Consider the following 57117-nt stretch of genomic DNA (forward strand, 5'->3'; position numbering starts at 1 on the left):
GCCGCCGAGCACCTGCCGCACCTCTTCGAGCGCTTCTACCGCGCCGACGCCGCCCGGGACCGCGCCCACGGCGGGTCAGGGATCGGGCTCGCCATCGTCCACTCCATCGTCCACGCCCACGGCGGGACCGTGACCGCGACCAGCGCCGGCCCAGGCCACGGCGCTGTCTTCACCGTCGAGCTGCCCGTCGACGCGGCGCACCGGCCGCAGCCCCGCTCAGCCTGACGGCGTGGTCTCCTTGGCAGCTGTCTGCTCTACCAACTTTGGGGCCGATCGAGTCTCGTCCCGTGCCTCGACGCCGGGAAAGAGAGCCCTGATGGCCCACACGCCAAGGGTAATGAAGACTAGGCAGATCGTGAGAAGCAGTATCCAAACGTCGATGTCCATGACGAGTCCTCCCTTTCCCGAGCCGATCACCTGACGGGTTCAGGCACGCCCGGCTCGAGGGCCACGTGGACCACAGACCGTTGCTGAGTGCCGCTGCGAACGATCAGGACGACGCCGACGGCGATGCTGAGCAGCGCCCACAGCTGGGGTTGGGTCAGGCCAAGGACCACCGGATCGTTGATCCGCAGGAACTCCACCAGGAAACGCGACAGGCCCGAGAGGCCCAGATACGCCCCGAAGACGGCCAATGGCGCCCACCGCCGGACAAGTACCACCAGGACTGCGGCGATAACCGCTGCGAGGATCGCCTCATACAGCGGGGTGGGATGGACGGGCACATCGGTGGCGACCACGCCCGAGGGGAAGGCCATCCCCCACGGCAGATCGGTGGGACGCCCGTAGGTCCCATCACCACTGACGAAGCAGCCCAGCCGTCCGATGCCGTAGGCCACCGTCAGGGGTACGGCGACTGCCCCAGCGACGACGTCGACCGGCAGCCGGTGGCGCCTGATGACGACCAGGGCCGCAATGACGCCCCCCACCAGGCCTCCGTACCAGGTGAAGCCCATCCCACCCAGGTCGTGCACGGTGATGGCGGGGTACTGCTCGAGCAAGTAGTAGACCTTCGCGCCGACGAACCCCCAGACCGTGGCCCACAGCACCAGCGCGTGGGCGGAATCCTTCTTCAAGCCCCGCCGTTCGAAGGCCCGACCCAGCAGCCACGCAGCAACCAGGGCAGCGGCCGCCTTGCTCACTCCGTAACTTTGAACATCGATCCCGAGGATCGTGAACAACACCGGACGCACGCTCTCCCCAATCCTCGTGTGACGCATCGCCAGGTCAGCCGGCGGCGTCTTTCACACCACGATGACCAACGTTCACGAAGAAGGCGTGCGCCGTTGGATGAAGGTTTGCTTAAGGCAGTGAGCGCACGCTTCCGATAGCGAAGCGCAGGAGTGTCGCCTAGCTGGGAGACCTCAAACAGTGGGGATCTGGCCGTGGCCTGGTGTACCGCTCCCCCGTTCCCAGCCGCCGCACCATCGGTCTTCATGGATTCTTCATCATCTCTGCGGCGGTATGGACACATGTCGGTGGTTTGGTAGTACCGATACCCGGCATGGGTATGGAAGGAGCGGGACTGTGAAGACGAAGGTGTATCGGGTGTGGGGGCTGACCTGCGAGGTGTGCCTGGCTCGGCTGCTGGAGCGGGTGCGCCACCTGGCCGGTTTGCGGACCGTCGCGGTCGATCTGGTCAGGGATGGTGAGTCGCGTCTGGCGCTCACCGCCAGCCCCGCTCTCCCGCCGCAGGTCGTCCGTGCCGCGGTCGAGGACGCCGGGTTCTCCCTGTCCGCCCCGGCTGCCGAGTCAGCAGCATCTACGGAGGTGTGAGTCATGAGTGTGCTTGACTGGTCAGTGATAGCCGGCGGTGTCGTACTGACCGCGTTCTTGATGTGGTACTTCTTCGGCCCGAAGAAGTCCCGCCGCGCCGACGTCGCCGACGGCGTGCAGGAAGTGACGGTCACCGTCAGGGGCGGCTACAGCCCCGACCTCATCGAGGTCCAAGCCGGGATGCCGGTGCGGTTGCTGTTCGACCGGCAGGAAAGCGGGGACTGCTCCTCCCGGGTGATGTTCCCGGACTTCAAGATCAACCAGAGCCTGCCGGCCAACACCGTCACCGCGGTGGAGTTCACTCCCACCTCCGCCGGGGAGTACGGCTTCGCGTGCGCGATGAACATGCTCCAGGGCAGGGTGCGGGTCGTCGGTGAGCCGGGGACTGAAGCCGCCGGCGTAGGCACGGCGGTTGCCGTGGCCGAGCGGCCCTCCGCTCATGACCACCACGGTGCGCCGGCAAGCGAGCTCGGGCACGGGGAGCTGGTGGACGGTGTGCAGGTGGCCGAGGTGAGGATTCGCGGCGGCTACCACCCCCAGGTCCTCCGGCTGGCCCCCGGTGTACCGGCACAGCTGGTCCTGGTCCGGCAGGAGAACGGGGCGTGCTCTGAGCGATTCACCATCCCGGCCCTCGACGTGGACGTGGCGGTGCCGGCCTTCGGCAGCACTGTCCTGGACGTTGCGGCCCTTCCCGAAGGGCGGTATGAGTTCACCTGCGGGATGGGGATGCTGCACGGCGCCCTCGAGGTCGGTGACTCACCCGGCACCGACACGGGCACGCACACCGGTTCCACCGGTCAGGACTCCCCGCCACCGGTGACGGTTTCACCGCCGGTGGCACCGGAGGAGGACGCCGAGGAGCGGGAGAGGGCCGCAGAGATCACCGACCTGCGCCGGCGGGTGCTGCTGGGGGCCGCGTTGAGCCTGCCGGTGGTGCTGGCGGTGATGGCGGTGGAGTTCTTCTCCGCTGCGTGGGTCCCGGACTTCCTGATGAACCCCTGGGTGCAGCTGGCACTGATCACCCCGGTGATGTTCTACACCGGCTGGCCCATCCACAAGACCGGGTGGCTGGCCCTGTCCCACCGCACCGCGGACATGAACTCCCTGATCACCCTCGGCACGATCGCCGCCTACGGCTACAGCCTGGTCGTCACGTTCGCCCCCGGGCTGCTCCCCGTGGAGACCCGGCAGGTCTACTACGAGGCCGTCGGGGTCATCATCACCCTCATCCTGCTGGGCCGGCTGTTGGAGACCAAGGCCAAGGCCGGCACCGGTGAAGCGATCCGGACCTTGATCGGCCTGCAGCCGCGCACCGCCCGGGTGGTGCGCGCCGGGCAGGAGCTGGAGATCCCCATCGACGAGGTCGGCGCCGGTGACGTGGTCGTGGTCCGCCCCGGGGAGAAGCTGCCGGTGGACGGGCAGGTGGTGGAGGGCACCTCCACGGTGGATGAGTCGATGGTCACCGGCGAACCGATCCCGGTGACCAAGTCCCCCGGCGATGAGGTCATCGGCGCCACCATCAACCAGACCGGTTCCTTCCGGTACACCGCCACCAAGGTCGGTGCGGACACGATGCTGGCCCAGATCATCACCCTCGTGCGCCAGGCGCAGGGCTCCAAGGCCCCAATCCAGCGCATGGTGGACAAGGTCTCCAGCTACTTCGTGCCCGCGGTGATCGTCATCGCGATCTGGGCGTTCGTGGTCTGGGCCCTCGTGGGTCCCCCACCGGCACTCATCTTCGCCCTGGTCGCCGCGGTCTCCGTGCTCATCATCGCCTGCCCCTGCGCGCTCGGGCTGGCCACACCGCTGTCCATCACCGTGGGCACCGGCAAGGGCGCCACCGCCGGCATCCTCATCCGGTCGGCCGAGGCGCTGGAGACCGCGCACAAGCTCGACACGGTCGTGCTGGACAAGACCGGCACGATCACCAAGGGCGCCCCGGCCCTGACCGACGTGCTGCCCGCCGAGGGCTTCACCGACATCGAGCTGCTCACCCTCGTCGCGGCCGTGGAACGCTCCTCCGAGCACCCGCTGGCCAGCGCCATCGTCGCCGGCGCCCAGGACCGCGGCCTGCAGCTTCCCGAAGTGACCGCGTTCGACTCGGTCACCGGGCAGGGCGTGCGTGCCCTGGTCGACGGCCGCGAGGTCCTCGTCGGTAACCGGCGCCTGCTGGGCAGTGTCGGGGTGCAACCGCAGACCGACGCCGCGGACCGGCTGGCCGCGGACGGCAAGACCCCGATGTTCGCCGTCGTCGACGGGCGCTTCGCCGGGGTGATCGGCGTGGCCGACACACTCAAGGACGGGTCGGTGGCCGCCATCGCCGCCTTGCAGAAGCGCGGCATCGACGTGGTGATGATGACCGGGGACAACCGCGCCACCGCCGCGGCCATCGCCCGCCAGGTCGGTATCACCCGGGTGGTCGCCGAGGTCATGCCCGAGCACAAGGCCGCCGAGGTCAAGCGCCTGCAGGGCGAGGGCCGTGTGGTGGGCATGGTCGGTGACGGCATCAACGACGCCCCGGCCCTGGCCCAAGCCGACGTCGGCTCGGCGATCGGCACCGGCACCGACGTCGCGATCGAGTCCTCCGACATCACCCTGATCTCCGGGGCACTGTCCGGGCTGGTCACCGCGGTGGACCTGTCCCGGGCCACGATGCGCAACATCCGCCAGAACCTGGTCTTCGCGTTCATGTACAACGCGATCGGGATCCCGATCGCCGCCGGGGTGCTCTACCCCGCGCTCGGCCTGATGCTCAGCCCGATGATCGCCGCGGCCGCGATGGCCCTGTCCTCCCTGTCCGTGGTCGCCAACGCCAACCGGCTGCGCGCCTTCACCCCTCGGCCCGTCCCCGAGGTCACCAACGCCCCCGCCACCGACCCGGTGGTGGAGGTCGGGCACGACGACGAACAAGGAACGGAGAACACCATGTCCCACAGCCCTGAACAGGTCACCGACCCCGTGTGCGGGATGAGCATCGACCCGGCATCCGCCGCCGACAGCGCCGAGCACGAGGGCCAGACCTACCACTTCTGCTCCACCCACTGCGCGCAGACATTCCGCGCAGACCCGGCCCGATACGCCACCTCGGTGGCTCCCTAACCCACACACCCCGTGGGCGCCGGCACCACGCCGGTGCCCACGGAGATCCCGGGAGGCGATCAGGATGACCACCGACCAGCACACACAGGCCCTGCTCATCCGGCTGCGCCGCATTGAAGGCCAGGTCCGCGGCATCGCCCGCATGGTCGAGGACGAGAAGTACTGCATCGACATCCTCACCCAGGTCTCGGCCGCCTCCCGGGCACTGCAGAGCGTGGCCCTGGCGCTGCTCGAGGAGCACATGGCCCACTGCCTGCTCGACGCCGCCCAAGCCGGCGAGCTCCAGCAGGAGGCCAAGCTCAAGGAAGCCTCCGACGCCATCGCCCGCCTGGTCCGCAGCTGAAGGAGGAGGAAACCCCGTGGCCATCGACTACGACGCCCCACGCCCCCGCGAGGAGGAGGCGCCCGACACGACGCCCCTGACCGGGCTGATCGCGGCAGCGCCGGCGCACCAGGCGGAGACCGACGAGGCCGAGCTGGCCGAGCAGTATGAGCTGCCCGGCGCGGACCTCTCCGGTGAGGAGCTGACCGTGGCGGTAGTGCCACGACAGCAGGACGAGTTCATCTGCGCCCGGTGCTTCCTCGTCCACCACCACAGCCAGCTGGCCTACCACGACGCCGGCCAGCCGGTGTGCAGCGAGTGCGCGTCCTGACCACGGGGCCATCGAACGCACTGATGACAACAACGAAACGAAGGAGAGCTGAGATGAACGTTCAGGTAGCCCTCAACGGATATGGCGTGATCGGTAAACGAGTGGCCGACGCGGTGCGGGCCATGCCCGACATGGACCTGGTGGGGGTGGCGGACGTGACCACCGACTGGCGCGTGCGCACCGCGACCGAGCGGGGCATCGCCGTCTTTGCCGCCACCGATGAGGCCGGTGCCGCCATGGTCCAGGCCGGGGTACCGGTGGCCGGCACCCTGGCTGAGCTGCTGGCCCAGGCCGATGTCGTGGTGGACACCACCCCCAAGAAGGTCGCCGCCACCAACCTGGAGGTCTACCGCGCGGCCGGGGTCAAGGCCGTGTTCCAAGGCGGGGAGTCCCACGCCACCACCGGGCACTCCTTCGTCGCCCAGGCAAACTACGCCACCGCGCTCGGCCGGGACACCACCCGGGTGGTCTCCTGCAACACCACCAGCATCGTGCGCGTGCTCGGCGCCCTGCACGACGCCGGCCTGCTCGCCCGCGCGCGTGGGGTGCTGATCAGGCGGGCCACCGACCCGGCCCAGTCCCACCAGCGCGGGATCATGAACACCGTGGTCCCCGAGGGCTCCATCCCCTCCCACCAGGGCCCCGACGCCCGCACCGTCCTGCCGGAGCTGGACGTGGTCACCATGGCCGCCAAGGCCGCCCACACCCAGACCCACAACCACTTCTGGACGCTGCAGCTGACCCGCCAGGCCAGCCGGGAGGAGGTCCTGGAGGCCCTGCGGGCCGCACCCAGGATCGCGTTCATCCGCATGGCCGACGGCCTGACCGCCCTGAACACCACCGTCGAGCTCATGGGCGACCTGGGCCGGCCCCGCGGTGACATGTGGGAGGTCGCCGTGTGGGAAGACGTCCTGACCGTCGAGGGGGACGAGGCCTACCTGACCTACCAGGTCAACAACGAGGCCATCGTCATCCCCGAGACCATCGACGCGATCCGGGCCCTGACACAGACCATCGCCGACGGTGCAACGTCGATCGCGCTGACCGACGAGGTCCTGGGGATGCGCCGCGAGTTCCTCCCCCACCCCGTCCCCGTCCCCGTGACCGCCGACTGACACCAGCCGGTGCCGGGCTCCCCAGCACATCCCATCACGGCCGTGCGGCCGGGAAAGAGGCGATCATGACCAACTCGCACACCACGGTCCTGGAGGTCGGTGGCCTGCACTGGGCCACCTCCGAGCCCGTCATCGAGAAGACGCTGCTCGGCCGCCCCGGCGTGCTCGCCGTCCAGGCCAGCGCCGCCTCCCAGAGCGCGACCGTCACCTACGACCCGGACACCACGTCGGTGGCCCAGCTGGTGGGCTGGGTCAACGACTGCGGCTACCACTGCGCCGGGCAGTCCGTGCCCGACCACATGTGCCACCCGATGGCCGAACCGGCCCCCAGCGACACCCACGACGCGCACGCCAGGCACGACGCCCACGAGGGCCATGGCGAGCACGGCAGTCACGTCGGGCACGAGGCGCACGCCGGGCACGCGGACCACGGCGACGGTGAGGAGGTGGACCGCTCCGCGCAGGCGGTGATGGGCCACGGCGGGCACCACGGCGGCGGATCGATGGAGGACATGGCCCGCGACATGCGCAACCGGTTCCTGGTCGCCCTGATCCTGGCCATCCCCATCACGATCTGGTCCCCGCTCGGACGTGATGTCCTGGGGCTGGACCCGCCGCTGGCGTTCGGGCTGCGCGACGACGTCTTCACCCTGATCCTGTCGCTGCCGGTGGTCTTCTACTCGGCGTGGATCTTCTTCGACGGCGCCTACCGGGCACTGCGAGCCAAGACGCTGGACATGATGGTCCTGGTGGCGGTCGCCGTGGGCGCGGGGTGGCTCTACAGCCTGGTCGTCACCCTCACCGGCGGCGGTGAGGTCTTCTACGAGGCGGTCACCGTGCTGACCACCTTCGTGCTTCTAGGGCACTGGCTGGAGATGCGGGCCCGAGGTGGGGCGAACGACGCGGTCCGCACCCTGCTGCAGCTGGCCCCCTCCCAAGCCGTCGTGATCCGCGACGGCCAACCGATGGAGGTGCCCACCGCCGAGGTCGTCGTCGGTGACCTGCTGCTAGTGCGGCCCGGGTCGAAGATCCCCACCGACGCGGTCGTGGAGGAGGGTGAGTCCGAGGTCGATGAGTCGATGGTCACCGGGGAGTCCATGCCGGTGGAGAAGGCACCCGGCGCGGAGGTGATCGGCGCGTCGATCAACACCACCGGCACCTTGCGGGCCCGGGCGACGAAAGTCGGGGCGGACACCGCGCTGGCGCAGATCGTCAAGATGGTCCAAGAGGCACAGAACTCCAAGGCCCCCGGTCAGCGCCTAGCCGACCGGGCCGCGTTCTGGCTGGTGTTCGTCGCCCTCATCGGCGGCACCCTGACGTTCACCGTGTGGATGCTCGCCGGCGCCGGTGTGCCGACGGCGATGCTGTTCGCGATCACCGTCGTGGTCGTCACCTGCCCCGACGCCCTGGGGTTGGCCACTCCGATGGCGATCATGGTCGGCACCGGCCTCGGCGCCCAGCGGGGCGTGCTGTTCAAGAACGCCACTGCCCTGGAGGGCACGGCGAAGATCGACACGGTGGTGATGGACAAGACCGGCACGCTGACCAAGGGCGAACCGGAGGTCACCGACGTCATCGCGGCCGGCATGAGCGAGGAGGAGATGCTGGCCCTGGTCGCCGCCGTCGAGCGTGAGTCCGAGCACCCACTGGCCCGGGCCATCGACAACCACGCCGCTGCGCGCGGCGTGCCGGTGCTGAGCGTGAGCGAGTTCCTCAACGTTCCAGGGCACGGCGCCACGGCCACGGTGGACGGCCGCCGGGTCCTGGCGGGCAACCTGCGCCTCATGGCCAGGGAGAACGTCGAGCTCGGCGACCTGGCCCAGCGGCGTGACGAGCTGGCCGCCTCCGGGCGCACCGCGGTGCTGGTCGCCGTGGACGGGCGCGGGGTTGGTGTTATCGCGCTGGCCGACGCGGCCCGGGACACGGCAGCCGCGGCCGTCGCGGCCCTGCACGAGTCCGGGATCGAGGTCGCCATGCTCACCGGCGACAACGAGGCCACCGCTCGGCGCATCGCCGAACAGCTCGGCATCGACACGGTCATCGCCGAGGTCCTGCCCGGGGACAAGGCGGAGAAGATCGCCGAGCTGCAGCAGGCGGGCAAGACGGTGGCGATGGTCGGGGACGGCGTCAACGACGCCCCGGCCCTCGCCAAGGCAGACATCGGCATCGCGATCGGGGCCGGGACGGACGTGGCGATCGAGACCGCGGACATCGTCCTGATGCGCTCCGATCCGTTGGACGTCTCCGTCGCGCTGCGCATCGGCCGGGGCACGGTGCGCAAGGAGCGCCAGAACCTGGCCTGGGCGGTCGGGTACAACGTCATCGCGCTGCCCATCGCGGCGGGGGTGTTCTACCCCGCCTTCGGTCTGATGCTGCGCCCGGAGATCGCGGCGCTGACGATGTCTGGTTCCACGGTCATCGTCACGATCAACGCCCTGCTGCTCAAGCGGCTCCGGCTGCCCGCGCAGCAGGCCCCGGGCGCACCGCAGCGTGCCCTTGCGGAGCCGACCGCACCGGTGCCGGCCGGCACCCGCTGACCGGGGTCGGCGTGGACGTCCCTGTCGACACCACCGCTCCGGCCGCTTCGGCCGCCGGAGCGGTGCCCCGGCGGCCCAAGCCGTTGCGGATGCTGTGGATCACCGCGGCCTGGGGGGCGTGCTTCGTCGTGATCCAGTGGGGCCTGCGCGACGCCCCGCTGCTGTGGTACGCCGCGCTGCGTGCCCTGGTGGCCGGCGCTGCCCTGCTGGCCCTGGGAGCCATCCAGCACCGCCCGTCCCCCCGCGGCGCACGCGGCTGGGGGCTCATCACGGTCCTCGGGCTGGTCAACGTCACCCTCGCCTTCGCCACCATGTTCGCCGGGGTCGCCGGCGGCGCGACGGGCACCGCCGCGGTGCTGGCCAACGCCCAGCCGCTGCTGATCCTCCTGCCGGCCTGGTGGCTCTACGGCGAGGCTCTCTCCCCCCGGACCGCTGCCGCCCTACTCGTCGGCTTCGCCGGGCTCGTCCTGGTCGCGGTGCCCGGCGGCGGGGGCGGCGGCGCGATCCTGTCGCTGCTCTCGGCGGTGGCCGTGACCGCCGGCACGCTGCTCTCCCGCCGCCTGCGCGGGCTGGACCTGGTCACGGCCACCGGCTGGCACCTGCTCATCGGCGGGGTGGCCCTGGTGATCGTCGCCGCGGCCGTGGAGGGCGCGCCGGTGATCGCCTGGACCCCCCGCTTCGTCCTGTCGCTGGCGTTCCTGGCGCTGGTGGGCACCGCGGCGACCACGGTGGCGTGGTTCGCCGAGGCCCGCCGCAGCCGCCTGGACACCCTGACCACCTGGACCTTCCTCACCCCCGTCCTGGGCATCGCGCTGGCCGCCGTCCTGCTGGGTGAGCGCCCGGGCGGGTGGACCGCCGCCGGGCTCCTCGCCGTGCTGGTCGCCATGTGGATCACCCTGCGGCCACCACGCCGGACCACCACCCCAGCGCCGGCGACTGGCCCAACCGACGGGGGCTCCGCCCAGGACCCGGGGCCGGGCACGTCCCGCAGCCGCCAGATGGCCACCGCACCTGTCTTGCCGACCGAAGGAGAACCGTGACGCACGCGACGACCCACCCCAGCCCGTCCCCGGCGGCGCTGGCCCCCACCGGGGCGGTCCCCCCGCAGGAGGCGGTGATCTTCGACCTCGACGGTGTGGTGACCGACACCGCCACGCTGCACGCCGAGGCGTGGCGGCAGCTCTTCGCGGAGGTGCTCACCGACCCACGCATCGGCGGACCGGGCGCCCACGCCTCGTTCGACGAGGTGAGCGACTACCGCCGCTACGTCGACGGACGCTCCCGCCCGGACGGGGTGGCCGCCTTCCTCACCGCCCGCGGCATCGACCTGCCCGCAGGAACACCGCAGGACCCGGCCGGGGCCTGGACGGTGCACGGGCTGGCCACCCGGAAGAACGACCTCTACCTCGACCTGCTCACCGGGCACGGCATCAAGGCCTTTCCCGGCACCGTGGACCTGCTCAACCGGCTACGCGCCGGTGGGGTGCCGATCGCGCTGGTCACCGCCAGCCGCAACACCGGCGCCCTGCTGGGGGCCGCTGGCCTGTCGGGGGCCTTTGACGTGGTCGTGGACGGGGCCCGTGCCGCCGAGCTGGGCCTGCCCGGGAAGCCCGATCCGGCGATGTTCCTCACGGCAGCCGCCGAGCTGGGCGTGGACCCGGCCCGGGTCGCGGTGGTGGAGGACGCCGTCGCCGGTGTCCAGGCGGCCCACGCCGGCGGGTTCGGCCTGGTCGCGGGCGTGGCCCGGGCCGGGCAGCGGGCCGAGCTGGAGGCCGCCGGGGCCCACCTGGTGGTCCAGGACGTCGCCCAGCTCGACCTGGGCGCGCTGCGCGCCGACCCGTGGACGCTCGTCTACGAAGGCTTCGACCCTGCCCACGAGGGGCACCGTGAGGCGCTGACCACCCTGGGCAACGGGTATCTCGGCACCCGGGGCGCGGCACCGGAGCGTGCCGCCGACGGGGTGCACTATCCCGGCACCTACCTGACCGGTGTCTACAACCGGCTCCTCTCGGCGGTCCATGGTCGCCAGATGGAGGACGAGCACCTGGTCAACGCCCCCAACTGGCTGGTCCTCGACCTCGGCGCGGAGGACGCGCAGTCGTGGTGGTCCGCCGGCGGCCTCACCGTGTCCGGGGAGCGACGTGAGCTGGACCTGCGCCGCGGTGTGCTCACCCGCACCGCCGTGCTCACCGACCCGGCCGGGCGGCGGCTGCGGCTGCGGCAGCGGCGGCTGGTCTCCATGACCCGCCCGCACCTGGCGGCGCTGGAGACGACCGTGGTCCCCGACGGCTGGAGCGGGATCCTGTGGGTGCGTTCCGGCATCGACGCCGGGGTGGTCAACGCCAACGTCGCCGAGTACGCCGCGCTGGCCGACCGTCATTTGCGCACCACCGACGCCGAAGAGACACGGCCGGGCACGCTTCTGGTGGAGGTGGAGACCGTCCAGAGCCAGGTCCGCATCGCCACGGCAACCCGCACCAGCGTCAACGGAGCCACCCCGGACGCTGACGTCGAGTCCGACAAGGAGCTGCACTCCCTGGTGCTCCACGTGCCGGTCACAGACGGTGAACCGGTCACCATCGACAAGGTTGCCGCCGTGTACACGTCCAAGGACCCGGCGATCGCCTCGCCCCGGCTGGCGGCCCTCGGCGAGCTGGCCGCCGCCCCGCGAAGCTTCGAGGGCCTCCTCGCCGGGCACGTGGCGGCGTGGGAGCGGCTGTGGGACCGCTTCGGGATAGACCTGACAGCCGACACCCAGACCCGCCTCGTGCTCAACCTGCACGTCTTCCACCTGCTCCAGACCCTGTCCACCCACACCGCCGAGCTGGACGCCGGCGTGCCCGCCCGCGGCCTGCACGGAGAGGGCTACCGCGGGCACGTGTTCTGGGACGAGCTGTTCGTCCTGCCGGTGCTCACCACCCACCTGCCACAGGTCAACCGCGGACTGCTGGACTACCGCTGGCGGCGCCTGGACGCCGCCCGCCGCGCCGCCACACAGGCGGGCCTGCCCGGGGCGATGTTCCCCTGGCAGTCCGGCAGCGACGGGCGGGAGGAAACCCCCGACATGCTGTTCAACACCCGCTCCGGACGGTGGATGCCCGACAACTCCCACCGCCAGCGCCACGTCGGCCTCGCCATCGCCTACAACGCCTGGGAGTACTACCAGGCCACCGGCGACCTCACCTGGCTCGCCCGGCGCGGGGCGGACCTGATCATCGAGGTCGCGCGGCTCTTCACCGCCCTGGCCACGCACGACCCCAGCACCGACCGCTTCCACATCAGCGGCGTGATGGGACCCGATGAGTACCACGACGGCTACCCCGACGCACCCGGCCAGGGCCTGATCGACAACGCCTACACCAACGTCCTGGCCGCATGGGTATGCCAGCGGGCACTGGACGTCCTCCAGGCCGTGGCCGGACACGAGTGCGACGACCTGCACGCCCGCCTCGACATCGCCCCCGAGGAGCCCACCGCCTGGGAGCACCTCAGCCGGCGCCTGGCCGTGCCGTTCCTCCGCGAGGGCCTCATCGCCCAGTTCGCCGGCTATGACGACCTCGCCGAGCTGGACTGGGACCACTACCGGCGCACCTACGGCAACATCGGGCGACTGGACCTGATCCTGGAGGCCGAAGGCGACGCCACCAACCGGTACAAGCTCGCCAAACAGGCCGACGTCCTCATGCTCATCTACCTCCTGGGACCCGACGGGCTGCTGAACATGCTCGAGCGCCTCGGCTACCCCACCACCCGCCAGACGCTGGCCCGGACCGTGGACTACTACCTCGCGCGCACCGCGCACGGCTCCACCCTCAGCCGAGTCGTGCACGCCTCGGTCCTGGCCCGCCTGGACCCCGCCCGCGGGTGGGCCACCTTCCGCGAGGCCCTGGCCGCGGACCTGGACGACACCCAGGGCGGCACCACCCAAGAGGGCATCCACCTGGGCGCCATGGCCGGCACCATCGACATCCTCATCCGGTCCTTCGCCGGCCTACACACCCAGGGCCCCACCGTTGTCCTGGACCCCGCACTACCGGCCGGGCTGCCCGCCATGCGCTTCCGCGTCCAGCACCGCGGCCAACGCCTCCACATCACCCTCGACGAGACCACCCTCACCGTCACCGCCGAGCCGTGCGCGGCCAACCCACACATCCGTCTGCGAGTCGGGGAGCACGAAGCCGCCCTACCAGCCGGCACCACCCGGCGCTTCTGTGCGGAACCGGGCGTCGTACTGCCTGGGCTGTTCGGCCTATGTGAATAGCTCTGGCGTTGTCTGGCCGGGGCGTGGACGGGCTCGATCGCCATCGACACCACCCCGGGGCCGAGCCGCGTGATGCCTCCACCGACGCGCGATGGCTCATGTCGCCTCAGCGGTCAGCGGTCAGCGTGCCCGGCGCTCGAGCATCCACCCGTGCCCGGCCGTGAGACGCTCAGCCTCCTGCGGCCCCCACGAGCCGACCGGATAAGGCAACGGGGACGGGCGCTGGGGGCCCTGCACCGGCGCGAAGGCGGTGAAGGCCGCCCGCAGGCAATGGGAGGTGGTGAACAGCGAACGGTCCCCGACCAGGACGTCGAGGAGCAAGGAGGCATAGGCGGAGATCGGCTCCCCGCCCGGCACCTCGGCCAAGTCGAGCTCGGTGTGCGCGAAACTCAACGCCCGACCCGGTCCCGGGGTGCTGACGGTGACACCCACAGCAAAGGCCCCGGGGCCACTGAAGTCGATCTCGATCGTGTTGCGCCCAGTGAGCGCCGTGCCCAAAGGACCCTGCGGCGGACGCATGATCAAGGTGATTCGCTGGGCCTTACGAGCCATGCGCTTGCCGGTGCGCAGCACGAACGGGACGCCCCGCCACCGATCGGTGTCGATCCACAGCCGGGCAGCGACAAACGTGTCCTGCCTGGAACCAGCCGCCACCCCGGCGATATCGGTATAGCCCTCGAACTGCCCCAGCACCACGTCGCTGACCGGATCCAGTGGCCGGAACGCCCCGATGACCGCATCCCGAGCGGCCACAATCGACTCCGGCTCCGCCACGTCCGCCGGCGGATCCATCGCCACCTGGCTGGCCACGTGGAACAGATGGGTGACCAGCATGTCCAGGGCCGCACCGGTGGCGTCGTAGAACACAGCCCGCTGGGCGACGTCGAGGTCCTCGGGCACGTCGATCTGTACCTGCTCGATTCCGTCGGCGTCCCATTGCGAGCCGAACAGCCGGTTCGCGAAACGCAACGCGTAGATCGCCTGCACCGCCTGCTTGCCGAGGAAATGGTCGATGCGGAAGACCTGCTCCTCGGTGAGCACCGTCTTCACCAGCGCGTCCAACGCCTCAAAGTCCACCAGCGACCTGCCGTAGGGTTTCTCGAACACCACCCGGGCGCCCGCCGCCAAGCCATGGCGTCCCAGCCCCCGGGTAATCACCGGATACGCCGCCGGGGGCACCGCCAGAAAGTGCACGACCAGCGGCTCACCGCCGCCCTCGGCCGCTAGCTCACGCCGCGCGCGGGCCAGAACCTCAGGCAGTGCACCGGGATCGTCATCGGTGAACCCCCCACCCGCGTAGCCGACCCGCAGGCACACCTGGTCCCAGTCCTCGGGCAGGCCCAGCTCGCTGCTCAGCAGGGAGTCCCTCAGCCGGGCCCGGAAGGCCTCGTCGTCCCACCGGTCTGTGGCGCAGCCGATCAAGCGCCACCGCTGGGGCAACAATCCGCGCTCGTGCAACTCCACCAGGGCCGGCATCACCATGCGGCGGGCCAGGTCACCAGTGGCACCGAACAGGACCACGACCACAGACAGTGCGGTTACGGTCGCGCCCCCGGGCGGTGATGACGAGCCCAACGTAGACCTCCGTCGCAGATACCGGCCGAGGACCGCTCAGGCCGCCGTGATGTAGGCGTGCGGGTTGGCGTCGAAGAGCTCGGCGCAGTGCCCGCAGCAGAAGTAGTAGCGCTCGCCCTCGAAGTCCCGCATGAGCCCGCTCGCCTCCGCCTGGGACTTCACCTGCGCGGTGCCCCTCACCGCGCAGGTGACCAGCTCCTCACCCGGGCCGGCGACGACGTCGTGGTGACCGTGCCCGTGGCCCCCGCCACCACAACACCCGCCGCCGCCATGATCCTCCTGACCGTGGTTCATCACGTTTCCTCCCTCTCCTTCATCCCCTACCCGGAACGGTGATCTGCCGCCCATCACGTGGGCGGTTTGTCACCGTGAACGACATCCCCGACCCTACCCCCAGGGGGTACGGGCAAGGTGCGGGTGGGCGCCTGCCAGAGGAACTCTTCACCGAAGTTTCACAGAATGCGGTTCAGTGCGGGTCCGCGTTCCGACCCACCCGAGAGGGGGCACAAAGAAAGGGCCGCCCGCCGGGTAAGTCGGGAAGGTGAAGTTTCGGTCAAATATGGCCGATGAGCATTGTCTTGTAGTGCCACTGGTGAAACCCTGTACGCACAACTCATTCGAGCGTGGGGACCCCAATTCCTTGCGCTCCAGGGTGGTGGGAGACGACAATGTCGAGGCAGACAAGCAATCGAGCCCCGGGGACCAAGCCGATGTTCGTCGAGGACATCATCACCCGCGCCGGTGCACGGGTGACCCTCGCCGTAGGACGGCTGCTCATCGGTTGGATATTTCTCTGGGCCTTCATCGACAAACTCTTCGGACTGGGGTTTTCCACCCAACCGGAGGCGGCGTGGATCCGCGGGGGGACCCCCGCTCAGGGCTACATCAGCGGGATTGAGGAACCCCTCGCCGGCATCTTCCAACCGCTGTTCCTCAATCCCTTCGGAGACTGGCTGTTCATGGTCGGGCTAGCCGGCCTCGGTCTCGCCCTCATGCTCGGGGTAGGCCTGAAGATCGCCGCCGTCACCGGCACCCTGCTTTTAGGTTTCATGTGGCTGTCGCAATTTCCGCCAGTGGTAGGCGGAACTAACCCGATCACCACGTCTCACTGGGTTGAGGCTGCACTGGTGATCATCTCGGCCCTCACCCTGGCCGGTGATACCTGGGGGCTGGGTCGCTGGTGGGCCGGCAAGGTCGGTAACAGCTGGCTGCGCTGAGCGCGGTAAGCATCGCAATTGAACCATCCTGGGTTCGATGGAGGGTCGCGATTTTGGGAGGATCGGACTCATCATGTCGAAGCGATACCCGCAGGAACTCAAGGAGCACGCGGTCCGGACGGTGCTCGAATGCGAGTAGGACTACGAGACGCGCTATGGCACGGTCAAAGCCGTAGCCAACAAGGTGGATATCGGAAATGAGAGCCTACGGGGTTGCAGTGGACATGAGCGAGCTCCCAATAGCGCGCCGCGCTCAAGCGCGCAGGAGGGCGTCGCCACCGCCCGCCAGGATCGGCCTCAATGTCCGGTGACGAGGCTGACGGGGGCCGTGAGGTCCTCTCGCGCGCGGCCCTCGCTGAGGGTCGCTGTGCGCCGACGGGCCGGACCCCCGGCGCTGTGGCCGCGGCCCCGACGGCTCAGGACGCCGGCAGCCACCCCCACAGCAGCCACGACCCAGACGGCGACGGTGGGCAGGGTGCCGAGCCGGGCAGCTGGGGTCAGGGACGTGCGCAGCGGGAGCGTGGCAGTCATCTCCTCCGCCGTGAACAGCCCCGTGCGCTCAACAACGCTCCCATCGGGCAGGATGATGCCGCTGACGCCGACCGTGGAGACCTGGACCGTCGCCCGCCCGTGCTCCACCGCACGAAAGCGTGACATCGCCAGCTGCTGCGTCGACTCCGGGGAGTCCCCGAAGGAGGCGTTGTTGGTCGGGATGATGATGAGCTCCCCACCCCCCACCACGCCCTCGCGGATCAGTCCGGCGTAGGCGACCTCGAAACAGATCCCCACCGCCGCTTCGACCTCACGTGACAGCCGCTCGACCGGGATGGGCATGAGCCCCGGGCCCCGCCCCGCGGCCATGTCGGTAGAAACCCGGTCCACCAGTGGGGTGATCCGTCGGAACAGGTCCCGGTAGGGCATGTACTCCCCGAAGGGAACCGGGTGCTGCTTGGCGTAGGCGCCGCCAACCGGCCCCCCTTCCTGCCACAACACCAGCTCGTTGTAACGAATGTCCTGGCCGGTCGGGAACCGCTGCGTGCCCAGCAGGACCGGGGCGCCCGCCGCTCTTGCGGCCGCCTCCACCAGTGCCGCCTGCGCGTCGTCGGTGCGCGGGTCGATGTCCGCGGCACTCTCCGGCCACAGCACCAGGTCCAGCCGGTCCCCCACTTCCTCGACCAGTCTGCGCGTGCCCCGGGTGTGGTTCGCCGTGACCTCCCGGGCCTGCACCGCCCACTCGGCCCCCAGCTGGGGAACATTGCCCTGGACCGCGCCCACCCGAAGGGTCCCCACCTCCGCCTTGTCGTCCAGCGGCAACAGTCCCGGCCCCAGAGCCAAGATGAGCCCCGCCGCCGCAGCGCCCATGGCAGTTGCAACTTGGGATCGGCGCGTCCACGCCCACGTCAGCAGCGCGCCGATGAACACCACTACGGCCGAGACGAGGACCTCCCCACCGTAAGGAGCCAGCCGCACCAGCGGCGCGTCGGTCTGGGAGAAGGCCAGCATCCCCCACGGGAAGCCACCAAACGGCCACGAGGCGCGAAGCTGCTCGACGGCAACCCAGATGACGGCCGCCAGGCATGCCTGCACCACGGGGCGAGTCCCTACCCACGCCGCCCGCCGGGTCACCGTCCACGCGGCGGTGAAGCCCGCGATGTACAGCGCCTGCATCATGCTCAACGCAATCCAGGGCACGAGTGCCCCGGTCGCGTGGATGACCCAGTACACGTGCGGCAGGAAGAACGCCACACCCCACACCAGTCCGGTCGCGGCGGCCTGCGCCATCCGCGCCCGGCGCAACGCGAGCAGCAGCAGCGCGACGCCCAGGTAGGCCAACGGCCACCATCCACGGTCGGGAAAGGCCAGGTTGGTCAGTACCCCACCGCCAGCGGCCATCACCAGCGGCCAGGTCACACGCGAGAAGGCCGGTGGTGTCGGGTCTCCAGGTGACCGCGGGGACGGCTTCACGGCCACACCCACACCGCCCACAGCCGTACCGGGCACCTGGAAGCCTCGACGACCGTGCCTGGCGCGTATGCGGCCAATCAGCCCCAGCAGAGCTGCGCCCGTCAGTGCCGGTGTCCACGGTCGGTGTGGTCACCGGCGCTGTGCGGGAGGACATCGTCCAAGGGCGGCGCCTCTTGCGAGGTCCGCGGATCGCCATGTCCTCCATGGCCACCGAACATCATCATGACCATCATCAGAGGGCAGGCCAGCACGGCCGCGTACACGAGTGCGTCCCCTGTCGACACACCAAAGACCCGCAGGGCTATGAACAGTCCACCCATGAGCAGGACCATTCCCTTGAGGTGCCCGCTGCCGCTGTGGTTCACCGTCACTCCTCCTCAACAACGCCGCACGGAGCGGTAGAGGACTCGTCCCCGACTCACAACCCCGATACGTTTCCCCATTCTCTGCCGCTCACCTAAAAGCCGGGTCTCCGTTCTGTGACGCTTTGATGAAGCCACTGCCCCCACAGCACGTCACAGCGCGGTGAGGTCGCACGGCACACCCGTCTCCCGTGGTGACTATGCCGGCGACGTGCAGTCCTCGAACCGCACCGACGTATGCGAGATGGCCGATCTCTGCCGAGGGAGGCAGCGGAGTGCGTGTGCCTTCAGAACGGAGCGGGCCGACCCTCACACAGCTTGGCGGGCGCGGCCAGAGCCGCTACTCGTTGTCGCCGCCGGTGTCGTACTGCGGGCCGCCGGCGGCGGTTCCGGTCTCCCCGACGTCGGGCCACTGCCACTCGGCGACCTCGGGGATGTCCACGCCGTGCTCGCGGGTGTACCGGCGGGCCGCCAGGCGCGCGTCGGACATCCGCTGCCGCAGACCCGCATAGCGCGCACCGAGGCCCGGGACGCGGTCGATGACGTCCATGACCAGGTGGTACCGGTCCAGGTCGTTGAGCATGACCATGTCGAACGGCGTCGTGGTCGTGCCCTTCTCCTTGTACCCGCGCACGTGGAGGTTGGCGTGGTTGGTGCGCCGGTAGGTGAGCCGGTGGATGAGCCAGGGGTAGCCGTGGTAGGCGAAGATCACCTTCTTGCTCGTGGTGAAGATCGCGTCGAACTCCGAGTCGGGCAGCCCGTGCGGGTGCTCCTTGGGGTCCTGCAGACGCATGAGGTCCACGACGTTGACCACCCGCACCCGCAGCTCTGGCAGGTGCTCGCGCAGCAGGTCCGCCGCGGCGAGCACCTCCAGGGTGGGGATGTCACCCGCGCACACGAGCACGACGTCCGGTTCGCTGCCGTCCTCCTCGGTGCCGGCCCACTCCCAGATGCCCAGGCCGCGGTGGCAGTGGTCCAGCGCCTCCTCCATCGTGAGGAAGTCCGGGCCGGGCTGCTTCCCAGCGACGACGACGTTGACGTACTGGCGGGTGCGCAGCACGTGGTCGTAGGTCGCCAGCAGCGTGTTGGTGTCCGGCGGCAGGTAGACCCGCACGATGTCGGCGCCCTTGTTGACGACGTGGTCGATGAACCCGGGGTCCTGGTGGGAGAAGCCGTTGTGGTCCTGGCGCCACACGTGCGAGGACAGCAGGTAGTTCAGCGAGGCGATGGGGCGGCGCCATGGCAGCTCGTCGGTGACCTTGAGCCACTTCAGGTGCTGGTTGACCATGGAGTCGACGATGTGGATGAAGGCCTCGTAGGACGTGAACAGGCCGTGGCGGCCGGTGAGGAGGTAGCCCTCGAGCCAGCCCTGGCACTGGTGCTCGGACAGGATCTCCACCACCTGGCCGGCCCGGGCCAGGTTCTCGGCGCGGTCGCTGTCGAGCAGGTCGGCGTTCCACTGCTTGGCGGTGACGTCGTACACCGCCTGAAGCCGGTTGGAGGCGACCTCGTCCGGCCCGAAGAGCCGGAAGTTGTCCGGGTTGCGGCGCATCACCTCGGTCAGCCACGTGCCCAGCTCGCGGGTGGCCTCGGTGACCGACCCACCCGGCACGGGGACGTCGACGGCGAAGTCACGCACGTCCGGCAGCCGCAGATCACGCAGCAGCAGGCCCCCGTTGGCGTGCGGGTTGTCGCTCAGCCGCAGGTGCCCCTCGGGGGCCAGGGCGGCCACGTCCTCCACCAGCCGGCCGGCGTCGTCGAACAGCTCCTCGGGGCGGTAGCTGCGCAGCCAGTCCTCCAGCACCTGCAGGTGCTCGGGGGTGTCTCGGGCGTTGGCCAGCGGCACCTGGTGGGAGCGCCAGGAGCCCTCGGTGCGCTGCCCGTCGACCTCCTTCGGGCCGGTCCACCCCTTGGGGGTGCGCAGCACGATCATCGGCCACCGGGGACGCTCGACCTCCTCGGCGTCCAGCCCGGCGGCCCGCTCCTTGATGTCGGCGATCTCGTCGAGCACCTCGTCGAGCAGGGCGGCGAACCGGGCGTGGACCGAGACGGCGTCCTCGTCGTCGAAACCGGCGGTGAAGACGTGGGGGCGGTGGCCGTAGCCGCGCATGAGGTCGGTCAGCTCGTCCTCGCCGATGCGGGCCAGCACCGTGGGGTTGGCGATCTTGTACCCGTTGAGGTGCAGGATCGGCAGCACGACCCCGTCGGTCTTCGGGTTGACGAACTTGTTGGCGTGCCAGCTGGCGGCCAACGGGCCGGTCTCGGCCTCGCCGTCGCCGACGACGGCGAGGACGAGCAGGTCAGGGTTGTCGAACGCCGCGCCGTAGGCGTGGGACAGCGCGTAGCCCAGCTCACCGCCCTCGTGGATGGAGCCGGGCACCTCGGGCGCCACGTGGGAGGGGATCCCCCCGGGGAAGGAGAACTGCCGGAACAGCCGGCGCAGCCCCTCGGTGTCCTGGGTGACGTCGGAGTAGATCTCGGAGTAGGTGCCCTCGAGGTAGCCGTTGGCCACCGGGCCCGGCCCGCCGTGACCCGGGCCGGCGATGTAGATCGCGGACTGGGCGCGTTCCCGGATCACCCGGTTGGCGTGGGCGGAGATGAAGTTGAGACCCGGGGTGGTGCCCCAGTGGCCCAGCAGCCGCGGCTTGATGTGGTCGGGGTGCAGCGGCTCGCGCAGCAGTGGGTTGTCCAGCAGGTAGATCTGCCCGACGGACAGGTAGTTCGCGGCGCGCCACCAGGCGTCGATGCGCGCGATCGTGGCGTCGTCCGGGCCCTGCTCGCCGCGTCGGCGCCAGGTGGTCGGGGAAGCAGTTGCGCTAGTCATGGTTCAGTACTCTCCTGTGTCGTAGCTCCCCCGCACATGGCACGCTGGTCCACTTCACCATCGCCCACATCGACCCCTTCTCGCCTCCTACTTTGGTCCTGGTGTGCCCCAGTTGCCGCCTCTGACCGCTGTGGCCCATCCGGCCCTTGTGTCCGATCACGTGATCCTGGAGTTCACTGGAAGGTCGCCACCATGCCGACCATGTCCTTTTTTGAAGCCTTGCTCTGCCGCAGCGCACCATGGCGGTGCTTGGCGCGGCGGATCCTGCCGTGGAGTACTCAAGGGTTCTCCCTTGCAGGTGAGGTGCTCGAGGTCGGCGGCGGGAGTGGTGCCATGGCGGCAGAGCTCGGCCGCACCGACCGGCAGGTACGTCTCACCGTGACCGACCTGGACCCCGTCATGGCCCGTGCCGCACGGCAGCGGTTGACACATCTACCGCACGTCGTGGTTCACCAGGCCGACGCCACACGACTGCCGTATAAGGATGGGTCCTTCGACGCGGTGACGAGCTTCCTCATGCTCCACCACGTGATCGAATGGGAAAGCGCAGTGAGCGAGGCGTCTCGTGTCCTGCGACCCGGGGGGATGTTCCTGGGATACGACCTGGTCGCGTCCCGCGTCGCATCGCTGGTGCACCTGGTCGACCGTTCCCCACACCGACTCATCGAGCGCGGAACACTGGAGCCCGTCCTGGCGCGCGCCGGGCTTCAGGCAGTCACCGTGCAGTACTCGCTGCGCGGTCTAGTCCTACGCTTCGCCGCCCGCAAACCGCGCCCGCCACAGCCCGGTGGCGGCGCGATCGAGTCGACCTCACCAGCCACAGGTCAGGTCAGGCCGTGAACCGGAATGTGCATGGCGCTCCGTGACGATGCGAGCCGGGACTCACGCGCGCGACGACGAGCGCCGACTCCCGTGCCTCAACAGCCGGGAGGTCGGCGCTCGTGAAACACCGCGGTACCTGCGGGCCGCGTGCGTCGCACGTCCCGCGCGGTGAGTCAGTGGTGGTGCGCCGGGGCCACGTCCTCACGTCGCCCAGGTGCCTCTGCGCCACCGGCGGAGGGCACCTTGGGGGCGCCGTGCGCGGCCGCGGTGCTGGCCTCGGGGCTGAGGTCCAGGCGGCGCAGCAGCTGGGCGTTGAGCGCCACCACGATGGTCGACAGGGACATCAGGAGGGCCCCCACCGACATCGGCAGGATGAACCCGATCGGCGCCAACACCCCTGCGGCCAGTGGGACGGCGGCGATGTTGTAGCCCGCGGCCCACCACAGGTTCTGCTTCATCTTCCGGTAGCTGGCACGGGAGAGCTGGATCACCGACAGCACCGAACGCGGGTCGTCCGAGACCAGGATGACACCGGCCGAGCCGATGGCCACGTCGGTGCCCGCACCGATGGCGATCCCCACGTCGGCCTGGGCCAACGCCGGGGCGTCGTTGACGCCATCCCCCACCATGGCCACGATGCGGCCCTGGTGCTGCAGCTCGAGGACCTTGTCGCTCTTGTCCTCGGGTCGGACCTGGGCGAAGACCTGGTCGATGCCCAGGTCCGCGGCCACCGTCCGGGCCACCGGCTCGGCGTCACCGGTGATCATCACGACCCGGATGCCCAGCTGGTGCAGTGCCTCGACCGCCTGGCGGGACTCCTCACGGATCTCATCGGCCAGTGCAACCGCCCCGGCCACCTTCCCGTCGATCAGGACGTGCAGGACGGTAGCCCCGTCCTGTGACCACGGCGCACTCGCCCGCAACGGCTCAGCGGAGTGCTGAGTGAGCAGCGCCGGGCCACCAACCTGGACCTCGTGGCCCTCGACGGTGGCGCGCACCCCCACAGCGGTCGCGGCCCGGAAGTCGGTAGCCGGGGGCACCTGCAGTCCTCGCTCCTCGGCCGCGGCCACGATGGCCCGCGCCAGCGGGTGCTCGCTCTCGGACTCCGCGGCCGCCGCCAGACGCAGCAGGTCCCCGGCCTCATACCCACCGGTGGTGGTGATGTCGGTGAGCGCGGGCTCACCCTTGGTCAGCGTGCCGGTCTTGTCGAACAGCACGGTGTCCACCACGCGCATGCGCTCCATCGCGGCACGGTCCTTGATCAGCACCCCGCCGCGGGCGGCCCGCTCGGTGGAGATGGACACCACCAGCGGGATCGCCAGGCCCAGGGCGTGGGGGCAGGCGATGACCAAGACGGTGATCGCCCGCACGAGCGCGCTCTCGGGCACCCCCAGCCACACCCACACGACCGTGGTGATGATCGCGGCGATCACCGCGTACCAGAACAGCCAGCCGGCGGCCTTGTCCGCCAGGAGCTGGGCCCGGCTGGTGGAGGCCTGCGCCTCGGCAACCAGGCGCTGGATCCCGGCCAGGGCGGTGTCCTCACCAACGGCGGACACCCGCACCCGTAGCGCGTTGTCGGTGGCCACCGTCCCGGCCACGACGTGGTCCCCGACGCTGCGCAGCACCGGCTTGGACTCACCGGTGATCATCGACTCATCGACGTCCGCGCCGCCGTCGACGACCTCACCGTCGGCCGGCACCCGGCCACCCGGACGGACGACGACGACATCACCCAGACGAAGATCTGCCGGGGCGACGGTGACAATCTCATCGCCCTCCACCCGCTCGGCCTCATCGGGCAGGAGCGCGGCCAGGGAGTCCAGCGCGGAGGTCGTCTGCGCCAAGGAGCGCATCTCCAGCCAGTGGCCCAGCAGCATGATGACCACCAGCAGGGCCATCTCCCACCAGAAGTCGAGCTCGTGGGAGAAGATCCCCAGGCTCGCCCCGAGCGAGGCGACGAACGCGACCGTGATCGCCATCCCGATCAGGAGCATCATGCCCGGCTTACGGGCACGTAACTCGTCGACGGCCCCGGTGAGGAAGGGACGCCCACCCCACACGTAAATCACGGTCCCGAGGACCGGGGAGACCCACTCGATCCCCGGGACGTCGGGCAGGGTGTAGCCCAGGAAGTCCGCGAACATGCCGTTGAGCAGCACGGTGGGAATCGCCAGGGCGAGCATGATCCAGAACAGGCGCCGGAACATCGCCACATGATCCCCATGTCCGCCATGTCCGCCGTGGTCTCCATGACCGCCGTGAGCGTCATGTCCGGCGTGAGGTTCGTGGCTGTCGTGTCCGGAGTGGGATTGGTCGTGAGCGGAGTGGGACGCATCATCCCCGTGGTGGCCTGCGGCGGTCAGTGGGTCGGTGACCTGTCCGGTGTTCGTCGGCATCGCTTGCCCGTGGGTGGTTTGGCTCCCGTGTCCATCGCTGTGGGCGGTGTGGTGCTCGGCGGGACCGCTTCCATCTGGCTTGGTCCCGCCGTGCCCGTGATGGTGCTCAGGCGTACTCATTCGGCTTCCCCTCGTCGACAGTCTTCATTCATACCCCTACAGGGTATCCCTGCTGGGTGCAAGGGGGGCGGGTGGTATTCCATTCCCGATTTGCCCGCAAGGGCGAGGGATCTTCATCGGTTTTTCATGGAAGGTCGATCGATTGGCCCGGTCGGGCGGCCGATGCTTTCGGTGGTGATCCGACCCCCATTGAGAAGAGGACTTCGTGACAGCCCAAGAGAGCCCGACCAAGGTGACCGTGGTTCAGGCGCCTGCATGCCACTACTGTGAGGACGCCGCTGCGGTTCTTGCCGAGCTCAGCGTGAGGTTCGCGTTGACCGTGCGGATGGTCGAACGCGACTCGGCCGAGGGACGGGAACTGATCGGCCGGCACCGCCCGCCCATGGCGCCGCTCGTCTTGGTCGACGAGGAGTTCTTCAGCAGCGGACGCCTCCCCCGGCGGCGGCTGGAGAAGCTCCTCCAGCTGCGCGCGGCCGCGGCGTGAGAAGGACCTGAGCCGTGGGAAGTGAGCTCCTGACCACCGGCAGCGTCCTGGCCGCCTTCTTCGCCGGCGCCGTGGCCCTGTTCGCTCCGTGCTGCATCGTCTTCCTCGCCCCCAGCTACCTGGCCGGGGCGGTGAAGAACCGCCGGTGGCGAATCCTGCCCCTGACCTTCCTGTTCGCCGCCGGCCTGGCGCTCGTGCTGGTCCCCATCACACTCGGCGTCAGCATGCTGTCCGGGGCCATCAACCAGTACCACACCCAGCTCTACTGGGCCGGTGGCCTGCTGATGATCGCCCTGGCCGGACTGTCCCTCTCGGGCACCATGTGGTCCCTGCCCCGCTTCCTGCGCGCACCGGACACCAGCCGCGGCGACGGCGCCAGCTTCTTCGCCCTCGGTGTCTTCTCCGGGATCGCCTCCAGCTGCTGCGCCCCCGTCCTGGCCGGCGTCATGACCCTGTCGGTGCTCTCCGGGTCCACCGCCGGAGGCGTGGCCCTGGGCCTGGCGTTCGTCTTCGGGATGGTCTTCCCCCTCTTCGTCATGGCCCTGGTCTGGGACAAGGCCCGCCTCGGGGAACGCCGCCTCTTCCAGGCACGGCTCATCAAGATCCGCCTCGGCGGGCGCGTCCTGGTCACCAACACCGTCAACCTCGCCGTCGCGATCGCCTTCGCCGTCATGGGCATCTGGGTCATCACCCTGGCCGGCAGCACCGAGATGACCGGCGGTGGGGCGGTGCAAAGCGCCATCGGTGACTGGCTCGCCACCACGCTGGGCCGCCTGCAGGACTGGCTCAGCCCCCTGCCCGAGCCCCTCCTCGGCGCGGGCCTCCTCGCCCTGGCAGGCGTGTTCGTGCTCTTCACCCTGCGCGACCGGCGCACCCGGACCCACCCGGCCACTGCCGATCCCGACACCCCAGCCGAGGCGCCCGCCTGCCACGCCAGCCACGACACCGAAGGACTGCCCACATCATGACCAGCTCCACCCTCCACCCCAGCGCGAAGGACCGGGTCCGGCACAAGCACGCCGAGGAGAAGGCCCAGGCCCAAGCAGCCGCAAGCAAGGCCCGACGCCGCCGGATCCTGGGGATCTGCGCGCTCCTCGCGATGGTCGCGGCCGCCATCTACGCCCTGGCCACCTCCGGAACGGCGAGCTCTGAGGAGACTCGCCGCGCCCCGGACTTCACCCTGCCCACCACCGCCGGGACCACCGTGACCCTGTCCGAGCTCCGCGGGGAACCGGTCATCCTGTACTTCAACGAGGGCGCCGGCTGCGCCTCGTGCACCGTGCAGATGGCCGAGATCGAGAAGGAGCCAGGCTTCGCCGAGGCCGGCATCACCGTCCTGCCGATCGTCATGAACACCGCCGAGCAGATCCGCCTCGACATGCAGCGCTACGGCGCCACCACCCCCTACCTGCTCGACGACGGCACGGTCTCCGAGGCCTACGGCACCCTCGGCACCGGCATGCACCCCGGAGTCCCCGGACACGGGTTCGTCCTCATCGACGCCCAGGGCAACCAGCTCTGGCAGGGCGACTACCCCTCAATGTGGCTCGAGCCGGCCCAGCTCCTCAAGGAGGCCACCTCGCGCCTGGACTGATGCGCCACAGCCGGTTAACCGCCGGCGTCCTGTCCTCCTCGGTGCGTCATCGCTCGATTTCCCGCCATCGCCAAGCTGACCTGAACCGCCGAGAGTCCGATGATGGGGGGCCGCCTGCGAGGGCGTGCGCGTCGGCGCCGCCCCAGACCTCATCGGTCCTGGTCGGTGCCCAGCATCTCCGGACGCCCGGCGATCAGGATCGAGACGTCGACCCCAGCCTCGGTCAGCGTGGGGATCAGCACCGTCTCTTCCTTCTCCATCCGCAGGACGAACAGCATCACCAGGGCTCGGGCCGACAGGGCAGCATCCAGACCCGTAGCAGCCTGATCGATGTGCTCGACCAGGCTCAGCAGCGACTTGTGGTCCAGCTCAAGTGCGGCCACCAGGGCATGCGCGCCAACGCCGCGCGCGACGTTGTACAGCACCATCTCCTCGGTCTGCAGATGCGCAAAGACCTCCCCGCGCAGGAAATCCACCAGCGCGCGGCGTGGCTGCTCGTGGTCCTGCCCGGCCGCGACCGCGTTGACCAGGGCGGCCTCCCGTGCGGCGAGCCCGGACCACAGCTCCGCGTGGTGGTGATGCGTCACCGAAGGTAGCGGACTGCCATCGCGGCGATTGCTGGGGTCGTGCTCTGCCTGACTCATACCAGTATTCACTAGCATCGCTGTGAAGAATGCAAGGGCAGTGCGCCCGGACCGGACCTGCTCGCGCCACCCACCGCCGTCGTCGCCCGCTCAGGCGACCCGACGTGTGCGCGTGGCGCGTCGCCGGAGCTTGCGTCGTTCACTCTCGGACCGTCCACCCCACACGCCGGTGTCCTGACGCGTCTCCAGCGCCCAGCTCAGGCAGGCGTCGATGACGGGGCACTGCCGGCACACCGCCTTCGCTTCCTCGACCTGAGCCAACAAGGGCCTGGCATCACCCACGGGAAAGAACAGCTCCGGATCCTCATGCAGGCAGGCTGCCTGGTGACGCCAGTCCATGACCACTTCCTCTCGGCATCGTGCCGGCTGCACGCGCATCAGGCCTCTCGCCGTCGGCAGCGCCGACTGCGATCTGAGGTCTGCGCGCGTCTAGTTTTTCCGAGTCATACTAGTATCTACTCGGAGGGACGTGAAGTCCGCCTCCCCGGCCGACAAGGAGGATCGATGACCTACGTGATCGCCGCCCCGTGTATCGATGTGCTGGACCGGGCCTGCGTGGAGGAGTGCCCGGTGGACTGCATCTACGAGGGCGAACGGTCCTTGTACATCCAGCCCGATGAGTGTGTGGACTGTGGCGCCTGTGAGCCGGTCTGCCCGGTGGAGGCGATCTACTACGAGGACGACCTGCCCGGGGAGTTCGAACCGTTCCTGGCGGACAACGCCCGCTTCTTCGACCAGGCCCTACCCGGCCGCAGCGAGCCGATCGGCTCTCCGGGAGGGGCCGCGAAGCTGGGCGCAGTCGGCGCGGACACCGAACTCGTCGCCTCCCACCCTCCGCAGGCAGCGCCGGCGTCTTGATCACGGCGTCTGCGGACCAGTGGTCACCGGAGCCGCCAGGTTCACACTGCCGGGGGCGTTGGGCCGCCAACGGTCAAGTGGGCCTCGCAGCCAGCCGGACTGGCGAAAGGGATGAGACGCTCCGCGCTGACTGGCGCGTTCAGCTTCTCCAGGGTCCCGCGCATCAAGCCCAGATGCACCGAGCAGACGACGTCTTGATGGGTCTGAGCGACCTCCAGGAACGGACAGTGGCGCTGCAGAATGATGGGGTGCCCATCGTCATCGTCGGCGCAGACCTCGGGGGCGAAACCGAGCTCGTCCAGGCTGGCGGTCAGTTCGGCTATCGCAGCAGCACCGTTCGTCACCGCTGCTGATACCTCTGTGCGCGACAAGCCCCAGGACCGTCCGGCCTCCTCTGCCATGGTGGCTGGATCCTGGTTCGCTCGGGTGACGAGCTGGGCCAGCACCTCAGCGAGCTGGCCGAAGTCCCGACGCCCCTGCTCGGCGTCGGGAACCGGGTTGGCGACATAGGCAAGCGGCGGGCGCCCGGGTTCGCCGCTGCGCCGCACGTGCCGGGAGACCAGCCCATCGCTCTCAAGTCGTTCCAGGTGGAAACGCACGGTGTTGGGATGCAGACCGGTGTGCTCGGCGACCTGCTGCACATTGCACCCCGCCGCTGAGCCGCGGAGCACCCCAAGGACACGCAGGCGCGAGGCAGTACGCGCGCGCTCCGCGCTGATGCTCGCCGGACTCCGCCTCACCCAGCCATAATCTCATCACCGGCCACGCACCGGTCTCAGTCTCGCTTGGCGGCAAGCTCCTCAACGACCAGGCCGAGCCCGCTGCCGAGCATGAAGACGTCCCGGGCGATGCCCATGCCGGCCGGCGCCGGACGAATCCCGTCATCCCGGGTCATCCCCGGCGTCTTGAGATACACCCGCATCAACGCTGCCGAGAAGCCGCTCAGCACGGCCGCAGCCGCCCAGGTCGGAACCATCGGGGCCAGCAGAGCTGTGCCCAGCGCGATCTCAAAGGCAGACAGCGCCTTGCCGAAGCGCACCGGGTCCACCTTCTTCAGGAACGGGAAGGCGTTGGCGGCCTGGTCCCGCAGCCCCGTGGCGCCCTCGGCGTCCAAGGAGCGCTTGGTCACCCCGGTGTTCAAGATGAAGGCCCCGCAAGCCAGGCGCGGCGGGACATGGTGGAGCTTGACTGCCATGACGATCCTCTCGGGTCCGGAAGACTTCCCAGTCGCCGCCGGACGTGTGCATCTCCCCGCCAGCGGCAAGGATTCTCCTGTGCGAAATTACACGATTCATACTCGGATAAATCCGTCACGGTGACAAGAGCGGCTCACGGTCACGGATGAGCGGGCAGATCCCTGAGCAGCGGCCAGGACGGGCGACCGGGGGCGTGCCGGGCGGCTCGAGCGTCTACGGTGCCTCGGCGGGCACCGGAAGCCAAGGTCTGGTAGCCGTCGCCGCTGCGGTAGACCCGACCTGCGAACGCGGCGAGGAGAAGTCTGGTCGTCGAGGTCGGGGTGAACGCCTCGGGGATGCCGTTCTCCGGCCCCGCTAGCACCCATGCCCCCCTCGCTCAGCCGCCACAGCCCTCCTGGCCGGGTCCGCCCCGGCCAGCGTCGTGCCCACCCCTCAGCGGCACCGGCCGGCACGTGATCGACGAAGGGCAGTGGGAGGGGTGGCTGGTTGTCGACCGCCTCGAAGGTCGCGTCAGCGTCTCGGCTGACCATCAAGAGCCGTCTTCGGTGGTAGCGAGCAGCGTGGCCAGGGAGGCCGGATCGGCGGCAACGTCCCAGGCGTCGATGCTGGCGCCCTGCTCCCACGTCAGCCCACCGCAGGTCAACAGCCTGCCGCGGACCGCCTTGGGCAGAACCCCCTGCGTCCGGGCCCTTCGCCCGTCAGAACGGACCGACGGCCGCGCCGTCGACCCCACCGTAGACGCCACGCCGAGAAGGGCGCGGGACGACGAATGGTCGACCACCCCGGAGACAGTGCGTGCCGGCTTGCGACGTTGGTCAGCATCCGCCTACCGGGACACCTGGACGGGTTCCGGTAGGCGGACGGGTACGCCGACGGCGATGAAGGGCGGAGCGCCGGTGCTCCACCCGGTCAGTGACCCTCGTGGCCGCCCTCAGCCTCGGTGGCGTAGTCAGGAACTGTGACCTCGGAGCTGGCAGGTGCGGATGCGGGCGGCTGCGAGCTATAGCTGATGCCGTTGGGCTTGTCGCCGACGGGCACGGTCGCCACCGTCTCGTTGGTGGTCAGGTCCACCACGGAGACGGTGCCGTCGTACATGTTGGTGACCCAGGCTCGCTGGTCACTCGGCTCGATGACGACGCCGTGCGGTCCGGCGCCGGTGGGGATGGTGGCTTCAACGGTCATGGACTCGGGGTCGATGACGGAGAGGGTGTCGCCCGGGGCATCCTCGGTGCCCTGGTCGGCGGAGAGCAGGCGGGTTCCATCTGCCGTGAGGTACAGCTGGACCGGCGGCGCGGAGACCGGCACCGATCCGATGACCTCCTGCTCGGCCAGGTCGACCTTGGCCACGGTGCTGGAGCCGGCGAGGCTGACATAGGCGTAACGCTCGTCGACGGCGACCTGTGCCGGGGACTCCCCGACCGGGATGGTCGCGGTGACCTCGTTCGTGGCCGTGTCGATGATGTCGATGGTCCCGGCGGTGGTGTTGGCGATGACGAGCGCGGCGCCGTCCGGGGTTGGCCGCAGCCCGTGCGGGCCGGCGCTGAGGTCGACGGTGGCGACGGGCTCGAGCGGGTCGGCGTCGAAGACGCTGAGCGTGTCCTCCCCGGCGTTGGTGACGTACACCCGCTGGCCGTCCGGGCTGAGCACGACGTGCGCGGGGCTGGGTCCGGTGGGTGCGGTTCCGGCCAGCTCGTAGGTCGCCGTGTCCAGTGCCACCAGCGCGTTGGCGTCGCCACTGACCGCCCAGACGCTGGTCCCGTCCGGACCGACCTGGAGGTTGTGCGGGCTCTCGACCCCCGAGATGGTGCTCACCACCTCCCCGGTGGCCGCATCAATGGCGGTCAGGGAGTCACCGTCCTCGTTGGCGACCCACACGGTACCGGTGACCGCACCCGTCCCCTCTTTCTGTGTCGCCTCCTCGGTTTCCGCCGGATCCTGCGGCGACGGTGCGGTGGTGGAAGGCTCAGAGGTTTCTGAGCCAGGGGTGCTCTGCCCGCAGGCAGCCAGCGTCAGTGCGGCCGTCACGGCGAGCACGGTCAGGGGCAGAGCACGGTGGTGGACACGTGAACGATTGAGCACGTTATTTCTCCTGGACTTGGCAGTGGAAAAGGCCAAGGACCACTCTGGAGGTCCGGTGTGGACGGCGGATAGCCGTTCGACGAAGGTTCGACCAAGGTCGGACGCGAACTGGCACGCGCACTGTTCGGGATGCCCATCGGTGCTGACGCACCTGTGGTGGACGCAGTGCACGCGGATGTCGCTTGACCAGCGGTCAGCACCAGCATCGGTGACTGTCGATGAGGTCGAGCTTGCGGCAGCTGTGCCCTCGTCGATGCCGTCCGCTCCCCGGCATTCAGGGCTGTGTGGTCTCAATCGTTCACTCGCCCGCATGCGTCCCGTCCTCCCGAGGAATGGCGGATATCCCGCGATGCGATGATGGCCGCCGGGCGGGTCAGCGGGTGTCGATGACCGCCATCATCCCGGCGTCTTCGTGGTCGAGGATGTGGCAGTGGTAGACGCTGCGGCCCGGGTGGTGGGTGAAGTCCACCAGCGTCCGGACCCGGCCGTTGGCGGGAACGTTGATGACGTCGCGCCAGACCGGCTCTGACACCGGCTCGCCGTTGTCCTCGACGAGTTGCATGGGCCAGACGTGCAGGTGGAAGGGATGGTCCATCGGCGTGGGGTTGGTGATGGTCCACTCCTCCACTGACCCGGCGGCGACCTGCTGGTCGACCCGGTCGGCGTCGAAGGCGCGGCCGTCGAAGCCCAGGTCCATCATGGTCCCCCTCCGGCCACGACCCATCATCCTCCCGCCCATGGTGATGGTGAAGGCGATCTCCCGCCGATCACTGAGCGGGCGGTCGCGCAGGTCCGGGTCTGCAGGTCGTTCGGGCACCGGTCCCGGGGCGGCGGCCGGGTCTCCGGAGACGACCATGGTGGCCAGGGTGGTAGGCCCGGACAGGTCCCCGCCGCCCATCATCATGCCCATCCCGCCGCGGTCATACCCCAGTGAACGCAGCTCGCTGGTGCCCGAGCGGGTGGTCACCAGCAGGTCCGCGCGGTTGCCCGGCGCCAGCAGGACCTGCTCGACCTCCCGGGCGGCGGGTTCGTGGCCGCCGTCGATGCCCAGCAACGCCAGCCTCTGCCCGGGCAGGGCCAGGCGCAGGTAGCGGGAGGTGCACGCGTTGACCACTCGCCAGCGTTCCCGTTCTCCCGGACGGGCGGTGAGCTCTGGCCGGAGCTGACCGTTGACCAGGACAAGGTCCCCTTCCCGGCCCATCATCACCTCCGGTGCCGATACCGGCGCGATCGCACCGTCGCGATCCAGCGTGATGTCCGAGACGATCAGGACCCGCTCCCGGCTGACCGGCACCTCATCGCCCTCCACGATCAGGGCGCCGTACAGCCCGCCGAAGACCTGGTCGGCCACCGTGCCGTGGCGGTGGGGGTGGTACCAGAACACCCCGGTCGGGTGGTCCTCGGGCAGGTCGAAGCGGTACTCGAAGGTCTGCCCCGGGTCGACGTTGATGAAGGGGTTGTCCCCGTTGTCCCGCGGGGAGACCAAGAGGCCGTGGGTGTGCAGGTTGGTCGGCATATCGAGCTCGTTGCGCAGTAGCACCTCGATGCGGTCCCCGGGACGCGCCCGCCAGGTCTGCCCCGGGACGGTGCCGTTGTAGGTCAGCACCCGGGCAGGACGCCCGGCAATGGTCGTCTCCCGTGGGGCAGCGACAAGCTCCACTCGCAGGAGCCCGCCCTGGCTGCGCATCACCGCAGGCTCGGTCAACGCCACTGATCCGTCTGCCGGTGGGCGCAACGTGGCCGGCCGGTCGGGCCAGGGAAAGCCAGTGCGGGACAGGCCCACCCCGCCGACGACCACACCCAGCGCCCCCAGCGCCCCGAGCCGGAGTGCCTCGCGGCGGGTGATCGGCTCCACCGCTCAGCCCTCTTGACCCTCAAGGCGCCGGCGCCGCTCGTCGTACTCCGTGGCGTCGATCTCTCCCCGGGCGTACCGCTCATCGAGAACGTCCAGCGCGCGGCTGCGCCCCCCAGGCCGCGAGGAGCGCTGCCCACCGCGGTCACCCCCGAACAGGAGCCGGATCAGCACCACCACCAGCACGACGACACCGACCACGAGCAGGAGTAAGAAAAACCAGCCCCAGCCCATTGCCCACGAACCCATGTCGTGCCATCCCATGCCATCTCCTCGGAGTCGGTTCCTGGCGCCGGAGGTTGTGCCTAGCCGGGCTTACACTTCCGGCCCTTCTACGCGTCCTCAGAGCGTCTCCAACAATTGCTCCGTCTCGCTGATCTCGGCCTGCTGGTCATCGATGACCTTCTGCGCCAGCTCCAGCGCCTCGGGGTTCTCCCCGCCATGGCCCACCGGCGGCTGCCGGTTCGCGGTGGCGGTGTCATCGACCGGTGGCGCTGCCCGGGACCGTGCACCCGGCAAGGAGCCCGCCCAGCGTCACCGCCGACAAGACTCGTGGGCCCAGGCGTGCGCGCACAGAGGCGTGGTCCTTTCGAGAGGCGACACGAGCCGGCGGACGAGCCTAGGGGGGAGTGTGGGCGGCTCGCCCGCCGGCGGATCCATGTCACAGGCCCTGGAGGAGCTCCTCCATCTCGCTGATCTCGGCCTGCTGGTCATCGATGATCTTCTGCGCCAGCTCCAGCGCCTGGGGGTTCTCCCCGCCGTCGAGTTCCTCCTGGGCCATGTCCACCGCGCCACGGTGGTGGGCGATCATCAGCTCCAGGAACCGCTGGTCGAACTCGGCGCCGGACAAGGACTCCAGCTCGGCCATGGCCTCTTCCTGGCTCATGCCCTCCATGTCCATGTCGCCGTGGTCCATGCCCTCCATGCCACCCGTCGGGGAGGTCTCCTCCCCCCAGGCCTCGAGCCAGGAGGTCATCTTCTCGATCTCCGGGCCCTGGGCTGCGGAGATCCGCTCCGCCAGGGAGCGCACCTCCTCGCTGTCGGCCTTCTCCACGGCCAGGTCGGCCATCTCGATGGCGCCCTCGTGGTGGACGATCATCATCTGGGCGAACATCGTGTCCGCGTCGTTATGCACGTCCTCGGCCTCCGTCTGCGATGGGCTGTCGGTCGTCTCCTCCGCGGCGGTGCCCGCGGCCGGCTCCTCCGGTGTGGTCTCCCCTCCGTCACCGCACGCGGCAAGGGAGAGGGTCAGCGCGATCCCGCCGGCAACGGCCGCGAGTCGGGTCCTGAGTGTCACGGAAGATCTCCATCTGCTGAGTCGGTCGACCGGGAAGCACAGGGCCCCGGTCGGTGTGGCAGGCCCACGATTGTGGGGGCTACGCGAGGCTAACCACGCGCACCCGGCGGGGACCAAGCGCTGGGAGCACCGCACAGCGAATCTTCGTCGAGTCTTCACCACGCCCCCAGACGGATCGGCCGCAGCCACCAGCACGCGCCCGCGGGCGGCACGGAGCGGCCCGGTACGGTCAGCTGCGAACCAGCCGGGCGATGGCGTCGGAGGCTTCCTTCAGCTTCGTCGCCTCCTCCTCACCGCCCGCGCGGGCGGCCTCCACCAGGCAGTGAGCCATGTGCTCATCGAGCAGCCCCAGCGCGAAGGACTGCAGCGCGCGGGAGGCGGCCGAGACCTGGGTGAGGATGTCGATGCAGTACTTGTCCTCCTCCACCATCTTGGCGATGCCCCGGACCTGCCCCTCGATGCGGCGCAACCGCACCAGGTGGTCCTCCTTCTGCGAGGTGTACCCGTTCACCATCTCCGCCACCACTTCTCAACCTCGGAATGTCCCAACACTCACATCATACCCGGTAGGGGTATGGGCGGGTGGGTGGTGCCAGCGGCACGGAAGGGCTCTAGGCCGTGGCAGTGACCGGCTCACCCGCCGCAGCGTGCGCGCCGCGGCCGGCGGGGGTGGCCGGGTCGATGGACACGGCCCGGAAGCCGCGCAGTCGCAGACTGTTGGTCACGACGAACACCGAGGAGAACGCCATCGCGGCCCCGGCGATGAGGGGGTTGAGCAGGGCGGCGACCGCCAGCGGGATCGCGGCGACGTTGTAGGCGAAGGCCCAGAAGAGGTTGCCCTTGATGGTCGACAGGGTGCGCCGCGACAGGCGCACCGCGTCCACGGCAGCGCGCAGGTCACCCCTGACCAGGGTCAGGTCCGAGGCCTCGATGGCCACGTCGGTGCCCGTGCCCATGGCGATGCCCAGGTCGGACTGGGCCAGGGCCGCGGCGTCGTTGACGCCGTCCCCGACCATGGCCACCACCCGCCCGGAGTCCTGCAGCTCCCGCACGACGCGGACCTTGTCCTGGGGCATGACCTCGGCGATGACCTCCTCGATCCCCACCTCGGCGGCGATCTGGCGGGCGGCGCGGGTGTTGTCCCCGGTGAGCAGGATCGGGCGCAGGCCCAGGCCCTTGAGCTCGGCCACGGCCTGGGCGGAGGTGGGCTTGAGTGTGTCGGCCACGATGAGGATTCCTCCGATGCGCCCGTCGCAGCCCACGGCCACCGCGGTGCGCCCGGCGCCCTCCGCCTCCTCCAGGACGGCGGCGAGCTCAGCGGGTAGTGGCTGGGCCGACTGCTCGGTCAGCCACCGCACCCGACCGGCGATGACGGCATGGCCCTCCACGGTCCCGGACACCCCCAGGCCCTGGGTGTTGGCGAAGGACTCCACGACCGGCAGGTCACCGAGCCGCTCGCGCGCCCCGGCGGCGATCGCGGCGGCGATCGGGTGCTCCGAGGCGTCCTCCAGCGCGCCGGCCAGCCGCAGCACCGTGTCCGGGTCGCCGCCGGCGGCCGGGACGACGTCCACCAGGCGCATCTGCCCGGTGGTGACGGTGCCGGTCTTGTCCAGCACGATGGTGTCCACCCGGCGGGTGGACTCCAGGATCTCCGGGCCCTTGATGAGGATGCCGAGCTGGGCGCCGCGGCCGGTGCCGACCATCAGGCCCATCGGGGTGGCCAGCCCCAGCGCGCAGGGGCAGGCGATGATGAGCACGGCAACGGCGGCGGTGAACGCCAGCTCGGCGCCCGCCCCGTAGCCCAGCCAGAAGCCCAGCGTCGCCACCGCCAGGGTGATGACAACCGGGACGAAGACCGCGGAGATGCGGTCGGCCAGCCGCTGGACGGGGGCCTTACCGGTCTGGGCCTCCTCCACCAGGCGGGCCATCTGCGCCAGCTGGGTGTCGGCGCCCACCCGAGTGGCGCGTACCAGGAGCCGGCCGCCGGCGTTGACGGTCGCCCCCACCACGCCGTCACCCGGTCCGACCTCGACCGGGACCGGTTCACCGGTGAGCATGGAGGCATCGACCGCGGAGGCGCCCTCCACGATGACACCGTCGGTGGCGATCTTCTCCCCCGGCCGCACGATGAACTCATCGCCCACCGCCAGCTGGTCCACCGCCACCCGCACCTCACGGCCGTCGCGGACCACGGCCACCTCCTTGGCGCCCATCTCCAGCAGGGCGCGCAGCGCGGCCCCGGACTGGCGCTTGGCGCGGGCCTCGAAGTAGCGGCCCAGCAAGATCGCCGTGGTCACGGCCGCGGCGACCTCGAGGTAGATCTCATTCGCGCCGCCACCCCGTTGGGGGATGAGGTGGAAGTCCATGCGCATGTCCGGGTGCCCCGCCCCGCCGAGGAACAGGGCGTACAGGGACCAGCCGAAGGCGGCCAGGACACCGACGCTGACCAGCGTGTCCATCGTCGCGGCGGCGTGCTTGGCGTTGACCCACGCCGCCCGGTGGAAGGGCCACGCCCCCCACACCACGACCGGGGCAGCCAGGGTCAGGGAGAGCCACTGCCAGTTGTCGAACTGCAGCGGCCGGAACATGAAGGCCAGCACCGGCAGCGTCAGGACCGCGCAGATGATCACCCGCCGCCGCAGCTCGGCCACGGCGTCGGGCTCGGCGTCCTGGGCACTGTCCTCGGCCGCGGGCGTCCCGGGCTGCTGGCGCAGCCGCGCGGTGTACCCGGTCGCCTCGACCGTGGCCACCGCCTCCTCCAGGGTGGAGCCCGCCGGCAGGAGGACCTTGGCCCGTTCGGTCGCGAAGTTCACGCTCGCCTCGACCCCGGGCATCCGGTTGAGCTTCTTCTCCACCCGGGCCGCGCACGAGGAGCACGTCATCCCGCCGATCTCCAGCTCGATGACCTGCTGACTCATCGACTCATCTCCATCCCCTTGGGCCGCCGACCTCAGTGGTCGGCGGCCTCCTCCAGCTCCACGACACCCGGGCCCCCGGCCCGGTCGGGCTCATCCGGACCGAGCACCGACCCCAGCCCGTAGCCCGCGCCCAGCGCCAGCGCCAGGACCAGGGCGAAGGCGGTCAACCGTGCACTGCTCCTCACGCAGGCGTCCCGGTGAGCTCATAGCCGGCCTCGTCCACGGCCGCCCGGACCTCATCCACCGGCACGTCACCCGCGCTGGTGACCGTGACCCTCGACTCCCCACCGGCGACCAGGTCAACCTCGACGTCCTGGACGCCGGTGATCTTGCCGACCTCCTCGGCCACGGAGCTGACGCAGTGGCCGCAGGTCATACCGGTAACGGTGAAGGTGTTGGTAGCCATGAGGGCCTCCCCTTTGATCGATGGTGCGTGCCACACCGGCACACCCCCTTTATACCCCCCAGGGGTAGCATCGACAACTTGCCGGGTTATGGTGCTGGCAGAGCAGGCAATGCCGCGCGACGCGCGGATTCCTGCGGTTCGGCGGGTAGCCCGCATCCGTCGGCGGCCGCGGACGGTGACAGTGAAGATTCGGTTAAGAACCACCCCGGCCCTCCCGGGGATGGGGAACTTCCGGCCAGGGCGGCGACGATGGTCGCCGGACCAGTGCAGCGATCAGTGAGCCCCCCGGCGGGCTCCGGTTGGAGAAGGTGACAAGCGTGAGACCCCCCAGGCGTCGGGCACCCCTCAGGCGCGTGCTCACGGCGGCCGCCCTGGCCACCGTCGTGGCCCTCAGTGGCTGTGCCGCCACCACCCAGGCCGACGCGGGACAAGACTCCGGCGCCGGCTACATCGCCGGAGACGGGTCCCTGGCGACCTGGGAGCCGCAGCAGCGCGACGGCGCCATCGACCTCCTCGGCCAGACCTACGCCGGCGAGGAGGTCGACCTGAGCCAGTGGCGCGGGGAGGTGGTGGTGGTCAACTTCTGGTACGCCGCCTGCCCGCCGTGCCGCGCCGAGGCCGGGGACCTGCGGGCCATCCACCAGGACTACACCCCCCACGGGGTGCAGCTGCTCGGCGTCAACCCCCGCGACGACGCCGCCACCGCCCAGGCCTTCGAGCGCACCTTCCAGGTCCCCTACCCCTCCATCCACGACCAAGGAGCCGCCGCCGTGGCCGCCTTCCAAGGACTCGTGCCACTCCAGGCCATGCCCACCACCGTGGTCCTGGACCGCCAGGGCCGGGTCGCCGCCCGCATCATGGGCCAGATCGACCCCACCACGCTGCGCGGCCTCATCGACGACACCCTCGCCGAGACGGCCTGAGCGATGTGGGACCAGCTCGGCTCCTTCTTCGCCAGCACCGTGCTCACCGGCCCCATGCTCGCCGCGCTTCCCGTGGCCGCGGTCGCCGGATTCATCTCCTTCGCCTCCCCGTGCGTGCTGCCCCTGTTGCCCGGGTACGTCGGCTACCTCTCCGGCATGGCCGGGGTCACCACCCCCGGCAGCCGCCTCGTCGGGGGGCAACAGACCAAGGTCCGTGACCGGCGGCTCCTGGCCGGGGTGCTGCTCTTCGTCGCCGGCTTCACCGCCGTGTTCGTACTGCTCGGCGTCATCTTCGCCTGGCTCGGGATCCTGCTCGCCCCCTGGCTCGACCTCACCACCCGCATCCTCGGTGGGCTCGTCGTGCTCATGGGCCTGGCCTTCATGGGCTACGTCCCACTCATGCAACGCGACCGGCGCCTGCACCTGACCCCCCGCCAGGGCCTGTGGGGCGCGCCGCTGCTCGGTGTCGTCTTCGGGCTGGGCTGGGCCCCCTGCATGGGCCCCACCCTGGCCGCGGTCCTCAGCCTCGCGTTCAGCGAGGCCGACCCCGCCCGCGGCGGGATCCTCGTCTTCGCCTACAGCCTCGGGCTGGGCATCCCCTTCATCGCCGGGGCGATGCTGCTGTCCCGCTCAACCCGGGCACTGGGCTTCCTGCGCCGCCACCGCCGCGCCTTCCAACGCCTCGGCGGTGGGCTGCTCGTCCTGCTCGGACTGGCGATGGTCACCGGGCTGTGGACCTGGGTCTCGGGCTACCTGCAGGGCCTCGTCGCCAACTTCCAGACCCTCGTCTGACCCCCGGGCGGCATCAGAAGGGCGATCCCGACATAGGCAGCAGCCACCAGGACCGCTTCGCGAACGCCGGGTCCGTCACCAGCCCGCCACGACGGCCAGCACGAGCGTCGACCAACGGCAGGGCGGGAGCTGGCCGGCCACCATCCCAACAGGCGACCACCCGGGGACACGACCGTGCCTGCCACCCTCCCCCACCCGCTGCAACCTCACGTCAAAGCTCTAATCCCATGCCGACGTGGGGTAGCCGCTCCCCGCCACGCTCAGGTGACGGGTGTCCCGATGCCACCGAAGCATGGTGCACCAGGCTCTGGCGTCTGGGGTCCCTGAAGGTACTCCCTCATGAACGCCTCCACCCGGGGATCGGCGACGTCGCTCACGGCGAGCTGTACACCCCAGGCGCTCAACAGCACTGGCGACTCCAGGCCCTCGTACGGGCTGAGCAGGGCGTAGTCCTCTTCCCGGACCATGTCCGCGAGGGCAGCGACCTGCTCACCCGCGAGGTCCGGGGAATAGGTGATCCATACCGCGCCGTGCTCGAGGGAATGCACCGCGTTCTCGTTCCTCACGGGTTGGTCGTACACGCCGCAGTTCTGCAAGACACCGTCATGGTCGCCACCCGCCGGTGGTGACATCGCGTACTCCACCGCGCCAGTCACGTGACCGGCGGAAAGGTCCTCGAACTCCTCCACGCCCTGGATCGCAGCCTCCGCCGGCCGCCGCGCCTCCCGCAGCAGCGGAACCGCTACTGCGGCGACGAGCCCCAGACAGATCGCCGCGGTCACGCCGCCGATGAGGTACTTCCGCCGCCGGTCCTTGCGCTTCTGCTCTGCGCGCATCGCAGCGACCCGGGCCGCTCGTTCCCGCGCCCGCTCCTTGTTACTCACGTCCGTGTCCCCTCTCCAGGGTGCCGATGGAAAGCCCGTGCCGCCAGCCTGACGACCGGGACGTCTGGATCTCTGTGTCCCCGCTCGAGCGCAGACCCGAGAGCGTCCGCGAGGTGTCCTCGCGACTGCCCAGTACGAGGAGGGCAAGCAGGACGCCGTAGACCGGGAGGTGGCCCAGAAGCTCGGTCGCCCCGAACAGTGCCAGGGTCGCCGTGAACGGGATCGCGGCCACGACGGCGACGACCTGCGGCAAGGCAGCCGAGATGACGAGGAGCCCGAACAGCAGCTCCACCGTTCCGGCGATCAACGCGAACAGGTCCGGGCTCACACCGAACGGACCGAGGAGGTTGAGGACCGGCACCTGGTCAAGCATCGTTCTCGCCATCTCCGGGTTGGCGAGCTTCTCCACGACTGCCAGGGAGATCAGCGTCGTTCCAGCGCCGAGCTTGAGTGCCAGGGTCGCTCGACGCAGCGCGGCCGCGTCCATGTCCCGCCGACCGCCATCCCTCAGACGCGGCGGAAGGATGAACAGGAACACCGCGATGCCGACCAAGACGGCCAGCGTTGCCAGGACCTCCGGGCCGTGGAGCACGGCCACAAGTGGCCCGGCCAGCACGATCGCGACGGCCGCCGGGCGGACGAGCACGCCGGCCACGAGGAGGACACCCACGACGGCCTGCGGCACGAGCAGGAGAGTCCCCCCGACGTCATCTGGCACGTGAATGCCGGGGTCGAGGATCGCGCGGTCGAAGGCAAGCACGAGGAGGCTCACGCCCAGGTGCGCGGCCAACAGACGCGGCACCCACGGGACCAGCCCTGAAAGGTGGCGCGTCGGCGTGAGAGCGCGCAGCTCGGGAACCGGCAACCGGGCGGCGAGCACGCGCCAGCCGACCGCCACGAGCACGGCGACCGTCACGCCGACCAGGACTCCCGGTCGCAAGAGCGCCGAGAGGTCGACCGGATACGCGTCCGGGTCGCTCACGAACCACTCCTGGTGGGCGGCCGCGGGGCTCGGCAGTCCAACGATCACAGCCGTGGCGGCGAGCACCGGAGCACCACGGGGGACAAGGCGGGATGGGGTCACATCGCTCCTGGGAGAGTGGTCGGCGATCACGACTATAAGGACCGCGACGTGGTCCGCTGTCGACGCGTCCTGCGGCACGGGCACCGGTGTGGTCACCCGACCGTGTTGGTGAAGAGCCCGATGTCGTCCGCGATGGAGGGGAAGACCCAGGTGAAGAGCGCCGCCACGGCAACCACGGAGAGAAGCACCGCCTCGATCGCCTTGAGCCAGCGCGGCCCGGGCAGCGTCCTCCAGATCGCGGCGTACATCAGGGTTCCTCCATGAGCTGTGCAGGTGCCCCGCCCGCGCGGGGGTACCACTCGGTGAGCTCTCCGTGGGTGATCCAGCGCTGCGCGGCGGAGTAGAGCGGGTGGCACGTCGTCAACGTGATGAGACGTCTGGTCGGTTCCACCCCGGGCTGCCCTGGCACCGGGGCGACGACATCGACACGGTCCGGGGTCACGATGTAGTCCTCGGTGACGCGGTAGACGAACCACCCCTCTGCGGTCTCCACGACGATGGGGTCCCCGGGTCGAAGCTCCTCGACGTGACGGTAGGCAGCGCCGAAGCTCTGCCGGTGTGCAGCGGTGGCGAAGTTGCCGACCCCGCCGGGCATCGCGGTCTCTGGGTAGTGACCGATGTTGCCCTCGTTCAAGACGGTGGCCACGTCGACCCCCTCGGCGACGGGAACCGCGTAGTCCTCCCCCCACCTCGGCACGTAGACGATGCCGAAGACGTCCGTCGCGCCGGGAGGCGTCACGGCCGGCGGAGGCTGATCGCTCGGCGTCGGGTTCTCCGGGGCAACGGAACGGTCGGGTTGTGTCTCACGCCCCGTCGCGCCGCCGATACTGGCCCGAAACTGCTCGACCGTCGCCTCCTGCTGCTGTCCGGCGACGACATCTGTCCACCACAGCTGCCACACGACGAACAGGGCGACCAGGACACCGAGCGTCAGCATCACCTCTCCGACGACACCGACGGCGCGCATGCCGATGGACGGCCTCCGCCCCGGACCGGACCCGGTCGGCCCCGAGGCAGCGGGGCCAACCGGTGCGCCGACGTCGGACAGTTCACGAGCCGAAGCGACGTCGGGCTCCGGGCGGCCCGTCCTCACGGTTCGTGGTGAACGTCGTGGTCGACGGAGTCGGTGACTTCGGGTGCCGCCGGCTCGAACGACGCACTGATCTGCGGGCCGATGACGAACGAGGACAGTGCGAACATGCCCCCGAACAGCGCCAACGCGATCACAGGCGCCCACCAGCTGGCGAAGCGACGCTTGAGCTTGACGAGCATCGGCACCGACGCGACCAGCCCCAGAAACCCGAAGAGGGCCGTACCGCCCGCACCGGCCACCAGGGCGGTGCCCACAAGAGGACCCGCGTGGTGCAGGAGGTGGGGTGCCAGCCCGACCACGCCACCGACCGTCCCGGTGATGACCGTCCATACCGTCCTGCGGGGCTTCTCACGTGCCACGTCAAGCTGTGCCGCCGACACGGGGTCGACCGCTGCCGAGTGTGCGACTGCCGTCATGACCACAACGTCCTCCACCTGGTGGAGGATTTCGGCAAAGGAATGATTAACGATCGATGTAGCGCGCCACCAGGCACCGGCGTTGCCGATGGTAGGTAAGAGACGTCGACCGCTTCGTCAGGGGTGGGTCGGAGCAACCGCGACGAAGTCAGGGGCGGATAGGTGCTACCGGACGGGCCGTGCCTGATGAGCGAGACGGGACGGTGCGCGCAAGGGACCGATGTAAAGCCTCGTGATCGCCGACCTGCTCAAACCGGTGGATCTGGGCAGGAGGGCGGTGCGACACCGCGCCGAGAGCCGTCAGCCAGACGACGCCTTCGGGGCGGGGAACTGTCGGCACGGTGAATGTGTCGGGCCCGCCACGGAGAAACGAGTGGTGGTCCGCAGCCAGTGCCGGCTGCGGACCACTCGTGGCGCGGTGCTCAGCCCACCCGGATGAACGTCGGGTTGGGCTTGTAGATGTCACGCACCGACAGCGGGTTACCCGGGCTGAAGGCCGCGATGTACTGCCCCCCACCCACGTAGATCCCCACATGCCCGGGCCACCACACCAGGTCACCCGGCTGGGCCTGGGACGCCGAGACCTGCGTGCCCGCGTTGCGCTGCGCCGCCGAGGACCGCGGGATGGAGATACCCGCCTGGGCGTACACGTACTGGGTGAACCCCGAGCAGTCAAAGCCCGCCGGGGTCGACCCACCCCACACGTACGGGGTGCCGATGTACCGGTAGGCGATGTCCAGCACCGCGTTGCCCGACGTGTTGGCCGGCGCGGCCTCGGCGCGGGGCGCCGAGCGTGACGCCGACGTGGTCTCCCGCTCGGTGACGGCCGCCGTCGACGTCGCCGCCACGGCGGCCTGCCCCTGCGGGATCGTCAGTACCTCACCGACAATGATGAGGGCCTGCGCGTTCAGCCCGTTGGCCGCGATGATCGCCGAGATGGTGCTGTCGTAGCGCTGCGCCAGCTTCCCCACGGTGTCCCCCGACACGACGGTGTGGGCGACCTCGCCGACCGCGTCGCTGGCCTGCGTGCTCGCCGCCGCCTGGGTCTCGACCACCGGGGGGTCGGGGTGGACCGGCTCCATCGCGGAGGCGGTGGTGGTGGCCATGGTCAGCACCAGGCCGGAGGAGGCCGCGGCAAGCGCGGCACGGCGCGCGGCCGGACCCGTCAGGCACGGACCCAGCGATGAGAAAACGGTGACGGGACGGCCCTCGGCGCGGTGCCGTCCACGGGTGTGGCTAGTTGTCACGGGTAAACCTCTCCAGGGCGCCTACGAGGTCAGCTGTCGGGTTCGGGTAGGAGCACACCCGGCTCAGGCATCGAGCTTCACCCCAAGGACCTGCACGCAGGCCCACATCGGGTTCCCCGTCCCTGCCACGGACGATCGAGGACCACGGTGCGGTGGCAGGGCTCGGCGTCCGCACGCGGGCTTCCCGTGAAGGGGGACGAGAAGCAGGAGCGACGCTACACACGCCCACCCCCGGATCACGATTCGATAACGGCCCTGGGGGAAGACTTCATCAAACCTTCATCGTCATCGCCCGTTCCTGCGGCTGCGTGGCCACGGCAAGCCTCGTAACGTCGCAAGCCCGCACCCGTCATGACTGTCCGCGGGGATAGCGACTGACGAAGGAGCAAGACCATGAGAACCGCCGAGATGATGAACACCTACCCCGCCGAGATCAACCTCGACCGGGACCTGCTCGCCCGGGTGGTGGACACCCTGGCGGCCTGCTCCCAGGCCTGTACCGCCTGCGCCGACGCCTGCCTCAGCGAGGACATGGTCGACCAGCTGCGCAAGTGCATCCGCACCAACCTCGACTGCGCCGACATCTGCGACACCACCGCCCGGGTCCTGTCCCGGCACACCGGCTACGACGCCAACCTCACCCGCGCCATGCTCCAGGCCTGCATCCAGGCGTGCCGCTCCTGCGGGGACGAGTGCACGGCCCACGCCGGGCACCACGAGCACTGCCGCATCTGCGCCGAGGCCTGCCGCGCCTGCGAGCAGGCCTGCACCGAGCTCCTCGCCGCCATCGGCTGAGGACCCCCGCAGCACAGCCGGCCGCCACGCGGTGACCGGCGCCTCTTAACCGAACCTTAACCGGCATTCCCGGCCTTTCCGGGCGGTGGGTTAGCGTCCCTGAGTGTGTGCAGATCCCCGGTCATCGGCTCCGTGAGGGCGGTGTGATGGCTTACCGTCCCGCCGGTCTGCGAACCATGGACGAGGCGCAGGACATGCCGCCCCAGTCCCCGGCCCCCGCCGGGATCGGTGTGCGCGGCTGGCTGCGCTGGGCGTGGCGCCAACTCACCTCCATGCGGGTGGCGCTGCTGCTCCTCATGCTGCTCGCGCTGGCCGCCCTCCCCGGCGCGTTCATCCCGCAGATCCCCCAGGACCCCGCCGGCGTTGCCACCCTGCGCGCCGACCGCCCCCAGCTCGCCACCTGGCTCGAGCGCGCGGGCCTGCTCGACATCTACGCCGCGCCCTGGTTCGCCGCCATCTACCTGCTGCTGTTCATCTCCCTCATCGGCTGCATCCTGCCCCGCACCAAGGCACACATCACCGCGCTACGCGCGGCACCCTCCCGCGTCCCACACCGCCTGACCCGCTTCCCCGTCCGGGACACGCACACGACCACCGCCACCACCGAGGAGGTGACCCGCGCGGTGCGCCGTGCCCTGGGTCGCCGCTTCCGGGTCGCCGTGACCCCCGAGGGCATCAGCGCCGAACGCGGCTACCTCCGCGAGACCGGCAACATCGTCTTCCACCTGGCCCTCGTCGGGGTCCTCGTCGCGCTCGGCGCCGCCCAGATGATCGCCTACCGCGGACAGGCCGTCGTCGTCGAAGGGCGCACCTTCGCCAACTCCCTCGTCGACTACGACACCTTCACCCCCGGGTCCATGGTCACCGGCGACGACCTCGCCCCCTTCACCTTCGGCCTCATCGAGCTCACCTCCCGGTTCACCGTCGACGCCCAGGCCCGCGACTTCGCCGCCCGGGTCGTGGTCACCGAACCCGACGGGCAGCGCTACGAGGACACCATCCGGGTCAACTACCCGATCAACGCGGCCGGCGCGAACATCTACCTCGCCGGCAACGGCTTCGCCCCCCACCTCACCGTCCGCGACGCCCAGGGCCAGGTGGCCTTCTCCCAGCCCGTCCCCTTCCTGCCCGAGGACGACTTCTACACCTCCCGCGGCGTCGTCAAGGTCCCCGACGTCTCACCCGGCCTCGAGCAGCTCGGCTTCACCGGCTACCTGCTGCCCACCGCCATCGCCGAAGAGGACGGGCTGCGCTCGGTGCACCCCCAACCCAACGCCCCACTCATCGTGCTCGACCTGTACACCGGTGACCTCGGCCTGGACCAGGGCATCCCGCAGAACGTCTACCAGCTCGACACCGACAACATGACCCAGGTGATGGACGGCGAGGAGGAGGTCAAGATCCTCCTCGCACCCGGGGAGGAGGTCGAGCTCCCCGACGGGCTGGGCACCATCTCCTTCGACTCCCTGCCCCGCTTCGCGGCCATCGACCTGCGCTACGACCCCACCCTCACCCTCCTGCTCGTCTCCGCCCTGGCGGCCATGGCCGGCCTGTCCGCCTCACTGTTCGCCCCCCGCCGCCGGCTGTGGGTCAAGACCACCCAGGACGAGGACGGCCACACCCACGTCGAGGCCGCCGCCCTGGCCCGCGGCGACGACCCCGGCCTGCAGCGCGAGCTCCAGCGCGTCATGACCGCGGTCCGGGCCACCGCCCCCACCACACCGGAGGACACGTGAACGACCTCGGCCAGCTCAGCCTGCTGGCGATCTACGGCGCCATGGCCGCCTACGCCCTCGCGATGATCGCCTTCGGCATCGACCTGTCCGCGCTGCGCGACCGCGGCCCCGCCAGCCGGCCCCGCCGCGCCGCCCGCGTCGCGATGACCACGACAACCGCCGGACTGGCCCTGCACGCCCTCGGCGTCCTCACCCGCGGCATCGCCGCCGGCCGGGTGCCCTGGGCCAACATGTACGAGTTCACCCTCGTCTTCACCCTCGTCGCCGTCACCACCTTCCTCGCCATCCAACGCTGGCGCGACCTGCGCTACCTCGGCGCCCTGGTCATCACCCCAACCCTCCTCGCCCTCGGGCTGGCGGTGACGGTGTTCTACATGGAGGCCGACGGCGTACGCCCCGCCCTGGACCACTACTGGCTCGTCATCCACGTCTCCGTGGCCACCATGGCGATCGGCGTCTTCGCCGTCGCCGCCACCCTGTCACTCGTCCAGCTCGTCAAGGACCGCGCAGAGCGCACCGCCCCGACCAGCCACAAGCAACCCGCCGCCGCCCTCACCGGGGCCCCCACCGGCACAAGTCGGCCCGCACCCTCCGGTGACCACCCCGGACCAGCGGACCGCGGGTTCTGGGGCCGGCTGGCCGACGTGCTCCCGGCCTCCGGGGAGCTCGAGCGCTACGCCTACCGGCTCAACGCCGTCGGCTTCCTGCTGTGGACCTTCACCCTCATCGCCGGCGCGATCTGGGCCGAACAAACCTGGGGCCGCCCCTGGGACTGGGACCCCAAGGAAGTCGGCACCTTCGTCGTCTGGGTCACCTACGCCGCCTACCTCCACGCCCGCGCCACCCGCGGCTGGGACGGACGCAAAGCCGCCTACCTCGGCCTGTCCGGCTTCGTGCTCGTCCTCATCAACTACTTCGTGGTCAACCTCTTCACCGAGACCGTCCACGGCTACGCCTTCTAACCCCGTCCACCGGCCCGCCGCCCCGCCTCATCCCGTTTGCCCCGCGCGGACACCGGGCAACCACACAGGAGCAGAACGTGAAACGACTCGCCGCACTCATCGGGCCCCTCGCCCTCGTCCTTACCGGGTGCTCCACCGCGGACACCAATACCGCCACGGGCACGGACACCGCGCCCGCAGCTACGGGCGCCCAGGTGGAGTTCCTCGACGCCCACGGCCTGGCGGGGATGGACGTCACCGAGATCATCGACCACCTCGACCGGCTCGGCGGCGCCGACCGGCCCACCGACCTCATGGCCTCCATCCGCCCCGACGAGCTCGTCTTCTCCGACGGGCAGCAGGAACTGGCCATGGCCATGCCCGAGGACCGCTTCTACCTGTCCGTGGCCCCCTACGTGGACCAGACGCACGAGTGCTTCTACCACAGCCTCACCACCTGCCAGGGCGAGCTCACCGACCAGGACCTCGACGTGCGCATCACCACCGACGACGGTGAGGTTCTCCTCGAGGAGGAGATGACCACCTTCGACAACGGCTTCGTCGGCCTCTGGCTGCCCCGCGACGTCCACGGCACCATCGAGGTCAGCCACGACGGACGGAGCGGTGCCACCGACTTCACCACCACCGACGACGGCGCCACCTGCCTCACAACCCTCCAGCTCACCTAACCCGGGACTGCTGCACGGAAGGTGACAGGTTGGGTCACGCTGCCTGAGGGGCTGGCGTGGTCATGATGGTCTCGTACTCGATGGGGGTCAACCGCCCGAGAGCGGCCTGCCGTCTGCGGTGGTGGTAGGTGCGCTCGGTCCAGGTCACGATCGCGATCCGGAGTTCTTCGCGGGTGGTGTTTCACGCGATGCGTTCCACTGGCACGAAGGTGCCCGGTGTGGTGCGGCCGCTAGGTCTCATAGTGCAGCGTTGGCTGTACCGTACCTTCTTGCCCGGGCACCACGGCCACCGCGTTACGCGGCGTGGTGAGGCGCGGGCCGCCGGTCTGGGGTGTCGTCATCGGTGCTGCCCCACCCATAAAGGGTCACCAGCTCTCAGGCGATCGGGGTCATTCGTCGGCTTGGGAGGGATGCGGGGCGAGGGTGCCGAGACCGGGCAGGAACCGGCCGACCCGCTGGGCGTAGCGGGCGTAGGCGGGGCCGTGGGTGCGCAGCAGGTAAGGCTCTTCGACGAGGCGGACCTGAATCTCCACGGCGAGGAGCAGGCAGACCAGCGCCGCGACGGTCACCGCCGTGGTGACCAGGAGGGCCAGTCCGAGCAGGGCGGTGAGCATCGCGGTGAAGATGGGGTTGCGCACCACGGCGAACATGCCGGAGGTCACCAGGCCGGTGCGCTCGGTGGTGTCCACACCGATGCGCCACGAGGCGCCCATGCCCGCCTGGGCGGCCAGCACGCCGACGAAGCCGGCGATCGCCACGGCCAGGCCCGCCCACTGAACGCCGGCGGGCAGGGCGATGGGGGCAGTGGCGCCGGTAAGGGCCAGGGCGGGGCCCGCGGCGCCGAGCACGAGGGCTGCGGCGAAGAAAATCCCGCCCCACCACTCGGCCGATCCGGGGGCGCCGCTGAGGCCGCGGAAGCCGGTGGAGCCGGTCCGGCGCCGGTGGATCCAGGAGCGCGCACCGAACGCCGCCACCAGGCCGGCCAGGAACAGGGTCAGTGCCGCAGCGGCGGCGGTCTCAGCGGTCATGGGTTTCCTCGGCTCGAGTCACAGTTCTGCGGCCGTCGGGTTCTCGGTCCTGTCACCGCTCGTGAGGGCTGCCACCATCAGGGTTATGGCCCCACCAGTGATGTAGACGTCAGCGAGGTTGAAGGTGGGGAACCAGCCGGTGTGGAGGTAGTCGGTCACGACGCCGTCGGAGGCACGGTCGATCAGGTTTGCCACCGCCCCTGCCAGGATGACGGCCAGTGGGAGCCACGTTGAGCGTGTCGCGGTGCGGGTGGCACGCCAGGCGAAAACGGCCACCGCGGTGATTGTGAGCCCAGTGGTGGCGAGCACGACACCGGCTGGCAGACGAGCGCCGAGACTGAAGGCCATTCCGGCGTTGAAACCGAGCCGAAGGGGACTGCGTCACCTATCCGTGCAGCAGTCCCTACCGGTAATTGACGTATGCCTGGCCACGGGATGCCCCTGGGGTGGCCGGCCGGCGGGGCCAGCGGTCAGGTGAGCTGGAGGGTGGTCAGGCAGGTGGCGCCGTCGTCGGTGGTGGCGAGGTCCGTGGCACCGGTCAGTCCGTCGTAGCTGACCTCGATGGTGCCCTGGACGTCGCGGGGGAGCCAGATTCCGACGAAGCCGTTGTCGAAGGTGGTCATCTGCTCCTCGAGGAGGACCTCGCCCTCGTCGTTGATGATCCGCACGCCGAGGTCCTGGTCGGTGAGCTCGCCCTGGCAGGTGGTGAGGCTGTGGTAGAAGCACTCGTGCGTCTGGTCGACGTAGGGTGCCACGGACAGGTAGAAGCGGTCCTCGGGCATGTCCACGGCCAGTTCCTGCTGGCCGTCGGAGAACACCAGCTTGTCGGGGCGGATGGAGGCCATGAAGTCGGTGGGCCGGTCGGCGCCCCCGAGCCGGTCGAGGTGATCGATGATCTCCGCGGTGTCCATGCCGGCCAGGCCGTGGGCGTCGAGGAACTCCGCTTGGGCACCGGTGGCAGCGGGCTCAGTATCGGTGTCGGTGTCCGCGGAGGAGCATCCGGCAAGGACGAGCACGAGCGCTCCGAGGACTGTGGCAAGTCGTTTCACGTTCTTCTCCTGTTTGGTTGTCCTCATACTGCGGGGACCGGATGAGGCTGGGGGTTCGCGCGGCAGTGCTGGTCGGCAGGCCAACGGCCCAGCGTAGAAGGCCGCTCTTGTCACGGTTTAGGCATTTCGTCCCGACCCATCATGAAGGTCGCCAGCAGGCACCCGCGTGCCACTACTGCGCGGCCGCGGGCGCGGCCCTCGTCGAGCTCAACGCTCGGTTCGACGTCCTGGTGTGGACCCTGGAGTGCGGCTCCGACGAGGGACACGGGCTGATCCTGCGGCACTGGCCATGGTGCCGCTGGTCCTGGTCGACGAGGAGTTCTTCAGCAGCGGACGCTTCCTTCGGCGCCGGCTGGAGAAGTTGCTGCCGCTGTGCGCGGCCGCGGCGTGAGAAAGATCTGAGCCGTGGGAAGTGAGCTCATTTCCGGGGGTGGACTTGGCAAGGCGGGCGAGCCGTTCTGCGTCTCGCCCGCCCGAGAAGGCATCGCCTGTGAGGCTGCAGTCCTCAGCCGATGGCGGCGAGGAGTTCGGTGCAGGCCTGCTCGCAGGCCCGGCAGGCCTCGGCGCAGATTCGGCAGTGCTCGTGGTGCTCGGCGTGGGCCGCGCACTCGTCACCGCAGGAGCGGCATGCCTGGACGCAGGCCTGGAGCATGGCGCGGGTGAGGTTGGCGTCGTAGCCGGTGTGGCGGGACAGGACACGGGCTGTGGTGTCGCAGATGTCGGCGCAGTCCCGATGGGCGGCATGGACCACGGCGGCATGGACATGGAGGGGATGAGCCAGGAGGAGGCCATGGCCGAGCTGGAGTCCCTGTCCGGCGCCGAGTTCGACCAGCGGTTCCTAGAGCTTATGATCGCCCACCACCGCGGCGCGGTGGACATGGCGCAGGCCGAACTCGACGGCGGGGAGAACCCGCAGGGGCTCGAGCTGGCCCAGAAGATCATCGACGACCAGCAGGCCGAGATCACCGAGATGGAGGAGCTCCTCCCACAGGGCCTGTGAAGTTGATCCATCCAGCGGGCGAGCTCAGGCGCGCCCGCTGGCCCATGTCGACCTCAAAACAGGACGGGACCCGCGACCGAGGGAACGATTGAGGACCCCAGCCCTGAATGAGAAGGAGAATGTTTCCCCATGGCAGAGCACGAACACTCGAACGAGGACCACGACAGCCACTCGCGCACCATGAGTATGAAGATGTACCTGCGGTTCGCCGCGATGCTCCTGACCGCGATGGTTGTCATGTACTGGGTGATGTTCGTCGGCTCGTGGGAGTGGGGCCACGTACGCTTCAGCCAGAGCCGCATCTTCATGGCGGTGACCATGGGCGGCGCGATGGGGCTGGTCATGCTCGCCTGGATGCTCAACATGTATAAGAACGCCAAGGCGAACGTCGTCGTCGTGGTGGTTAGCCTCGGGCTGCTGGCGGGCGGGACCGCGTTGGATCGCAGCCAGGCCACGGTGGACGACTCCGCCTTTATGCGCGCGATGATTCCCCACCACTCCCTGGCCATCACGCGGTCGGAGCGAGCTGGGATCGAGGACGTCCGAGTCTGTGAGCTTGCCGTGGAGATCAGCGAGGCTCAGCGGCGCGAGATCTTTGAGATGGACTGGCTCATCGAGGACATCTCGGAGAACGGGGTGGCCGCGACGCCAGAGGAAGCCGCAGAGCGCCCCGTGCCGGCCTTCGATGAGCCTGCAGAGCGTCAATGCGCCACGGACTGAGGTCATGTCCTAGACCGGCCCCTTGTCCACCTCCCGTCGACGGCGCCACCGTCAGCGCAGCAGGGCCACTCCGCCGGCGAAGAACGCGGCCAGGACGCTGCCGGTAGTGAGGAGCTCGCTTCCCACGCTCAGGCCCTTCTCACGCGGCGGCTGCGCTCAGCTGGAGAGGTTCCTCCAGCCGGCGACCGGTGCCGTTGGCGGCGCCAACGAATCGAGCGTCGCCTCGATGCTGGCTATACGCTGCGTGATTGCGAGGATGCCGTCCATGCCGTCCTTTCCGGTCCACCTACCTCATCGGCAGGAAGGTCGGCCATGCTGAGGCTCGAGGGCGCATCTCGCGGGTTCCCATCGGGGTTCTGTGCCGGGGCTACCGAGCCAGTTGACCGTCCAGCACCGTCCACAAGAGTGGTGCGGCCAGACCGAGGGCCAGGACGGCTGACGCTGTCGCGACCGCGGTGGCACCTGCCCATCGAGCCGGCGCCGCGGAACGGGCTTCACCCGGGCCGGTGTCTTGTGCGGGGCGGAACGCCGGTGCCAGCCAGCGCAGGTAGTAGAACAGGCTGGCCACGGTGTTGACGGCAGCAATGATCACCAGCCAGGCCAGGCCGCCGTCCCAGGCCGCGGTGAAGGTGGTGAGCTTGCCGGCGAAGACGGGCGTGGGTGGGGTGCCCACCAGGCTGAGCAGGGCCACCAGTAGTGCCCCGGCCACCCAGGGCCGGCTGGCCGCCAGGCCGCGGTAGGTGGAGAGGTTTGGTCGGCCAGGGGATGCGGCGATCACGGCGAAGCCGCTGAGGTTCGATACGGCGTACCCGGCGAGGTAGAGCAGCATCGAGGGCAGCGCGAGGTCGCTGCGTCCGGCCACGGCCACTGGGAGCAGGAGGTAGCCCGCCTGGCTGACGGTCGACCAACCCAGCAGTCGCCGGGGGTCGGTCTGGGTGAAGGCGGCGAGGTTGCCCAGGGTCATGGTCACCGCGGCGAGCAGGGCGATGAAGAGTCCGGCGTTGACGGAGTCCGGTGCGAGGTCTACCAGACGGTAGGCGGCCATCACGGCACCGATCTTGGGCACCGTGGTCAGGAAGGCGGCCACGGTGGTGCTGGACCCTTGAGCGGCATCCGGGATCCAGAAGTGCCCGGGCACCGCCCCCATCTTGAAGGTCAGGCCGCCGAGCACGGCGACCAGGCCCAGGGTCACCGCGGCCGCCGGGGCCTGGGGCAGCGCGGCGGCGAGCTCTCCATACCCGGTGGTGCCCGCGACACCGAAAAGGACGGTGGCCCCCAGCAGCAGCGCAATGCCCATGAGGGCGCCGATGAGGTAGGTCTTCAGTGCGCCCTCGGCGGCCAGGGCGGTGCGTTCCATGCCGACCAGGGCGTAGAGCGGGATGCTGGAGAGCAGGAACCCCACGGCCAGGACCAGCAGGTCGTTCGCCCCGGCGAGGACCGTACTGCCGAGCGCCGCGAGCAGCAGCAGCACGTGGGTCTCTGACTCTCGTGCCCGCCCAGTGATCTCGTCCTTGCCCAGCGTGATGACGGCGATCGTCGCGACCGTGATGATGACCCGCGCTGCGCTAGTGGGGCCGTCCGCGGCGAACGTCGCGGCGAACACCGCCTCCGCTGGCGTCGCCCAGGCCACTGCGGCGGCCAGGCTGGCGGCGGTGAGGATCAGCAGGGCGAGTAGCCGGGTCAGCCACAGCCGGTGCTGGGGCAGGAAGGACCCCACCAGCAGGGTGAGGACGGCCCCGGCGAAGAGGATCGCCTCGGGCAGCAGGTGGGTGGGGGACATGTTCATGCTCGCCATGGGCTACCGGGCCACGAGCTCGACGACGGCAGCGGCAGCAGGTTCGATCACTGTCAGCAACCAGTGCGGCAGGACCCCGATGATCAACGCCAAGGCGAGAAGTGAACCGATCGACGTCGTCTCGGTGGTGCGCAGGTCGGTGAACCCGGCCGAGGCGCCACGGGTGGTGCCGGTGAGCAGGCGCTGCAGAGCCCGCAGGAACAGTGCGGCGGTGAGGATGATGCCGGGCAGTGCCAGCGCGGTGATCGGGGTGGCGCCGATGCTGCCGGCGAAGATCTGGAACTCGGCGATGAAACCGCTGAAGCCCGGCAGACCCAGGGAGGCAAAGGCCCCCACGGCTAGCAGGGCGGCGAAGCGGGGAGCCGGGGCGGCCAGGCCACCGTAGGAACCCATGTCATAGGTGCGTGCGCGGTCGGCCAACACCCCTGCCAGGAGGAACAGCGCGCCGGTGATCAGGCCGTGGCTCACCATCTGGGTCATCGCACCGGTCACGGCAACTTCCCGGGCCTGGACCCCACCGCCCACCAGCCCGGCTGCGCCGAGGGCCACGATGATGTAGCCCATGTGGTTGACCGAGGTGTAGGCGACCATCCGTTTGAAGTCGGTCTGGGCCAGAGCCACCAGGGCGCCGTAAAGCACCGAGACGATGCCGATGGCGATGATGACCCAGGCCCAGGATCGCCACGCCTCGGGAAGCATCGGCATCGCGATGCGGACGAACCCGTAGGTTCCCATCTTCAGCAGCACTCCGGCGAGGACGGCCGACCCGGCCGCCGGGGCGTCGGTGTGGGCGGGTGGCAGCCAGGTGTGGAAAGGGAAGGTCGGGGTCTTGATCGCCAGGCCGATCACGATGGCGGCCAGGACGAGCCCGCCGGCCACAGGCTGGTCGTTCAGCGGGGCGGCGGCGGTGAGCTCGACCATGTCGAAGGTGTGCGGCTCGGCGGCGAGGAACAGGCCGATGAACCCGACGAGCAGGGCCAGGGACCCTAGGAAGGTGTAGAGGAAGAACTTCAGCGCCGAGCGGGCGGCGTCGCCGTGGCCCCACCCGGCGATGAGGAAGTACATCCCCACGATCGACAGGTCGAAGAAGAGAAAGAAAAGGATGAGGTCCTGGGCGGCGAACAGGCCGATCGCCGTGGTCTGCAGGAACAGGAAGAGCGCGGCCTGGGGGCGGGGACGGTCACCCTCACGCAACGCGTAGACGGCCACAGCCAGGAACAGCACCGCCGTCATCGCCACCAATGGCAGCGACAGGCCGTCGAGCCCCACGTGATAGCTGGCCCCGGCGTTGGGGATCCACGTCACCTGCTCCTCGAAGGCCAGCTCGCCGCGGGGCGCGGGGGCCACCCACATGCCGATCACCAGGGCCAGCTCGACCGCGGCCACCGTCACCCATGTCAAGCGTGCGGCCGCGTCCGGAACCCGGCGCGCCAGCGCCAGTACGACGGAGGCGAGGAGCGGAAAGAAGATGAGGACGCTGAGCATGGTCACCTCACGACGGCGAAGAGGACGGCCGCCGCAAGCAGGACGGCGGTGAGCTGGGCGTAGTACTGGTGGACCTGTCCCGACTGCGGAGCCTGCGCCCACCGGCCCAGACGGCGCGCGACGCCGGCCAGTGCCTCCACGGCCTTGTCCACGCTGCCACGGTCGGCCCTAGCGGCGGCGTGGGCGGCGAGCACGCCAGTCCGGGCGGTCGCCCCTACCCCGCGGTCGAGGACGTCATCATCGACCTGGGCTGCGAAGCGGGCCGCCCGGGCGGTGCCGCCCGCGGCGGAACGGACACCGCGGTCCAGGACGGCGTCGTCGAAGCGGGACAGTGCCTGAGCCAGCACCAGGGTCGGGCGCACGGCCACCGCGTTCGCTGCCCGTTCAAGACTTAGCCAACCACTCAGGGACGCGGGTTCGGGTACGCGCGGACGCGCGATGACCAGCGCCAGGACCCCGAGTGCGATGGCGGCGGAGAGCACCATCTCCCACACGTGTGGGCTGGCCGTGTCCTCACCCAGGGCCGCCCGCAGCATCGTGCCGACCGGGGGTAGGGCGAGCAGGCCGAGCACCGCCGCACCAACCGCCAGAACAACGATCGGGAACTTTTCCCAGCGGCTGACGTGCCCGGTGGGCTGCTGCTCAACACCGGCCCGTTGTGGCTTAGCGGCCCCCCGGCGCTCCGGGCGCCCCCACACCAGGGCCAGGGCCTTGCCCGCGTAGGCGGCCGACAGCGCAGCGCCGGCCAGGGAGAGGACGTACAGGGCGGGGGAGGAGCTGAGCGCGGCAGCGAGAACCGCGTCCTTGGTGGCCCACAACGACAGCGGTGCGACCCCGGCCAATGACAGTGCACCCACGGCGAACGCGATTCCCACCACCGGCCACCGGCGGCCGGCGCCCCGGAGCGCGACCAGCCGTTTGGTGCCCAGGGCACTCAGCCACGCCCCGGCCACCAGGAACAGCAGTGCTTTCGTGGAGGCGTGCGCCACCAGGTGGGCAGCACCCCCGGCCGTCGCACCGAGCCCCGCGCCCAGCACGACGAAACCCAGCTGGGCGGCGGTGGACGCGGCGAGCAACTGCTTGAGGTCCCGCTGGGCCAGCGCCACGATGCCCAGGACCGCTGCGGTCAAAGCACCAAGCCATGCGGTGGCCGTGGCAGCCCAGCCCGTGGCCTGTAGCAGCGGCTCCACTCGCAGCAGCACATACCCGCCCATCGCGACCATCGCCGCGGAGTGCAGGAGCGCGCTGACGGTGCTGGGCCCCTCCATCGCCCGGGACAGCCAGAAACTGAAGGGCAGCTGGGCCGCCTTGCCCGCCGCGGCCACAACCAGACCCACGGCGATCACGTCGCGCCACCCCGGCGCGGCCTGCGGAAGGTCGGCCAGCA

The 57117-nt window shown here is 70.0% G+C and carries 55 protein-coding genes, 3 pseudogenes and 1 riboswitch (1 of these 59 only partly in view); of the genes and pseudogenes, 23 read left to right on the forward strand and 35 right to left on the reverse strand.

The genetic code is table 11. From position 1 onward, the window contains the following. Positions 1-225, forward strand: a 225-nt coding sequence (locus VR894_RS18050; RefSeq protein ID WP_324653793.1) for an ATP-binding protein, incomplete at its 5' end; no start/stop codon positions are given. Here the strand turns inward: VR894_RS18050 and VR894_RS18055 are convergent. Continuing rightward, on the reverse strand, positions 217-387 hold the full coding sequence (locus tag VR894_RS18055) for a hypothetical protein (RefSeq protein WP_324653795.1): 171 nt from the start codon (positions 385-387) through the stop codon (positions 217-219). The genes VR894_RS18050 and VR894_RS18055 overlap by 9 nt on opposite strands. A gap of 26 nt (positions 388-413) precedes the next feature. Then, entirely contained in the window at positions 414-1184 is a 771-nt protein-coding gene (locus tag VR894_RS18060) for a prolipoprotein diacylglyceryl transferase (RefSeq protein WP_324653796.1), read from the reverse strand. A 343-nt stretch (positions 1185-1527) separates the two neighbouring features. On the opposite strand from VR894_RS18060, the gene VR894_RS18065 reads away from it, so the two are divergent. The 8 genes from VR894_RS18065 (at position 1528) to VR894_RS18100 (ending at position 13441) form a co-directional block, all read left to right on the forward strand. Beyond that, positions 1528-1776, forward strand: coding sequence for a heavy metal-associated domain-containing protein (locus VR894_RS18065; protein WP_324653797.1), 249 nt, complete (start codon positions 1528-1530; stop codon positions 1774-1776). Between the two features lie 3 nt (positions 1777-1779). Beyond that, the gene (locus VR894_RS18070) at positions 1780-4875 is read left to right on the forward strand and encodes a heavy metal translocating P-type ATPase (protein WP_324653798.1); all 3096 of its coding nucleotides are present in this window, start codon (positions 1780-1782) and stop codon (positions 4873-4875) included. Positions 4876-4939: 64 nt separating this feature from the next. Further along, positions 4940-5218: a metal-sensitive transcriptional regulator gene (locus VR894_RS18075; protein WP_324653799.1), complete on the forward strand. Its 279-nt coding sequence runs from the start codon at positions 4940-4942 to the stop codon at positions 5216-5218. Positions 5219-5234: 16 nt separating this feature from the next. Then, complete coding sequence (locus VR894_RS18080) at positions 5235-5528, forward strand: DUF4193 domain-containing protein (RefSeq protein ID WP_324653801.1); 294 nt, start codon at positions 5235-5237, stop codon at positions 5526-5528. Positions 5529-5581: 53 nt separating this feature from the next. After that, positions 5582-6643, forward strand: coding sequence for a type II glyceraldehyde-3-phosphate dehydrogenase (locus VR894_RS18085; protein WP_324653803.1), 1062 nt, complete (start codon positions 5582-5584; stop codon positions 6641-6643). Positions 6644-6708: 65 nt separating this feature from the next. Further along, positions 6709-9180, forward strand: a complete 2472-nt coding sequence (locus VR894_RS18090; protein ID WP_324653804.1) for a heavy metal translocating P-type ATPase — start codon at positions 6709-6711, stop codon at positions 9178-9180. Positions 9181-9191: 11 nt separating this feature from the next. Then, positions 9192-10220 (forward strand): DMT family transporter, encoded by a 1029-nt coding sequence (locus VR894_RS18095; protein WP_324653806.1) that lies wholly within the window; start codon positions 9192-9194, stop codon positions 10218-10220. After that, on the forward strand, positions 10217-13441 hold the full coding sequence (locus VR894_RS18100) for a beta-phosphoglucomutase family hydrolase (protein ID WP_324653807.1): 3225 nt from the start codon (positions 10217-10219) through the stop codon (positions 13439-13441). Before VR894_RS18095 ends, VR894_RS18100 begins: the two co-directional genes overlap by 4 nt. A gap of 120 nt (positions 13442-13561) precedes the next feature. On the opposite strand, the gene VR894_RS18105 is transcribed toward VR894_RS18100, so the two are convergent. Both VR894_RS18105 and VR894_RS18110 read right to left on the reverse strand, forming a co-directional pair. Further along, entirely contained in the window at positions 13562-14962 is a 1401-nt protein-coding gene (locus VR894_RS18105) for a glucose-6-phosphate dehydrogenase (RefSeq protein ID WP_324653808.1), read from the reverse strand. A gap of 90 nt (positions 14963-15052) precedes the next feature. Then, complete coding sequence (locus VR894_RS18110) at positions 15053-15310, reverse strand: YHS domain-containing protein (protein WP_324653810.1); 258 nt, start codon at positions 15308-15310, stop codon at positions 15053-15055. 416 nt (positions 15311-15726) lie between these two features. Between VR894_RS18110 and VR894_RS18115 the strand changes: the two genes are divergently transcribed. Continuing rightward, a complete protein-coding gene (locus VR894_RS18115) occupies positions 15727-16233 on the forward strand; it encodes a DoxX family protein (protein WP_324653812.1) in 507 nt (168 codons plus the stop codon). Between the two features lie 297 nt (positions 16234-16530). Here the strand turns inward: VR894_RS18115 and lnt are convergent, their stop codons facing one another. From lnt to VR894_RS18130, 3 genes are all read right to left on the reverse strand, one after another. After that, the gene (lnt, locus tag VR894_RS18120; protein WP_110853918.1) at positions 16531-18126 is read right to left on the reverse strand and encodes an apolipoprotein N-acyltransferase; all 1596 of its coding nucleotides are present in this window, start codon (positions 18124-18126) and stop codon (positions 16531-16533) included. Between the two features lie 173 nt (positions 18127-18299). Further along, positions 18300-18563, reverse strand: coding sequence for a DUF2933 domain-containing protein (locus tag VR894_RS18125; RefSeq protein WP_324653814.1), 264 nt, complete (start codon positions 18561-18563; stop codon positions 18300-18302). A 337-nt stretch (positions 18564-18900) separates the two neighbouring features. Then, a complete protein-coding gene (locus VR894_RS18130) occupies positions 18901-21384 on the reverse strand; it encodes a phosphoketolase family protein (RefSeq protein WP_324653816.1) in 2484 nt (827 codons plus the stop codon). A 192-nt stretch (positions 21385-21576) separates the two neighbouring features. On the opposite strand from VR894_RS18130, the gene VR894_RS18135 reads away from it, so the two are divergent. After that, positions 21577-22224 (forward strand): class I SAM-dependent methyltransferase, encoded by a 648-nt coding sequence (locus VR894_RS18135; protein WP_324653817.1) that lies wholly within the window; start codon positions 21577-21579, stop codon positions 22222-22224. A gap of 155 nt (positions 22225-22379) precedes the next feature. Here the strand turns inward: VR894_RS18135 and VR894_RS18140 are convergent, their stop codons facing one another. Then, positions 22380-24725 carry a heavy metal translocating P-type ATPase gene (locus tag VR894_RS18140; RefSeq protein WP_324653819.1) on the reverse strand — a complete coding sequence of 782 codons (2346 nt, stop codon included), beginning with the start codon at positions 24723-24725 and terminating at the stop codon, positions 22380-22382. Between the two features lie 205 nt (positions 24726-24930). Between VR894_RS18140 and VR894_RS18145 the strand changes: the two genes are divergently transcribed. From VR894_RS18145 to VR894_RS18155, 3 genes are read left to right on the forward strand one after another with little or no spacing between them, the layout of a single operon-like run. Then, a complete protein-coding gene (locus VR894_RS18145) occupies positions 24931-25209 on the forward strand; it encodes a glutaredoxin family protein (RefSeq protein ID WP_324653821.1) in 279 nt (92 codons plus the stop codon). A gap of 14 nt (positions 25210-25223) precedes the next feature. Continuing rightward, entirely contained in the window at positions 25224-26177 is a 954-nt protein-coding gene (locus VR894_RS18150; RefSeq protein WP_324653823.1) for a cytochrome c biogenesis CcdA family protein, read from the forward strand. Further along, positions 26174-26803 carry a peroxiredoxin family protein gene (locus VR894_RS18155; RefSeq protein ID WP_324653825.1) on the forward strand — a complete coding sequence of 210 codons (630 nt, stop codon included), beginning with the start codon at positions 26174-26176 and terminating at the stop codon, positions 26801-26803. The genes VR894_RS18150 and VR894_RS18155 overlap by 4 nt, the downstream gene beginning before the upstream one ends. 149 nt (positions 26804-26952) lie before the next feature. On the opposite strand, the gene VR894_RS18160 is transcribed toward VR894_RS18155, so the two are convergent. Both VR894_RS18160 and VR894_RS18165 read right to left on the reverse strand, forming a co-directional pair. After that, on the reverse strand, positions 26953-27447 hold the full coding sequence (locus tag VR894_RS18160; RefSeq protein ID WP_324653826.1) for a hemerythrin domain-containing protein: 495 nt from the start codon (positions 27445-27447) through the stop codon (positions 26953-26955). Between the two features lie 90 nt (positions 27448-27537). After that, positions 27538-27786: a WhiB family transcriptional regulator gene (locus tag VR894_RS18165; RefSeq protein ID WP_324653827.1), complete on the reverse strand. Its 249-nt coding sequence runs from the start codon at positions 27784-27786 to the stop codon at positions 27538-27540. 165 nt (positions 27787-27951) lie between these two features. On the opposite strand from VR894_RS18165, the gene fdxA reads away from it, so the two are divergent. After that, on the forward strand, positions 27952-28305 hold the full coding sequence (gene fdxA / locus VR894_RS18170) for a ferredoxin (RefSeq protein WP_324653828.1): 354 nt from the start codon (positions 27952-27954) through the stop codon (positions 28303-28305). 41 nt (positions 28306-28346) lie between these two features. On the opposite strand, the gene VR894_RS18175 is transcribed toward fdxA, so the two are convergent. The 11 genes from VR894_RS18175 to VR894_RS18225 all read right to left on the reverse strand — a co-directional run bounded on the left by VR894_RS18175 (position 28347) and on the right by VR894_RS18225 (position 38053). Beyond that, complete coding sequence (locus VR894_RS18175; RefSeq protein ID WP_324653831.1) at positions 28347-29045, reverse strand: helix-turn-helix transcriptional regulator; 699 nt, start codon at positions 29043-29045, stop codon at positions 28347-28349. Between the two features lie 35 nt (positions 29046-29080). Then, a complete protein-coding gene (locus tag VR894_RS18180; protein ID WP_324653833.1) occupies positions 29081-29500 on the reverse strand; it encodes a hypothetical protein in 420 nt (139 codons plus the stop codon). Between the two features lie 910 nt (positions 29501-30410). After that, positions 30411-31376 carry a beta-propeller fold lactonase family protein gene (locus tag VR894_RS18185; protein WP_324653834.1) on the reverse strand — a complete coding sequence of 322 codons (966 nt, stop codon included), beginning with the start codon at positions 31374-31376 and terminating at the stop codon, positions 30411-30413. Between the two features lie 577 nt (positions 31377-31953). Then, entirely contained in the window at positions 31954-33435 is a 1482-nt protein-coding gene (locus VR894_RS18190) for a multicopper oxidase family protein (RefSeq protein ID WP_324653836.1), read from the reverse strand. A gap of 3 nt (positions 33436-33438) precedes the next feature. Next, entirely contained in the window at positions 33439-33696 is a 258-nt protein-coding gene (locus VR894_RS18195) for an SHOCT domain-containing protein (protein WP_324653837.1), read from the reverse strand. Between the two features lie 78 nt (positions 33697-33774). Further along, entirely contained in the window at positions 33775-33951 is a 177-nt protein-coding gene (locus tag VR894_RS18200) for a hypothetical protein (RefSeq protein WP_181424671.1), read from the reverse strand. Positions 33952-34093: 142 nt separating this feature from the next. Beyond that, positions 34094-34729, reverse strand: coding sequence for a DUF305 domain-containing protein (locus tag VR894_RS18205; protein ID WP_324653840.1), 636 nt, complete (start codon positions 34727-34729; stop codon positions 34094-34096). A 229-nt stretch (positions 34730-34958) separates the two neighbouring features. Next, positions 34959-35243 (reverse strand): metal-sensitive transcriptional regulator, encoded by a 285-nt coding sequence (locus VR894_RS18210; RefSeq protein ID WP_416380870.1) that lies wholly within the window; start codon positions 35241-35243, stop codon positions 34959-34961. Positions 35244-35340: 97 nt separating this feature from the next. Further along, positions 35341-37647: a heavy metal translocating P-type ATPase gene (locus tag VR894_RS18215; protein WP_324653841.1), complete on the reverse strand. Its 2307-nt coding sequence runs from the start codon at positions 37645-37647 to the stop codon at positions 35341-35343. Positions 37648-37679: 32 nt separating this feature from the next. Then, positions 37680-37814 carry a hypothetical protein gene (locus VR894_RS18220; protein ID WP_324653842.1) on the reverse strand — a complete coding sequence of 45 codons (135 nt, stop codon included), beginning with the start codon at positions 37812-37814 and terminating at the stop codon, positions 37680-37682. 14 nt (positions 37815-37828) lie between these two features. Next, positions 37829-38053 (reverse strand): heavy-metal-associated domain-containing protein, encoded by a 225-nt coding sequence (locus VR894_RS18225; RefSeq protein WP_110853463.1) that lies wholly within the window; start codon positions 38051-38053, stop codon positions 37829-37831. A gap of 317 nt (positions 38054-38370) precedes the next feature. Here VR894_RS18225 and VR894_RS18230 point away from each other — a divergent pair, with 317 nt between their 5' ends. Next, positions 38371-38976 carry a TlpA disulfide reductase family protein gene (locus VR894_RS18230; protein ID WP_324653843.1) on the forward strand — a complete coding sequence of 202 codons (606 nt, stop codon included), beginning with the start codon at positions 38371-38373 and terminating at the stop codon, positions 38974-38976. 3 nt (positions 38977-38979) lie between these two features. Then, positions 38980-39768, forward strand: a complete 789-nt coding sequence (locus tag VR894_RS18235; protein ID WP_324653845.1) for a cytochrome c biogenesis CcdA family protein — start codon at positions 38980-38982, stop codon at positions 39766-39768. Between the two features lie 260 nt (positions 39769-40028). Here the strand turns inward: VR894_RS18235 and VR894_RS18240 are convergent, their stop codons facing one another. The 6 genes from VR894_RS18240 to VR894_RS18265 form a co-directional block, all read right to left on the reverse strand. Beyond that, positions 40029-40652 (reverse strand): DUF3105 domain-containing protein, encoded by a 624-nt coding sequence (locus tag VR894_RS18240; RefSeq protein WP_324653847.1) that lies wholly within the window; start codon positions 40650-40652, stop codon positions 40029-40031. Further along, on the reverse strand, positions 40645-41634 hold the full coding sequence (locus VR894_RS18245) for a hypothetical protein (protein WP_324653849.1): 990 nt from the start codon (positions 41632-41634) through the stop codon (positions 40645-40647). Before VR894_RS18245 ends, VR894_RS18240 begins: the two co-directional genes overlap by 8 nt. A gap of 194 nt (positions 41635-41828) precedes the next feature. Next, positions 41829-41984, reverse strand: coding sequence for a hypothetical protein (locus VR894_RS18250; protein ID WP_324653850.1), 156 nt, complete (start codon positions 41982-41984; stop codon positions 41829-41831). Further along, positions 41984-42784: a class E sortase gene (locus VR894_RS18255; protein WP_416380871.1), complete on the reverse strand. Its 801-nt coding sequence runs from the start codon at positions 42782-42784 to the stop codon at positions 41984-41986. The genes VR894_RS18250 and VR894_RS18255 overlap by 1 nt, the downstream gene beginning before the upstream one ends. Positions 42785-42825: 41 nt before the next feature. Next, entirely contained in the window at positions 42826-43245 is a 420-nt protein-coding gene (locus VR894_RS18260) for a hypothetical protein (protein WP_324653856.1), read from the reverse strand. 422 nt (positions 43246-43667) lie between these two features. Then, entirely contained in the window at positions 43668-44351 is a 684-nt protein-coding gene (locus tag VR894_RS18265; RefSeq protein WP_324653859.1) for a C40 family peptidase, read from the reverse strand. Between the two features lie 144 nt (positions 44352-44495). Next, positions 44496-44670: riboswitch (cyclic di-AMP (ydaO/yuaA leader) on the reverse strand. 215 nt (positions 44671-44885) lie between these two features. Between VR894_RS18265 and VR894_RS18270 the strand changes: the two genes are divergently transcribed. From VR894_RS18270 to VR894_RS18285, 4 genes are all read left to right on the forward strand, one after another. Then, complete coding sequence (locus tag VR894_RS18270; RefSeq protein WP_324653861.1) at positions 44886-45287, forward strand: four-helix bundle copper-binding protein; 402 nt, start codon at positions 44886-44888, stop codon at positions 45285-45287. 146 nt (positions 45288-45433) lie between these two features. Further along, positions 45434-47023 carry a cytochrome c biogenesis protein ResB gene (gene resB / locus VR894_RS18275; RefSeq protein ID WP_324653863.1) on the forward strand — a complete coding sequence of 530 codons (1590 nt, stop codon included), beginning with the start codon at positions 45434-45436 and terminating at the stop codon, positions 47021-47023. Beyond that, a complete protein-coding gene (gene ccsB / locus VR894_RS18280; protein WP_324653864.1) occupies positions 47020-47985 on the forward strand; it encodes a c-type cytochrome biogenesis protein CcsB in 966 nt (321 codons plus the stop codon). The genes resB and ccsB overlap by 4 nt, the downstream gene beginning before the upstream one ends. Before the next feature lie 77 nt (positions 47986-48062). Next, positions 48063-48653, forward strand: coding sequence for a CueP family metal-binding protein (locus VR894_RS18285; protein WP_324653866.1), 591 nt, complete (start codon positions 48063-48065; stop codon positions 48651-48653). Positions 48654-48687: 34 nt separating this feature from the next. Here VR894_RS18285 and VR894_RS18290 read toward each other — a convergent pair. From VR894_RS18290 to VR894_RS18310, 5 genes and pseudogenes are all read right to left on the reverse strand, one after another. After that, positions 48688-48828, reverse strand: a pseudogene (locus VR894_RS18290) (IS3 family transposase); the annotation flags it as partial. 214 nt (positions 48829-49042) lie between these two features. Beyond that, the gene (locus VR894_RS18295) at positions 49043-49681 is read right to left on the reverse strand and encodes a methyltransferase family protein (RefSeq protein ID WP_110853471.1); all 639 of its coding nucleotides are present in this window, start codon (positions 49679-49681) and stop codon (positions 49043-49045) included. An 18-nt stretch (positions 49682-49699) separates the two neighbouring features. Beyond that, a pseudogene (locus VR894_RS18300) lies at positions 49700-50038 on the reverse strand (signal peptidase II); the annotation flags it as partial. Positions 50039-50151: 113 nt separating this feature from the next. Then, on the reverse strand, positions 50152-50730 hold the full coding sequence (locus VR894_RS18305) for a CueP family metal-binding protein (RefSeq protein ID WP_324653868.1): 579 nt from the start codon (positions 50728-50730) through the stop codon (positions 50152-50154). A 505-nt stretch (positions 50731-51235) separates the two neighbouring features. After that, positions 51236-51460: pseudogene (locus VR894_RS18310) on the reverse strand (four-helix bundle copper-binding protein); the annotation flags it as partial. 42 nt (positions 51461-51502) lie between these two features. Between VR894_RS18310 and VR894_RS18315 the strand changes: the two are divergent. Further along, the gene (locus VR894_RS18315; RefSeq protein ID WP_324653869.1) at positions 51503-51730 is read left to right on the forward strand and encodes a DUF305 domain-containing protein; all 228 of its coding nucleotides are present in this window, start codon (positions 51503-51505) and stop codon (positions 51728-51730) included. 129 nt (positions 51731-51859) lie between these two features. After that, positions 51860-52450, forward strand: coding sequence for a DUF305 domain-containing protein (locus VR894_RS18320; protein WP_324653871.1), 591 nt, complete (start codon positions 51860-51862; stop codon positions 52448-52450). Positions 52451-52817: 367 nt separating this feature from the next. Here VR894_RS18320 and VR894_RS18325 read toward each other — a convergent pair whose 3' ends face one another. The 3 genes in view from VR894_RS18325 to VR894_RS18335 are tightly spaced (at most 12 nt apart) and all read right to left on the reverse strand, a layout consistent with a single transcriptional unit that may run on beyond the window. Beyond that, positions 52818-54236 carry an NADH-quinone oxidoreductase subunit N gene (locus VR894_RS18325; RefSeq protein ID WP_324653873.1) on the reverse strand — a complete coding sequence of 473 codons (1419 nt, stop codon included), beginning with the start codon at positions 54234-54236 and terminating at the stop codon, positions 52818-52820. Positions 54237-54248: 12 nt separating this feature from the next. After that, the gene (locus tag VR894_RS18330; RefSeq protein WP_110853978.1) at positions 54249-55730 is read right to left on the reverse strand and encodes a complex I subunit 4 family protein; all 1482 of its coding nucleotides are present in this window, start codon (positions 55728-55730) and stop codon (positions 54249-54251) included. A gap of 2 nt (positions 55731-55732) precedes the next feature. Beyond that, positions 55733-57117: the 3' portion of a proton-conducting transporter membrane subunit gene (locus tag VR894_RS18335; protein WP_110853977.1), read on the reverse strand. Its footprint extends 544 nt past the window's final position; 1385 of the gene's 1929 nt are visible here — the last part of the coding sequence; the start codon falls outside the window, past its right edge; its stop codon occupies positions 55733-55735.

The sequence above is a fragment of the Georgenia sp. H159 genome (assembly GCF_035607575.1).
Taxonomy (GTDB): Bacteria; Actinomycetota; Actinomycetes; order Actinomycetales; family Actinomycetaceae; genus Oceanitalea.

Bases quoted from the DNA above. Each gene is read 5' to 3' on its own strand.
- VR894_RS18115 (WP_324653812.1), top strand. From the start codon at position 15,727: ATGTTCGTCGAGGACATCATCACCCGCGCCGGTGCACGGGTGACCCTC.
- VR894_RS18130 (WP_324653816.1), bottom strand. From the start codon at position 21,384: ATGACTAGCGCAACTGCTTCCCCGACCACCTGGCGCCGACGCGGCGAG.
- lnt (WP_110853918.1), bottom strand. From the start codon at position 18,126: ATGGCCGCTGGCGGTGGGGTACTGACCAACCTGGCCTTTCCCGACCGT.
- VR894_RS18315 (WP_324653869.1), top strand. From the start codon at position 51,503: ATGAGCCAGGAGGAGGCCATGGCCGAGCTGGAGTCCCTGTCCGGCGCC.
- VR894_RS18215 (WP_324653841.1), bottom strand. From the start codon at position 37,647: ATGAGTCAGCAGGTCATCGAGCTGGAGATCGGCGGGATGACGTGCTCC.
- VR894_RS18295 (WP_110853471.1), bottom strand. From the start codon at position 49,681: ATGACCGCTGAGACCGCCGCCGCTGCGGCACTGACCCTGTTCCTGGCC.
- VR894_RS18180 (WP_324653833.1), bottom strand. From the start codon at position 29,500: ATGGCAGTCAAGCTCCACCATGTCCCGCCGCGCCTGGCTTGCGGGGCC.
- VR894_RS18085 (WP_324653803.1), top strand. From the start codon at position 5,582: ATGAACGTTCAGGTAGCCCTCAACGGATATGGCGTGATCGGTAAACGA.
- VR894_RS18090 (WP_324653804.1), top strand. From the start codon at position 6,709: ATGACCAACTCGCACACCACGGTCCTGGAGGTCGGTGGCCTGCACTGG.
- VR894_RS18155 (WP_324653825.1), top strand. From the start codon at position 26,174: ATGACCAGCTCCACCCTCCACCCCAGCGCGAAGGACCGGGTCCGGCAC.
- VR894_RS18055 (WP_324653795.1), bottom strand. From the start codon at position 387: ATGGACATCGACGTTTGGATACTGCTTCTCACGATCTGCCTAGTCTTC.
- VR894_RS18135 (WP_324653817.1), top strand. From the start codon at position 21,577: ATGCCGACCATGTCCTTTTTTGAAGCCTTGCTCTGCCGCAGCGCACCA.
- VR894_RS18165 (WP_324653827.1), bottom strand. From the start codon at position 27,786: ATGGACTGGCGTCACCAGGCAGCCTGCCTGCATGAGGATCCGGAGCTG.
- VR894_RS18195 (WP_324653837.1), bottom strand. From the start codon at position 33,696: ATGGGATGGCACGACATGGGTTCGTGGGCAATGGGCTGGGGCTGGTTT.
- VR894_RS18260 (WP_324653856.1), bottom strand. From the start codon at position 43,245: ATGACGGCAGTCGCACACTCGGCAGCGGTCGACCCCGTGTCGGCGGCA.
- VR894_RS18225 (WP_110853463.1), bottom strand. From the start codon at position 38,053: ATGGCTACCAACACCTTCACCGTTACCGGTATGACCTGCGGCCACTGC.
- VR894_RS18235 (WP_324653845.1), top strand. From the start codon at position 38,980: ATGTGGGACCAGCTCGGCTCCTTCTTCGCCAGCACCGTGCTCACCGGC.
- VR894_RS18210 (WP_416380870.1), bottom strand. From the start codon at position 35,243: ATGGTGAACGGGTACACCTCGCAGAAGGAGGACCACCTGGTGCGGTTG.
- VR894_RS18330 (WP_110853978.1), bottom strand. From the start codon at position 55,730: ATGCTCAGCGTCCTCATCTTCTTTCCGCTCCTCGCCTCCGTCGTACTG.
- VR894_RS18110 (WP_324653810.1), bottom strand. From the start codon at position 15,310: ATGAACCACGGTCAGGAGGATCATGGCGGCGGCGGGTGTTGTGGTGGC.
- VR894_RS18070 (WP_324653798.1), top strand. From the start codon at position 1,780: ATGAGTGTGCTTGACTGGTCAGTGATAGCCGGCGGTGTCGTACTGACC.
- VR894_RS18075 (WP_324653799.1), top strand. From the start codon at position 4,940: ATGACCACCGACCAGCACACACAGGCCCTGCTCATCCGGCTGCGCCGC.
- VR894_RS18320 (WP_324653871.1), top strand. From the start codon at position 51,860: ATGGCAGAGCACGAACACTCGAACGAGGACCACGACAGCCACTCGCGC.
- VR894_RS18250 (WP_324653850.1), bottom strand. From the start codon at position 41,984: ATGTACGCCGCGATCTGGAGGACGCTGCCCGGGCCGCGCTGGCTCAAG.
- VR894_RS18270 (WP_324653861.1), top strand. From the start codon at position 44,886: ATGAGAACCGCCGAGATGATGAACACCTACCCCGCCGAGATCAACCTC.
- VR894_RS18325 (WP_324653873.1), bottom strand. From the start codon at position 54,236: ATGAACATGTCCCCCACCCACCTGCTGCCCGAGGCGATCCTCTTCGCC.
- fdxA (WP_324653828.1), top strand. From the start codon at position 27,952: ATGACCTACGTGATCGCCGCCCCGTGTATCGATGTGCTGGACCGGGCC.
- VR894_RS18265 (WP_324653859.1), bottom strand. From the start codon at position 44,351: ATGGCCACCACCACCGCCTCCGCGATGGAGCCGGTCCACCCCGACCCC.
- resB (WP_324653863.1), top strand. From the start codon at position 45,434: ATGGCTTACCGTCCCGCCGGTCTGCGAACCATGGACGAGGCGCAGGAC.
- VR894_RS18160 (WP_324653826.1), bottom strand. From the start codon at position 27,447: ATGAGTCAGGCAGAGCACGACCCCAGCAATCGCCGCGATGGCAGTCCG.
- VR894_RS18140 (WP_324653819.1), bottom strand. From the start codon at position 24,725: ATGAGTACGCCTGAGCACCATCACGGGCACGGCGGGACCAAGCCAGAT.